Genomic DNA, 54,665 nt, shown 5'->3' with positions numbered 1-54,665 from the left:
CGCACAGCGCGGCCACCTGGGCCCGCGAGATCATCGGCACGGTGTGGAAGTCGAAGTTGTCGAGCGTCTTGCCGGGCAGCAGCTTGGCTTCGGCCAGATGCCGTTCAATGCGTCGCCTGTCGCGTTCGGCAAGCTCGTTCTCGGCCAGTGCGGTGAGGAACCGGGCTGCGGGCCATCCCTCCTTGTCGGATCGTTCAGCGAAGCTCGACCAGATCTGCTTGGTGGCGGGCAGGCGCAGCTCCGACAGCAGCAGCGTCAGGCGGGCGGCGTCGAAGTGCTCGGTCATGCGATCACCTGCGCGTCCGAGGTTGCCAGGATGTCGTAAGAACTCAGCGCTGCGAGCCGCACCGACACCTCCGGCAAGCTTGCCGGGTCAGGTGCGAAGCGCGCTGTCAGCGCAGCAAGGTCCGGCGCGCGCCGGTGTGCGAGATCGTCGTCGAGCAAGTCGGCCAGCTGCAGCTCGCACGAGCGGTCGTGGGCCAAGCTCAGCAAGGCGACCATCGTCTTGCAGGCCAGGCGCTCGGACATCGTCTCGTGCAGGAACTCGAACATCCGGCGGTAGGCCTGCCGAGGGAACAACTGATCGCGGTAGACCACGCCGAGCAGCGCCATCGGCTTGCGCCGCAGCGCGTGGATGACGTGGTGGTAATCGACGACGTGGCCGTGCTTGCCGTTGGCGCCGGCACGCCCGCGTGGCAGCGTCATGAGCGACGTGGCGCCCAACAAGAGCTCCAGGCGGTCGTCGTGCAGCCGCACGCGCAGCCGGTGGCCGATCAGGCGCGACGGCACGGTGTAGAACACCTTGCGCAGGGTGAAGCCGCCCGACGAGGTCACATAGACGAAGGTCTCCTCGTAGTCGCACGTCCGATCTGGTGGCAGCGGCTGCAGCAGGGCCCGCTCGGCATCGATGCGCTTGCCATTGCGTGCATTCTTGCGGCTGACGATCTCGTCGATGAAGGCGCGGTACGCGGCGAGGTCCGTGAACTCGGTGCTGCCCCGCAACAGCAACGCGTCGTGCACCGCACGCTTCAAATGCCCGTGCGCGCTCTCGATGCTGCCGTTCTCGTGAGCGACGCCTCGGTTGTTGCGGGTCGGCTCCATCAGGTAGTGGGCGCACAGCGCGTCATAGCGCGAGGTCAGGTCATCTCGGGCCGCCGCGTCGAGGTTACGGAACGCGGCGGACAGGCTGTCGCTGCGGTGCTCCCGCGGCGCACCACCAAGTGACCAAAGCGCGTTCTGAAGGCCCTCGGCAAGTGCCACGTAGCTCTCGCCCCCGAGGATGACATGCGCATGCTCAAACCCGGAGCACGCCAGCCGGAAGTGGTACAGCCGATGGTCGAGCATGGCGCCTGCCACCGTCACGCCGAGATCGGCCATGTCGGTGAAGTCGGACAGGCCCATGCGGCCGGCCTCGTGGACTTGGCGGAACACCACCTCGCGCTCACCGCCGTTGACCGCTCGCCACGCCCGGATGCGGCGTTCGAGCGTGCGTCGGACGCCGGCTTCAAGTTCGGGGTGGCGTCGTCGCAGCTCGTCGAACACAGCGACCGGTCGGATGGCCGGAGCGGCCCGGAGCAGCGGCACCACTTCGGCATCGAAGATGTCGACCAAGGGATCTGGGCGCCGGCGGCTGCGGGGGGACTTCTTCGCGGACGGCAGCCGTGGGTCCCCTTGCAGGCGATACGCACTGGCAACGCTGATCCCGGCTTGCGCCGCGGCGGCTGCAAGCGGCTTGGTGAGTCTGAGCTTCATGAACAACCTCATCTGCTGATCGTGGATGTGACTACCAGGCACGGCCGGACTCCCAGGACGAGAGCCCGCTTCGTACCTCACTTCCGCGATCACCGGCGTAGCACCACTAGGAGCCTCGCCGCCGGCAGTGCCGGGAGCCAACCGGGCTACGCCCGTCCGGCTCCCGGCACTGCCAAACTTCTCAGGTTGATTGACGCGCAGTTCTTACGTTGATTGACGCGGGACACTGCTGACCGCCTCGCAGATCGCCTCTGCGTCTGCGGCATCGTTCTTGTTGCTCTTGACGTACGGCTTGACGAACTGGGGCGCCATCAGCCGGACTGTGTGGCCCAGCGCCTGCAGCTTGCGGGCCCAGTGGTGCGCGCTGGCGCAGGCCTCGATGCCGACCAAGCAGGGAGGAAGGTTCGCGAAGAAGGGAGCAACTTGGTCGCGCTTGAGCTGCTTGCGCAGCACGGCCTTGCCGCGCTCGTTGACCCCGTGAACCTGGAACACGTTCTTGGCCAGATCGAGGCCGATCGTCGTAATCTCCATGGCGGACGCTCCTTCCGATCGAGTGGTTGCTGACACATCCACTTTGGCACTTCGATGCCGTCTACGGGTGGGGGCGTCCATCCCATTGCATACGGCCGGCTGGCGCGCGTGCTGGACGACTGGTGCCCTCCGGTGCCCGGCCTGTTCTTGTACTTCCCTGCCAACCGCCACATGCCGGCGCCGCTGCAGGCCTTCGTCGATCTGCTGGGCGCGGCGCAGCCAGGGCCGGCCTAGGTGGGGCAGGCCGGCCGCCTTCCTGGGCTCGACCTTGCGCTCCGCACTGCGCCGGGGGCCGAGGTACTACCGAGGATGCGCGCCATTTGTCCTTGAGCGATGCGCTGGCCTCGTCCAACGGTGCCTCGAACTCCGCCTGGTGGAACCTATGGCCCAGGGCTTGTTCAAGACTTCAACGTGGGAACGACTCGTTCCTGGACCAAGTAGTACGACACCAGCGAACGTTCGGAGGGTGATGGCGGGAGGAGCAACCTGGTCGCGCTTGAGCTGCTTGCGCAGCACGGCCTTACCGCGCTCGTTGACCCCGTGAACCTGGAACACGTTCTTGGCCAGATCGAGGCCGATCGTCGTAATCTCCATGGCGGACGCTCCTTCCGATCGAGTGGTTGCTGACACACCCACGTTGGCACTTCGATGCCGTCTATGGGTGGGGGCGTCCATCCCATTGCTTTCGCAGAAGTGAGTTCCTGGGAAGGTGCAGCGGCATCCGCGCGGCAGGCGGCACCGCGACGCCCGCTAGTACCAGGCACCAGGCGCGGCACGTCAACGCTGAGCCTGCGTTTCCTTTGCTAGCGAAGGGCACGTCGATTGCTGCGATGGCCATCGATTGTTGCAATGACGAAGGCTCCGAGACCGCCACGGAAGCGTTCCGCCTTTCCCGTGCCTGTTTACCGACGGACAGTGGTGTCGCCCGGCTTCGGCGGCGTTCACATCACTAGGAGGTTTGATGACCGATCAAATAGACCAAGCCTGCATTGACGCCTGCAGCGCATGCGCTGTTACTTGCGATCAATGCGCGACTGAGTGCCTGCTGGAGCAAGACGTCAAGATGATGGCGCGCTGCATCGCGCTCGATACGACTGCGCGGCGATCTGCCGATCGGCCGTCGGCCTCATGGTTCGCAGCAGCGAACTCGCCAAGCGGGTGTGCGCGCTCTGCGCGCAGATGTGTGAGGCGTGCGGCGAGGAATGCACCAGGCATCAGGCAGACCACTGCCAGCGGTGCGCCGAGACCTGCCGGCGATGCGGGCAGGAATGCTGGTCGAGGGCGGCTTGAGCCGCCCGCTCGCAGAATCGGCACTCCATATAGGCCGTTGATGCCGACCCGCGCTGCCCGCGGGCAGTATTCAGGGGCTGTAAAGGGCGTTTATGAGTGACGACGATGACAAAGGTCTCGACGCCGGCCAGGCGAAGGATCGCCGCATCCTTTGGCAAGTGCTGCTGATCAACCTCGGGCAGTGCGCGGTCGGCGGCGGCGTGGGCGTCTGGGCTACCTCCACGGCGATCATGGGGGCGGCGTTGGACAATCTGGCGGATGCCTCGGTGTACGCCATCAGCCTGTACGCGGTCGGCCGCGCTGCCACGATCAAGGTGCGTGCGGCCCGTCTGTCGGGGTGGCTGCTGATCGGTCTGGCGGTCATGCTGTTCGTAGAGGTCTTGCGACGCTTCTTCGGCGGCGAAGCGCCTGTAGGTGCCGCAATGATGGCGTCCGCCGCGTTGAATGCGGTGCTGAATATCGTGTGTCTTCGGCTGCTGCGCCGACACCGAGGCGACGACGTGAATTTCAAGGCCGCGGCGATCTTCACCAACAACGACTCGCTGGTCAACGGCGCGATCGTTCTCGCTGGCGCCCTGGTGATGTGGTGGGGGTCGAATCTGCCCGACCTTGTGCTGGGCATCCTGGTGGCAGTCATCGCCGCCAACGGGGGCCGCGAGATTCTGGCCAAAGCCGGCGAAGCGGCACGCCAGGATGCCCGCGCGGCGCCAGAGCGCCGTTGAATCTGACCGTTCGTGCCGCGCGCGGCGCGTGCGGCCGTCGCCTATTTCCTAGCCTTCGCCACTTCCTCGGCAAGAAGGGCCGCGAGCTGGTCCGGGCCGAAGCTGGGCAGGCTGCGGCCGTTGACGAAGAAGGTCGGCGTGCGCTTGACTTGCAATGCGGTGAGGTCTTCGACGTCCTCCGCCAGCAGTGCCTGCATCGCGGGGAGGGCCATGTCTTCCCGTGCCCGTTCGATGTCCAGGCCGGCTGCCCTCGCGATCTCGAAGGTGAGGTCGGGGTTCGGGCGCCCGTGGTCTGCCCAAGTTGGTTGCGCCTGCAGCACCGCTTCCAGCACCGGCTGGTACTTGCCCTGGCGCTTGGCCGCTTCGAGCAGCTTCACCACCTGGTCGGAGCCCTGGTGGAACGGCGCGTAGCGGATGACGAGCCGGACGTCGTCGGGGTACTTCGCCATCAGGCTCTTGACGATCGGATAGAACGCGCGGCAGGTCTCGCAGGCCGGGTCGAAGAACTCGACGATAGTGACCGGCGCGGCCTGCGGGCCGAGCACCGGCGAATGCATGCGTACGAGGCGTGTCTGCTCGGTGCGCACCGTCTGGTCCTGGGCGCTCTGCGTCTGCTTACGGTACAGGCTCACGCCAATGGCGAAGGCGGCGGCGACGAGGATCAGGATGCCGCCGACAGCGAGCTTCTTGGTGTTCATGGACGGGCCTTTCTCAGGTAGACGAGCAGGAGGGCAGCGATGGCAGCGAAAGCCAGCAGCGACAGCCACGGAATCTGGATGTCGCCGAGGATCACCAGTTTCTGGTCGCTGCAGGACGGGCCGGCGCCGCAGGGAATCCACCACTGCGGCACCCAGCCTGCAACGAGTGCGGTGTGATAGCTCGAAACCGCGACGCCGCCCAGCGCCAGCGGCAAGGCGTAGATCGCACCGCGGCGGTCGCCGCCGAAGGCAGCGATGCCGAGGATCACGGCCAGCGGGAACATCAGGATGCGCTGGTACCAGCAGAGCTGGCAGGGCGTCATGCCCATCACCTCGCCGATGAACAGAGCGGCGAACGTCGACACCAGGGCGAGGGCCCACGCGACCGACAGCCAGATCCATCCGGTGCCCGATCGGCTGGCCGGGCTGCTGCCGTCTGTCCCGTTTACGCTGCTCATAACGCATGAAGTGTCACTGGAGGATGAATCGGTGTGGTCGCCGGCTCAGCCGCGACCGCCACAGAAGCAGCAACTCTGCTTGACGCCGATCGCGAAATGCCCGTCCGAGAGTCCGGAGCCGTATCCAGGTGCAGCGACTTCGCACCAAGCCGGCTTGTCCTGCTTCTTCTGCCGAGTTCCATGAGCGTTCCATCAGGTGCCGTCGACTTCCATGAAATCAGCCGCGGAGATCCAGATCTGCAACCAGTTTTGCAGCCTGTGCGCGTGTTTTCACCGACTCAGCCTGAGCCATCTGCCACGTGAAACTGGTGCCCCAGGCCCAGCCCGAGCCGATCAGTTCAACCACCCGCAGGTCGCCGGCGCGGCCTTCAACACTCATGTCGACGCTCCGGCCCTCCCATTGCGCGGACACGCGATGTGCGCCGGGCTTCAGGCGCAGACGCACCAACGACACCGGAATGGTCGCCGCGGTGGCGGCGCCATCGATCGCCACAGGCACCACCACACTGGCATCCCCCAGCGGCTGCGCAGCACGTAAACGGTCAGCGCAGTGGGGTCGGCCTCGAAGCGTTTGGCCTCGGCCTCGACGGCATCGGTCGGCACGGCGTTCGGTGTACAGGTCAACGTTGGACGGTAGCTCTTGCCGATGCGGTAGCAGTAGGTGCCGTCGGCGTTGACGGACCGCAATGGTTTGGTCATGCACCCGGCGAGCGGCGCAAGGCCAACCACTGCCAGGCCAATCAACAGCGTTCTGCGGTGAGGCCGGTCTGACCCGGTCATGATGAACCCCGGTCTACTTCAGCGCAAAGCGTACCGTGCCGGCTGACTTGCCAGCGATGGTCACCAGGGCGACCACCTTAGTGCCGGGGCCGACCTTGAAAGTGCCTGAGGCTTCAAGCTTGTCGCCTGCCGGCCTGAGCTCGACTTCCTGCTTCTCGGCGCCTGTGAGCAGCGTCAGCTTGGCGCTGGCCTTGGACACATCAGCAGGCTTGTCATGGTCCCGCAGGTGCAACTGGATCATCGTGGGCTTGGCAACCAGTTCGTAGTCGATGTCCTTGACTTCAACGACGACGCCGCCGTGCATGGGCTTGTGCTCATGCGCGTGGTCGTGCTTGTCGCCGGCGGCGAAGGCCGAACCAGCCAGGGTCAGGGCAATGGAGGCAAGAAGGGGTTGCATTTTCATGGGTGTCCTTTCGAGGTGGTGCGTAGGAACAGAGGGAAGAATCAAAGCGCCTCGGCGTCCTTGTCGTTCATCAGCGCTTCGGCAGGCTTGCGCCCGAACAGCCAGAACATCGCGGGCGTGAGGAAGGTATCGAGCAGGGTCGAGCTGATGAGGCCAGAGAAAATCACCACGGCCACCGGGTGCAGCACCTCGGTGCCGGGTTGCTCGGCCTCGAACAGCAGGGGAGCCAGCGCGAAGGCGGTGACAAGCGCCGTCATCAGCACAGGGCTTAGCCGCTCCAGCGAGCCGCGCAAAATCATTTTCTGGTCGAAGGACTCCCCCTCAAAGCGCATCAGGTTGATGTAGTGGCTGACCTTGAGGATGCCGTTGCGCACCGAGATGCCGGCCAGCGTGATGAAGCCAACCAGAGCCGCCACGCTCAGCGGCTGGCCCGACAGCCACAAGCCGATCACCGCGCCCACCAGGGCCAGCGGGATGTTCACCATGATCAGTGCCGACAACGCCGCCGATTTATAGCGGCTGTAGAGCACCACGAACATCAGCGTCAGCGACACGATGGACAGCAGGCCGACCAGACGCGACGCCTCCTCCTGGGCCTGGAACTGCCCGCCCAGGGTAATGAAGTAGCCCTCTGGCAGCCTGGTCTCGGCCACGACCTGGCGGATGTCGGCCACGATCTCCGACAGCGCGCGCCCGGAGGCGTTCGCCGACAGCACGATGCGCCGCTTGCCGTCGTCGCGGCTGATCTGGTTCGGGCCGTCGCCGTCTTCGATAGTGGCGATCTTGGACAGCGGGATGCGCCCGTTCGGCGTCTCGATCAGGATCTGCCCGAGGCCGTCGACCGAGCGCGCCGATTCCGGCAGCTTGACCACCAGCGCGAAGCGCCGGCTGCCCTCGACGATCTGCGTGACTTTCTCGCCTTCGACCAGCGCCTGCAGCGCGGTCAGCACCTGCGGTGTTGGCACGCCGTACTGCGCCGCGGCGGCGTAGTCGATGCGCACCTTGATCTGAGGCGCCAGCACCTGCTTCTCGATCTGCAGGTCGGCGATGCCGGGGATGGCTGCCAGTTTCGCACGCAGCACGTCGGCCTGGCCGCGCAAAGCATCGAGGTCCTCGCCGAAGATCTTGATCGCGATCTGCGAGCGCACGCCCGAGAGCATGTGGTCGATGCGGTGCGAGATCGGCTGGCCGATCTCCAATGCGGCTGGCAGGTTGACCAGGCGCGCGCGGATGTCGGCCTTGATCTCGTCCATGCTGCGCGTCAGTTCCGCTGTCGGCTTCAGGCCCACGTCGAGCTCACTGACGTGCACGCCCTCGGCATGCTCGTCCAGTTCCGCGCGGCCACTGCGCCGCCCGACGTGTGTCACCTCGGGCACCTGGTTGACCAGCACCTCTGCCTGGCGCGCCAGCGCCGACGATTCCGTCAGCGTGACCCCGGGGTTCAGGCGCAGGCCGATCAGCAGCGTGCCTTCATTGAAGGGCGGCAGGAAGGTTGTCGGAAAGAACGGCACGGCTACCGCAGCAACGAGCACCGCTGCACCTGCGGCGGCCATGGCGGCCTTGGGCCGAGCAAGCAGGCCCTGCAGGGCGCTGAGGTAACGCGCCTTGAGCCAGGCCAGCACCTTGGTGTCGCCGTGGTCCAGGTTCTTCATCCGCGGCAGCAGGTAGTAACTCAGCACAGGTGTCACCGTCACTGACACGATCAGCGACGCCAGCGTCGAGACGATGAAGGCGATGCCCAGCGGCACGAACAGCTTGCCCTCCAGCCCTGGCAGCGCGAACAGCGGGATAAAGACGAGGACGATGATGACCGTGGCATACAGGATCGCGGACCGCACCTCCATCGTCGCGTGCGCGACGATCTCGATCGGATTTAGACGGCTGTGCGGATGATTGGCGCGGTCCGCCTTCAGCCGTCGCAGCACGTTTTCGACGCCGACCACCGCGTCGTCGACCAGGCCGCCGATGGCGATGGCCAGGCCACCCAGCGTCATGGTGTTGATCGACAGCCCGAAATACTTGAAGACCAACGCGGTGATGAAGATCGACACCGGGATGGCCGTCAGCGCGATGATGGTGGGCCGCAAGGTGCCCAAGAAGAAGAACAGGATCACCGCCACGAAGATCGACGCGCCGATCAGCTTGCCCTGCAGCGTGGTGATCGAGGCCTCGATGAAGCTGGCCTGGCGAAAGGTCACGCGCGGTGCCTCCATACCGGCCGGCAGCGAGGCTTTCAGCCCCACCAGGGCCTCTTCGATGGACTGAGTCAGGGCAATCGTGTCGGCAGTCGGCTGCTTCTGAATGCCCAGGATCACGGCCGGTTTTCCTTCGTAGCCCGCGTCGCCGCGCTTGAGCGCCGCGGCGAAGGTCACCTCGGCGATCTGGCGCATCAGGATCGGTTGCCCATCCTTGGATGTCAGCGCCAGGTTGTTCAGGTCTTCGAGGCGTGAAGTCCGGCCCAGGTTGCGAATCAGGTACTCCCGCCCGTTTAACTCCAGGAAGCCGCCGGAGGTGTTGGAGGAGTAGCCCTTCAATGCACCTTCGAGCTGGTCGTGCGTGATGCCCAGCTCGGCCATGCGCGTCGTGTTCGGCTGCACCTGGAACTGGCGGACTTCACCACCGATCGGGATCACCTGCGCGACGCCCGGCACCGACAGCAGCCGCGGGCGCAGCACCCAGTCGGCGTACTCGCGCACGGCCATCGCACTGATCTTGCTCGGATCGACCGGAATGGCGATCTGCATGATCTCGCCCATGATCGAGCTGATCGGCCCCATGCGCGGCACCACGCCTTCGGCGATGCCTTCTTCCATCGATGACAGCCGCTCCGACACCAGCTGCCGGGCGCGGAAGATGTCGGTGCTCCAGTCGAAGGTGACGTAGAGGAAGGACAGGCCAGCCGATGACGTCGAGCGCACGCTCTCCACGCCGGGCAGGCCGTTCATGGTTGTTTCCAGCGGGAAGGTGATGAGCTGCTCCACCTCCTCGGCAGCCATACCGCCGGCCTCGGTCATGATGGTGACGGTGGGCTTGTTCAGGTCCGGGAACACGTCCACCGGCGTGGTGGACAGCGTGAACGCGCCGTAGGCCATCAGAACGACGCTGGCGATGATCACCAGCAGCCGGTTCGTGAGGCTGCTGTCGAGTAGCCACTTGAACATGTCAGCGCACCTGGTTGATCAAGGCGGCGCCCTGCGTCGCGACACGGTCACCGGGTTCGAGCCCCGAGGTGACCGCGGCGTTGACGCCGTCCAGCGGCTCAGTGGTGACGGTTCGGGGTTCAAAGCGCTCCGGGGCCGTCTTGACCCAGACGACGGTCTGGTTGGCCGGGTTCTTCATCAGCGAGGCCACCGGCACCGAGATGCCCTTGACCTTGTCCTTGGTCTGCACGAACACCCGCACCGGCTGGCCGACAGCCAGGAGGTTGAGCGCGTCACCCTGGGCCCGGAAGGCCAGCGGCAGCGCCTGCTCGCGCAAGCTACGCGACGCACCGATGAAGGTCAAGGGAACACGTTTGTCGCCAAGGGCAACGGTCGCGGCACCAATGTTTGCGGCGATGGCGGCGTCGAAGGCCAGCGCTTCGATGCGCAGGCGCGAGGGGTCGACGATTTCGAAGATCAGTTCACGAGCATCCACCACCTGACCGGCCACGACGTTCGCCGACGCGATCACCCCTGACACCGGCGCCACCAGCGCCTCGCGGGTCGCCAGGCCACCACCGACGGCAGCGATACGCGCCGTCAGGCTGGCAGCTTCGCTCTCGGCGGCTTCAATCTCCTTGCGCGGCACCGTGTCGGCCAACTCTTGCAGACGCGCGATGCGCTTGTCGGCCAGGGTCTTGGCGGCACGCAACTCGGCCAGTTGTGCAGCCTGGTTGGAGCGTTCGATGGGCGCCGCCGACGGCACGACGTAGGCCAGCACTTCACCTGCGCGCACCGCCTGCCCAGGGTTGGGCAGGCCACGCGGCCCCGGTTCGATACGGCCAGCGTTCAGCGGCTGCACCTTGCCACCGGCATTCGGGTCTGTCAGCACCTTGGCGCCCAATTCCACCGTGCGTGGCAGCTCGGCCGCTTCGGTGACGACGGTGCGGACGCTCAGCTGGCGCTGCGCAGGCTTGGGCAGGAAAACGCTGCCGTCGGGCTGGCGCTGCGGGCCGTTGGCACTGGGCGCTGCAGCGGCGTCGCCGTGATCGTGGCCTTCGCCGGCATGCACGGGAGACAATGCTGCCAGGGCGAACCACAGCGCGAGATTGGTGGCGATCACCGTGCGCTTCATGCTGCACTCCCGGCGCGAACGCTGCGAGCGCCCATCAAACGACGGCCAGCCCATAGGAGAAGGGCCAGGATCGCTACGCCGCCGGCGGCCCAGCCTGCGTAGTTCGTCCAGGCAACGGTTGGGACAGCCTCCTCGATGTGCGCCTCCTCGTGGATGTCGAGTTCACCGGCCAGCAAGTCGGTCTCGTTGCCTGCGATCACGGTTGCGGCGACCGGCAGAACGCCGGGCTTGGGCTCATCAGCCAGCACGACTTCGTATTCGTCCTCACCTTGCTTTTCGGCCTTGAACTTCGCGCCGCCGATCTCGAGCTCTATCTGCGCGCCGCGCACCGGGCTGTTGTCGGCAAAGCGGTCGAGGTACAGGATGATCTGCTTGCCGCTGAGCACGCCGACGAGCTCGAAGGTCTCTGACACCGCAGAGAACCGCGGGAGTGCTTGGCCGACGGCCGCGGGTGCAGCATCACCGTGGTCATGGCCTTCACCTCCCCAGGCGGGCACAGCGAGGAGGGTGGCCGCAGCGAGCAGCGCGGCCGGGAGTTTCGGGAAATTCATGGAAGGGTTCCTGGAGGATTCGGGGTAGGAATCACTGACGCGGCGCCAGCCGGCATCAATGAGGCAGAAGGCCGAGTGCTTGGCGCCAGGCGGATATCGCTGCCGAGAGTTCGATGCGGGTGCGTGCCGCCTGTCGGTCGGCCTCTGCGGCTTCGGCCTCGATGCGCAGGCGTGTCGGCAGATCGGTTTCGCCGAGTCGGAAGGACCTGTCGAAGAAGCCGCGTGACTCGCCGGCAAGTTGCGCGCGCCTTTCGGCGGCTGCCAACTGTGTGCGCGACGCTTCGACACGCGCGCGCGCCGCTTCCCTTTCGGCAGCGAGACGTTCACGTTCCAGTGCCAACTGAGCCTGGACTTCGGTCGCCTCGGCGCGCGCGTTGGCGCTGCGGGCATCGAAGCGCGGACCAGCGCCGAAGGGGATGCGGATGGCCAGCGTGATGGTTTGCTGGGACGCCTCGCCGCGGGCACCGCGGTCTCGCGTGGTCGCCAGTATCAGCTCCGGGTTGGCGCGCGACTGCGTGGCGGTCAGCGCGACGGTTCGATCTGCCACGGTAACGCGGTCCTTGAGCTCCTGCAAAGCCGCGTGCGCTTCGAGGTCAGTGGCTGCAGCGCCGGGATCCGGCTCGGCCTCGGTGTCGCCTGCGCCAGACGATGCGGGTCCGGCGCCGGCCAGCGCACGCAGATCCTGTCGTGCCGCCGCGAGGCCGGCCTCGGCCTGCGCCACCGCAGCTTCCGCGCTGGCCACCGCGCCATCAGCCTGGTGCTGGTCGGCGCGGGCCAGATCGCCGGCCTTCGCACGCCGGGCCACGTCGGCCGCAATGAGGCGGGTGTTTTCCAGCTGATCGCGGGCGGTTCCGACCTCGATGCGCGCACGCTGCCACTGCCACCAAGCATCGCGGACGGTGGCGGCGACGCGCAGTTGTGCCGCAGTGGCCCGGCTTTCGATGGCAGCGCCCTCGGCGTCGGCCAGCGCTGCGCTGCGGCCACGTTCACCGGGCAGCCACAGCGGCACGGCGATGCCGACCTCGACCTCACGCGCGCCCTGGTTGTTGCCCAGGCGGTCGGTCTTGTTCGAGAGTTCCAGCGCTGCCGGCTCTGGCGCCCACGCCTTCGCTGCGCTTTGCTGAGCGCGTACAGCGTCGCGCCGCGCCTGCAGCGCCAGGGCTTCGGGTTGGCGGGCCCATGCAGCTTCGTAAACCTGGCGCAGGCTCAGTGTGCTTGCGGCGGCTTCCGTGCCGCCAGCTCCTGCAGCCGTGGCAGTCGCAGCGGCCGCCGTATCCGCCTGTGCCTGCACAGTCGTGCCGCAGAAGGTTGCGGCGGCAACCACGCTGGCGCGCAGCAGCATGGCCCGCGCTCGAGTTCTTGGTGTCATCCGATGCTCCAGTGTTGAAAACAACTCACAGGAGATCGGCAAGCGACGACCAACAGGTCGCGTCGTCCCGACGGCGCCGCAGGCTGCGGCGCACACTCAGGCGCGAACGGGCTTCAGAAAAGGAAGAGACCCGCCTCGCCGATCAGGCGAGGGGCAGCCACTGAGGGCGTTCGGGTCGGGTGGACACATGTGCGCTGCTGGCCACGTGAATAGTGGCGCCAAGCCGCTCAACCCACACCCCGGCGGGAAGGCACGACGGCAAGGACAGCATCACAGCGCAGTTGCCATGACACTGACCACAGTCTAGATCGATGGCGCCTGGCGCTTTGTCGGCCTGGAGTTCGGTGGTGGCTGTTGAATCTGAAAACGTCCTGCCATCGACATCGCCATCACCCTCAGCCGCAGGGTGATGGTGGTGCTCATGATGGCCGAAGTGCCCGGACACGACTTCACGCTCATGCTCATGCCCGCAGTACGGCGCCACCGCCGCCCAGCTGAACTGGAAAGGCAGCAGAACCAGAAAAAGATGGTAAGGAAGCGGGACATGGCAACGAGTCTAACGGACACAGGGTTTTCCAGGGCCCAACCCAGCTGACTCGTTGTCTACCTTCTGGCAGAGCCAAAGCCATGGGACCACCTGCGACGCCCACCTCGGCCGGCGCGACGTGCCTTTGTAGCATGCGGTTGAGAGCTTCGATGCCAACAGCGCAGACCTTTGCAGGATGGTCATCATCAGTCCCGTTGTCGGTGGCTCGTGGACGGGCGCTTCGGATCCTTGCGCTTTTTGACCACCGGACTCTTCGCGAGACGCTGTTGCAGTCGCTGGCTGTATCTGAGCGCCGGTTCCGGTCGCGGTGTTGGATGCCGCGCGCGCCAATAGCGGTGAATCAACCAGGCCACCCCACCGGCGGCAAGCAGGGCCAACCAAATCCAGGTAAGCATCTGAGCAAGCGCTGCGTCGGGGTACTTGACTTGCATAGAAGTCTCGGAAGCCGGCGGCATGATAGGACAAGCAGTAAGCCCTCATGGAGCAGTCTCCGAACGCCAACCGACGTCAACCAACGCTTGATAGAGCGGGGATGGGTTCCGCATCGCTTCAGCTTGGTATGCTGACCGCTCGGGCGAGTCCTCTCTCCACGCTGGAACGTCTCGCCCCCTGTGCAGACGACCGGCCGCAGTCAATGCGGCGAGGTATCTCGATCTCTCCTCGCTCGGCGGCCTAGACACGAGCGCCCCGCCTCGCAGAACAGCTGGGGACGCGTCAGCCGGGGCAGCGCACTGGCACCGTGCGGACTCCCATGACCGCGCAGAAGCCAAGGACTGCACCGCAACGATCTTAATGTCGGTTCGACGGGCTGCGGCCGACGTGCACGGCGAAAGGCTTGCTGGCGAAGCCTGCCGGCGCGATCTGGCTGACATCGACGGACCTCCGGTCGAGCCCATTGAACGTCCAGGAGAACTGCTGTGCACCGCTGCGAAAGACGACGCTCTCCCCGTAAGCGACTTTTAGTCGCTCTGCGGCGGCGAGGTCCACCAGTCGAACGGGCGTGCCCTGGGCCGCCGGCTGCCCGTAAATGGATTGACCGTTGATGAACACAGGGCCGCTGGCAGCGAAACTTGCAGCACTGATGAAAGGGGCGACGCTCAGGGCGACGAGGGCAGCGGCACGGAGTCGGCGGGTCGAATGCATGTTCAGTCCTTTCGATGGGGTGGGTGCCGGCAGCCGTATAAAGCCGCGCGCCTTGCCGACATCGAAAAGGACTGTAGAAACCGTATACCAACAGCCGCTGAACAGGAACATGACCGTCTCGTCATGTTCGTCATCGGCAGTCGTGCCCGCTGTGTCTGAGATTCAGTGCGTCCCCCGGATGTGATGGTGCGGAAGCGCCGGCGTGGACTGTGCGGCCACGGTGTCGAGCTCGTTGAGGATGCCGCACTGCTCGATCGCGTGCGGCGTGCCACAAAGGGCACGCAGGGCCTTCAGATCCCTCTGCAGTGTCCGCAGCTCACGGATGCGATGGGTGACGTGGCCAATGTGCTCATCCAGAAGTGCGTTTACCTCACCGCAATCCTGCTTGGGTGCATCACGCAGCCGCAGCAACGTCCTGATTTCATCGAGTGTCATGTCCAGGTTGCGGCAATGGCGGATGAACGCGAGCCGCTCCGCGTGGGCGAGCGTGTAAACGCGATAGTTGTTTTCCTCGCGCCGGGCCGCGGGGATCAACCCCTCCCGCTCATAGAAGCGGATGGTCTCGATCGCCGTGCCGGTGGCCTCTGCAAGATTACCGATGCGCATCGTGAGCTCCGGAAAATAGCCTATAAGTCTACATCGGTTTCAGGGTTGTGTCCGGTTCTCGCCAGAACCGACCGCACCGTGAACCCGAGAGGAACCGCTACCCACAACGCGACGACGAAACGCTTGACTCTAGACCCACTTTAGGGTGTGCAATCCAGACTCGGTAGAAAGAGTCGACCATGCATATTGAAAAAACCTTTGCCGCTGGAGCCGCCGATACGGTAGGGACAGAAGGCGCTACCCGAACCACGTTTACGATTTCCAACATGGACTGCCGCAACGAAGAGGCTGTGATCCAGGCGCGGCTTGCAGGGCTGCCCGGTGTTGAATCGCTGTCGTTCGACCTGCCCGGCCGTCGGATGACGGTTGTGCACATGTTGGCAACGCCGCAGGCGCTCCTCGGGGCTCTTGCCGAAATCGGCATGGAGGCTGCGCTTGATGTCGAGGCCATGCCTGTGCCAACTGGGTCGTGCGGATCCAGTTGCAGCAGCACCCCCCCACGGCGTCGACGGCTATGTTCACGATTCCGAACATGGACTGCCGCAAAGAGGAAGCAGCCATCCGGGCCCGACTTGAGCCCCTAGCAGGCGTGGTCACGTTGGCATTCGATCTGCCAGCGCGCCGGCTGTCCGTCGTGCACACCTTGCCAACGACGGAGCCGCTCGTGGCGCACCTGCACGCCATCGGCATGGAGGTGCGCGCTGGCGATGGTCCACAGAGGACGAATACCTCCGCGATGCCAACAGCGGCACCATCTGCAGTCAATGAGATTACGGGGTGCAGCCCATGTGGCAAAGCCTCTGGGACGAGCTCTGTGGTCGCGTCCGGCAACACCACACAGTTCGTCATCACCAACATGGATTGCCCGACGGAAGAGGCGCTCATCCGCAAGCGGCTTGGCCGCGTCGACGGCATTGACCGGCTTGATTTCGATTTGATGAACCGCCGTCTTGCTGTCCAGCATCGCCTGGACGACCCGGCGCCGGTGATCGACGCACTTCATGAAATCGGCATGAACGTGACTGTCGAACGCGAAGCTGGCTCCAGTGCTCTAGGCCAAGCCACGTACCTAATCGAGAAGATGGACTGCCCGACAGAAGAAGCGCTTTTGCGCAAGGTCTTGGAAGGGATGCCCGGCGTCAGCGCCCTGCAGTTCGACCTGATGAGCCGCAAGCTCACGGTGGCCCACACGCTTGCCGACGTGGCTCCGATCACGGCAGCGATCGACCGGATCGGCATGTCACCATTGCTACAGGACAGCAGCCAGCCAGCGCCTGTCGTCACCCGCGAGTTCGGTATGGGCATCTCGAAGGCGCAGTGGTTGCGTATGGGTGCTGCGGGCGCATTGGCCGTAGGCGCCGAAGTGCTGGTGTTCAGCGGGCAGGCCGAAACGTCGTGGCTCGTCATCGCGGCATCGTTGGCAGCCATCGCACTCGGGGGCGTGGAGACCCTGAAAAAGGGCTGGATTGCGCTGCGCACGCTGTCGCTGAACATGAATCTTCTGATGACGATCGCCGTCATCGGCGCGGCGCTCATAGGCCAGTGGCCGGAAGCCGCGGTGGTGATCTGGCTGTTCGGAGTCGCCGAGATGATCGAGGCGCTGAGTCTAGATCGTGCACGCAACGCTATCCGCAAGCTGATGGATCTCGCTCCCGAGACGGCGCTGGTGCAGCAGCCCGACGGCCGCTGGCAAGAGGTCAAGGCGGAGACTGTCACGTTGGGCGCGGTGGTGCGCGTAAGGCCCGGTGAGCGCATCGCCCTCGACGGCCTTGTCGTCTCCGGAGCTTCGGCCGTCAATCAGGCGCCAATCACTGGCGAGAGCATGCCGGTCGAGAAGGCGCCTGGCGACACGGTGTTTGCCGGCACCATCAATGAGCGCGGCACTTTGGAGTTCGAGGTCCGATCGCGCAAGGGCAACACGACGCTCGACCGTATTGCTCGCTCCGTACAGGAGGCGCAGGGTCAGCGGGCGCCGACACAGCGTTTCGTCGACCGCTTCGCCAGCCTCTACACGCCGGCTGTCTTTGCGCTTGCAGTCCTGATCGCGGTCATTCCTCCGCTGTTTTTCAGCGGCGGTTGGTTCGACTGGGCTTACAAGGCCCTGGTGCTGCTCGTGATTGCCTGCCCTTGTGCTTTGGTGATTTCCACGCCGGTGACCGTCGTCAGCGGCCTTGCCGCTGCTGCGCGCCGGGGCATCCTGGTCAAAGGCGGGCTGTACCTCGAACAAGGGCGTCTGCTGCGCGCGGTGGCCTTGGACAAGACCGGTACTCTGACGCACGGGCGTCCCGCGTTGACGGACACGATCCCCTTGGGCGACACGCCGCAGGCAGAAGTTCTGCGCATTGCTGCAAGCCTTGACGCTCTCTCAGAGCACCCGGTGGCAACCGCCATCGTCAATGCTTATGGGGACATGCCACACGCCAACGTCCAGCGCTTCGAGGCGCTGGCCGGCCGTGGCGTCAAAGGCGACATTGATGGCCAGACGTATTACGTCGGCAATCATAGGCTGGCCACCGAGTTGGGCGTGATGGCCGAGCCCGTTCGCGCTCACCTCGAGCGCTTGGAAGCCGAGGCCAAAACGGCGGTGGTGCTGGCGACCGACAAGGTCGCGCTGGCCGTGCTGGCCGTGGCGGACACGGTGCGTGAAAGCAGCAAGGAGGCCGTGGCTGAGCTGAAGCGTCTTGGCGTCGAGCCGGTGATGCTGACGGGTGACAACGGCAGGACGGCCGCTGCAGTCGCGGCCCACGTTGGCATTTCGGACGCACGCGGCGATCTGCTTCCGCAAGACAAGCTTGAAGCGATCGAGAAGCTTGCGGCGATGGGGCCGGTCGGCATGGTGGGCGATGGCGTCAACGATGCTCCGGCACTGGCTAAGTCCAACATCGGATTTGCGATGGGAGCCGCTGGTACCGACACGGCCATCGAGACCGCCGACGTCGCTTTGATGCAGGACGATCTTCGCAAGCTGCCCGAATTCATCATCCTGTCGCGCCGAGTCGGCGGCATTCTGAAGGCCAACATCGCCTTCGCGATCGGCACCAAGGCCATCTTCATGGTGCTGGCCTTTACCGGGCATGCCAGCCTGTGGCTGGCCATCCTGGCGGACATGGGCGCGAGCCTGGTCGTGGTCTTTAACGGGCTGAGGCTGTTGCGCGACTCGTCTGCTGAGGATCGTCGCCATGCAGGCTGACCGCAGCATCCGGCTGAGCTTTTTGCTGGCAGGTCTGGTGCTAGCCGCCGACGTGGCTACCAAGTCTGCGATCGTCGCGTGGGTCGAGTACGGCACCGGTCACGCATGGTTGCCGGTGCTCAACATCGTTCATGTGCTGAATCGGGGCGCGGCGTTCAGCCTTCTGCACGACGCTGGCGGGTGGCAGCGCTACTTCTTCATTGCGATTGCCGTGGCGGCCTCCGTCTTCCTGGCCGTCATGATCCGGCGGCCAAGCACGGTCCGTGTCGAACGCATTGCCTTCGGGTTGGTCTTCGGCGGTGCGTTGGCCAACATGCTCGACCGGGTCCATCGTGGCGCTGTGGTGGACTGGATCGACCTGCATTGGGGCGTGTACCACTGGCCGGCGTTCAACGTCGCTGACATCGGCATCACTGGCGGGGCTGCACTGGTCGTGTCTCACGAGCTGTTCGGCAGGAAGTCGACACTCGAGCCGGTGACTTAGCTCGGGCCAACGGACCTGCGCCGCCTGCCCCGAGATGCAATCCGCCCGCCGCTGTTCAGCTTCCCTGCAGGCGCTTGGCCTCACTCACGAGAAAGTCAACCACTGCCAGCGAACGTTCGTTCGAACCGGCATGGGAACCCGAGGTCAGGAACCGTCCATCGACGCCCATAGACGGCGTTCCCTGCACCTTGTACCCGTTCCAAAGCCCCTGCGCTTGTTTGGCTTTGGTCGCAACGGCGAAAGAATTGAACGCGTCCATCAGCTTGGTTGGAGGAACCTTGTTCTGGGTTGCAAATTCTGCGATGGCTTCGGGCGTGGCCAGCCGCTGTTTGCCGAGGTGCATGGCATTGAACACCTTGGCATGCAGTTGCTCGACGAGGTTGAGTTGCTCGAGCGCGAAATAGAGCTTCTGGTGGCCAACGAGCGGCCCTTCCCGGAAGGCCACCGGAATACGGCGAAACAGTACGTCGCGGGGCAGGCGCTTTTGCCACGCATCCAGCGCGGGCTCGAAGATGAAGCAGTGCTCGCAGCTGTAGGCGAAGAACTCCAAGACTTCGACCTGTTTCGTGTTGCGGGTCGGCTGTCGCGGCGAGACACTTAGGTAGTGCTTGCCTGCCACGAGACGCTCTTGCGCATACAGCGCATGTGGCGAGGCTGCTGCGGTGACGATGGCTGCTTTGGTGAACTGACGGCGATCCATGTTTCTGAGAGATGACAAGTCAATAGGCATGGTGATGGTGAACCATAAACCTACATCAGAGTCAAGTTCGCCGGCCGCTCACCATCGCCCTCTCCAAACGGGAGGATCGTGTGGTCATGCATGGCACGGGAGCACAGCGATGCTCAGACGGTGCACTGGCAGAAGCTTCGGGCGGGATGTAAGAATGCGACCGACGGGCAGTGGTGCGTCGATTGGTCCACATAGCTCCGTTGCCTGCAGGTCATCTTGTCGACGCTGGCCGGTTGGCAACGCTGGCGGTGCCAACGTCAGCGCGTTCAAGCCAATGATCACCGCGCCCGACCTCGAGCGGTTGGTGAAGGATCGCGACCGATAGCGCTACGGTTGGCCAGCCTTCGATCTGCGACGAAATGCAAGTTCGAGCGGCAAGCGCGCCGTGGCGCGGCTACTTTTTCGCCGGCGCTGCTGGCTGGGTCATCCAGCGCTGGTGCCACATCATGTGGTCCATCATCATCTGTTGCATGGGCATGTGCTGATCCAACATGTGCTGACGCTGCCCGATCTGCTCCGCGCTCAACCCGGAGTAGTGGCCCGCATGTGTCCCCAACCCATCATCGGGCCGCTCATCATCATTCCGGGGCCCATGCCCGTCCCGCCGGCGCAACATCCAGCGCCCGCGGGGCCCCACATCCCATGCATGCTTGCCATCCCGGCTTGCATCGAGTTCCAGTGCTCCGGCAGCAGCCGCTGACGCTCTTGGGGATCCTGCGTCTGTTGGATCTTGTTCATCTGTGCCTGCATCTGCTGCATGTGCTCGCGCATCTGCGAATGCTGTTTGTCGAACTCCACGGGGTTGGGCGCCACGAGCGCCGTTTGGGCTGCCATGTCCATGGATTTGGGAGCTTGCGCCAGCGTACGCTGGCCGGCAACGGCGACAGTGGCCAGCACAGCCGCAAGGATCGACAGTTTCATTCTCGGTCTCCTTCGTAAGCGCGGTTGCGCCGGTCAGTATCCTGCTGATGCCCCAAAGCGAAGCGCTTGCGCTAAATCAAGATTACCGAAGCGGATCGAGACTGAACCCAGCGTCCGAGGTTATGTCGGTGGGCTCGCAGCCAGTCAAGACGGGGAGGACAAGCAATGACCAGGACTGTATCGAAGCGGATGGAGGCCTTCGAGGCCGCGATGTCCGAGGCTGCCCGGCACACTGCCGCAGGCGACGCCTCGAGTGCAGTCGCGGCGCTGGAACGGGCGCATGTGCTCGGCCAGCTCAGTTTCGTGCCGCATCTGCGGGTTCACTGGCAAATGCTCCGGGTAGGCTGGTCAGCGGGCGACCGGCGCGAGGTGATCGGCCAGGTTCTGCGCATCGCACTCGTCCCGATCGGCCATCTGGTCGGACGCCTGCCGATGGGCAATACCGGCGGCGTGAATGTCAGCGCCTTCAAGCCGATGCCCATCCCGCCTGAACTCAATCGGCTGATCGAGGAACACGACCGATGAAACCGGGCCGCTTGATCTCCGTCATCGAGATTGATTGGCGCGGCCTTGGCGGCCAGCCCCACGCCACGCATTGGAGTCCGAGGGCAGCATGACCTTTGCACGCGAGCAATGCAGGATGCAAGTAGACATCTCTGCAAACCTTGATTGTTCGATGGATGAGGCGAACACGCACGCTGTGACAACGCGTCTGCTGAACTTTGTTGCCTACCCGCTGATTCAGTTCATACCGCTCGAACTGCACATTTGGCCCCAGACCTGGGCCGAGGGCACGTACTGGGTCGGAGTGCGTACTTCTGGCTTCTTGCCTTTCGGCAATCAGGCCATCGTAATCTCATACCCCGACTCGGCAGCTGGCTTCCTTCTGCGCGACAAGGCCAACGCGCCTTGGTCAAGGTCTGGGACCACACCATCTCGATCTCCATGGCCAGTAGGCGCACCCGCTATCGAGACTCAGTCACCATCGATGCAGGCCTGTTCAAGTTACCGGTTTGGCTGTTCGCCGAGGTTTTCTACCGCCACCGCCGCCGCCACCGCCAATGCCGGCGGCGCCTGCTTGCCGGGCGCAGCTTTCGGTTCTGAGCCCCCCGAAGGCGATCTCATGCCGGCGCAGGCTTGAACCTCTGCCTGCTAGGCGCGGAAGGAGTTACGACCCAGCCTTGCGATCAGGCGCACATAGACCAATTCGCTGAGCAGTTCCACGAGAGTCTGGGCGATGATGACCGCGGGCAGGACCGGGAGTGCCCCGGGGACGGCCAAGGCCAGCGGAAGCACCACGAGCGAGTTCCGTGTCCCGGTGCTGAACGCGACCGATCGTCCGGCTGCAGCTTCGAGGCGAAACGACCGAGCCACCATCCAGCCAAGAGCGGGTGAGATGACGGCGAAGGCAACATAGATGGGCACCACTGTCCAGGCGGAGCCGGCGGCCGGCCCAAGTTGTGGCAAAACAGCTGCGACGACCACGAAGAGCACCAACGCTGTTGCCGGGACCGGCAACACACCGAGCGTCACCAGTACGCGCGACACGATCGAGCTTCTGGCCGCCCAGAATTGCGTCAGTGCGGCGAGCACCAACGGCGCAACGATCAGCCATGCGAAGGCGTGAACGAAGGGGCTTATGATGACGAGCCGGCCGGCGTCCTCGCCGAGAAGCATCGCCAGATACCCCGGCAACAACAGCATTTGGGCGACGAGCAGCATCGGAGTGGCGGCCAGCAGCAGGCGTGCGTCCGCACCACCCAGGTGAGAGAAAGTGACGACATAGTCGATGCACGGCGTGAGCAGTACCAGCAGCACGCCCAGCCGCAGCAGCGGATCGACGGGAAGGAGCTGGACGAGCGCACCCACGAGAAGCGGTACGACCAGGAAGTTAGCAACGAGCAGCGCGCCGAGGAAGCGCACTTGCCCAAATGCCTGCTTCAGTTCCGGCAGCGGCACCTGCACGAACGTCAGGTACAGCATCAGCGCCAAGGCCGGGTTCACGACGATCTCCAGTGCCGTCGTGCCAGGCACGACGTAGGCCGCTGCCACTGCGACCGCGACGGCACCGAAGTAGATGAAGATCTGCCGGTTCTCGAGCGTTTCCCTACTCAAATGCACGTTCACTTCTCACTCACTCCTGGTCAAGTTGGGGATCGTCGCGCGGAAGTCAGGAGCTGCCCGTTGGCGTTCAAGGCCCAGGCACTACACCCAGGGCTGCTGCTGGAGTGGCTTGCACCGAAAGGTCGTGCTTGGCCGATCCTTCCCTCAAGCTCATGCCGATTGAAGAGATGCCGGCGGCCGTTGTGGCCAGGGGCCGCCCTCCGTGCATGCGCGCGATGGCCGCCACGATGGCCAGCCCGAGCCCGTGGTTGCGCTCCGCGTGGCTGCGCGAAGGATCGCCGCGATAGAAGCGGTCGAACAGGCGCGGAAGGTGACTGGGCTCGATCGTGGTGCCGCTGTTGACCACCCGGAGCTGCACTTCGCCTGGCGCTGACTGGATGATCTCAACACGCACTGTGGAGCCGCGCTGCGCATAGCGTGTGGCGTTGCCGACCAGATTCGACAGCGCCCGTTGCAGCAATGGGGTGTCGAAGCTGCCTGAAGCATCGCCGACGATCTCCAGAGCCAGGCCCGCATCCTCGAGCGCAGCCTCATGGTAGTTGCACACCTGCAGCGCCAACGCGGCCAGGCTGGTGGTCGGAACGCGTCGCGCGATGGCGCCGCGGTCCGCGTGCGACAGGAACAGCATGTCGTGGACGATGCTGGCAACGCGTTGAAGCTCCTCCAGATTCGAGCCAAGCACCTCGCGCAGTTCAGTGGCATCCCGGGCCTTGCGCAGCGCGAGCTCGGTGCTGCTGATCAGTGTGGCCAGCGGGGTGCACAGCTCATGGGCCACATCGGCGTTGAAGCCCTCCATCTGCACGTAGGCCAGCTCCAGCCGGCCGAGCAACTCGTTGAACTGGGCAATCAGCGGCTCGAGTTCCTCAGGCTGTGCGGAGCCGTCCAGACGCCTGTGCAGCGTGTCGGCCGCGAGTTGGCGAGTCTGATCCACCAGGTCGCGCACTGGGCGCAAGCCCAAGCGCACAAGAACAAACCCGCCTGCCGACACGAGAAGCGTGCCGGCCAGGGCAGCGAAGGCGAGCGTGAACCCGATGCGACGCAGCAATGCCGCGTCTTCCTGGATGTCCAGCATCAATACGGCGTCGAGTGTCCCTTGCGCTGGCGAAGGCGCGGGCACTGTGAACCGAGCGACGCGCTGGTCGATCGCTGGGTTTGACGCGGACCGCCGGTAGAACTCCGAACCGTCAGAAGCCCGGGTCAGTGCAAGTTGCATGTCGGGGTGCCCTATGAAGAAGTCGTCGAGCTTGTGCTTCAGGGTCGCAACGTCACCATCGCGCGCCGCCTCCGCGAGCAAGTGTCGGAGCTGCACCTGCTTTTGCACCATTTCCTCTGCCTGACGGGCCTGGAAGCCCAGGTGCGTCGCGCCATACACCGCGGCGCAGACCACAAACAGACCCACGAGGCTCTGCAGGGCCAGCCAGTACGACAGCCGGCGCCCCAATGACCCTATGCGGCTGCGGCTCATATGTCTCGCACCTCCAGCACATACCCCATGCCGCGCACGGTGTGGAGCAGGGTGCCCTCGAAAGGCGCGTCCAGCTTGCTCCGCAGGCGGCGGATGGCGACATCGATGACGTTTGTAGCGCTATCGAAATTCATGTCCCACACCTGCTCGGCGATCTCGGTGCGCGACAGCACTTCGCCCTGTCGGCGCACGAACAACGCGAGCAAGCTGAATTCCTGCGCTGTCAGGTCAAGCCTTCGTCCGGCGCGCATCGCTTTGCGGCGTACGAGGTCGATCTCCAGGTCCGCGAGCCCGAGAACAGTTGCGCCCCCCGGGGCGCGGGCCGGGCCGGCACGCCGCAGCAAACCCTGGATGCGCGCCAGCAGTTCAGAAAACGCGAAAGGTTTGATGAGGTAGTCGTCAGCACCGCTCTGCAGGCCACGCACCCGATCCTCAACGCGCACGCGGGCGGTCAACATCAGCACCGGCGTCTGCTTGCTCTGCCGCAGGGCGGCAAGCACGCTCAGGCCATCAATGCCGGGCAGCATGCCATCCAGCACCAGCAGCTCGTAGTCGGACTCCATGGCGAGGTGAAGGCCGTCAACACCGTTGTGCGCAACGTCCACCACGAATCCTTCTTCCCTCAGTCCCTTGCGCAGGTAATCGGCCAGCTTGACCTCGTCTTCGATCACCAGCAGCTTCATTGCGCGCAGCCCTCCGCGAGACCCAGCGAACAACCTGTCCGAACTGTCATCTGCCGGACCTGTTTCTGTAAGAGCGCGACTTTTAGAGTCCTGCTCATGCCATCAGGCATCCCGCTGCGGGTTGCTTGCGGGAGCTTCCCAACCAAGGAATGAACACCATGATCTCGTTCAAGTTTGCGTTCGCCACCGTTGCCGTCATCACCGCCGTCGCTCTGCCAGGCTTGTCGCAGGCCACGTCGCTCTACCACGCTGCCGACGGCGAAGCCGGATTCACGTACCACCCAGATCATGCCAACAACGGCAAGACGCGCGCCGAGGTGCTGGCTGAACTCGACGCCGCCCGAAAGGACGGCACGCTCGCGCAGATGCGGCGCAACGCACCCCTGACCATCAAGAGCACCGGTCCGGGCAAGACGCGTCAGGAAGTCCTCAACGAGATGCGCAACGAATCCCCTGAAGCGCGGCGGGCACGCCTGGAAATGTCTGCCTTCTGATCGGTCGAGGATCTTGCGAGGCGGCGATCCGGGTCCGTTGGCGGGCCAACTCGCCGCTTGCGTTTCGCGGCGCCCGCAAACCTCCGGGGACAACGGCGCTGCTGGTGGCTGTCGCTCTGCTTTTGCACAGTGCCTTTGCTGCCATCCGACACACAGACTCTCCGTGCTGAGGGCGCTTTCCGCGGCCAGAAGCGTTGCCACCGTCCCGGCGGCCTGAGTCTGCTCGGTTACGTTGCCGGCGGCTACCGGTTTGGGCAAGCAGCAGCTTGGCCGTCGGTCCTTCGTTCGATACTTTGCTGTCATTCGATGCTCCAGTGTTGATAGCAAGTCACGGGAGACCGGCAAGCGGCGACCAAGAGGTCGCGTTGGGCCTGAAGGCGCCGCATGCTGCGGCGCGCACTCAGGCGCGAAGGGGCTTCAGAGAAGGGAGAGACCCGCCTCGCCGATCAGGCGAGGGGCAGCCACTGAGGGCGTTCGGGTCGCGTCGGTGCGTGTGCACCACCGCATTCCTTGAGGACAGCGATCGGGGGCAGCGTCGAGAGCGCGCCTGGCGGCGCCGACGGCAGACTCAAAATCATGCTGCAGGTGCCGTGGCAATGACCGCAGTCCAGATCGATCATGCCGCGCGTTTTAACGTCACCGGCATCTGTCGTCGCGTCTGTTCCTGCCTCCGAGTTCTCACCCAGCACAATCCCGTCGCCAGTATCAGCTGGGTGCTGGTGGTCGTGGTGACCGAAGTGCTCGACTGCGGCCTGGGTTTCGTGTCCGCAATACGGGGCTACCGCCGCCCAAGTGAATTGGAAAGGCAGAAGGGCAAACAGAATGATGGCGAGGAATCGACGCACGGACTAGAGTCTAGCGGCTACAGGTTTTCTTCGCGCACGCGAGGGGAGCGGGCCGTGGGGTTTCACCACTTTTAACTCCCGGATGCGCACGCCGCGGCGGCCGGCTGGCCGATCGTCATCTGTTCCATCATCGGCTTGACTCCGTACTCAGGTACGTACCTAGGTTAGCCGCAATCGGATCCCTACAGGAACAGGCATGTCGCAGCCCTCGACGACTTCCGGCTCGCTGCTGGGCGGCGTTGCTGCCGCCATTGGCGCGTGGGCTTGCTGTGCCGGCCCCTTGCTGCTGGTGGTGCTCGGCGTCGGTGGCGCGGGCGGTTCCCGGCTGGCGGCCCTGGAGGTCTACCAGCCATACTTCGTCGCGGCTGCGCTATCGTTTTTCGGCTCTGCGTTCTTCAGGCTCTACCGCACGCCTGAGACCTGTGAGCCCGGCGAAGCCTGCGCCATCCCCGCGGTGCGCCGGCGGCAGCGCGTCACTCTATGGTTGGTCGCGGTTGCAGCGGCGGCCCTGATGGCGTTTCTGCTGTATGCGCCGCTCTTCTACTGAGGTCACTCCATGAAGTTCACTCCGCTCCTGATGGCTGGCTTGATCGCTTCCGCAGGCGCCATGTCCGCCGGTTTTTGCACGGTCACGCTGGACCTGACCAAGATGGACTGCGCGGTGTGCCCGATCACCGTCCTCACGGCGCTGAAGAGGGTGCCGGGCGCGGAGACCGCCACGGCCGATTTCAAGACCAGGCGCGCGGTCGTCGCCTCCGACCCTGCGAAGACCTCTCCCGAGGCGCTGACCCGAGCCACGGCCGACGCCGGGTTCCCGTGGTCGATGACGCAGGCTCAGTGACGTGACCACGATCGTTTATCAATCTGTCCTCACGTGTCCGCAGTGCGGCCACGACAAGGAAGAGCCGATGGCGACCGACGCCTGCCTGTGGTTCTACGAGTGCGAGAACTAACCCCGCGTCGGGAAGTGCGACACCCGCTGCACCAAGGTCGGGACCTTGCGTGGGATGGTGACCCAACCGGGTGGGCGCTGGACAGGTTTGGTGGCCGTCGAGGTGGAGAGGGGACGTTGGCAACTCGGGCACACCCGCACCAAGGAGCCCACCACGTCGGTGCATGCAGCGCATCGGATCAAGGCCATCGTCTTCTCCCTCATCACAACGGTGCCCATCATGGCGTAGCCCGCGTGCTGCGCCTATCGCTCAATCGAACACCCGTGATGCGGGGTCCTGGGGCGCTCAAGCCGTGGGTCGGCGCTCAAAAGTGGCCGCAGGAGGCATCTCGGCTTCGGCCGGCTCCCAAGCGATGCTGCGCACCTCGGCGAGCGGCGGCCCGTCGCCCAACCAGCGGCGCATGGCCAGCAGCTGGTCGACCGAGCCCTGCAGTTGCACCCCGACCGAGCCGTCTTTTCGGTTGCGCACCCAGCCGGTCACACCGACCGCCTGCGCAGCCTGCACGCAGGCGTCACGGTAGCCTACGCCTTGCACCCGACCGCGGATGCGAGCACACCAGCACTCAATCACATCGTCCGGAATGCTGTCGTCGCAGTTGGACACCGGTTCCATGTCAGTCGGTGCTCATGGATGCGAAGTTTGCCAGTGGCTCTGGCCGCGAGCTTCCCCCTCTTGCAGGGGTGACCACGCGGGTCGCGCGGGCCCCGTTCGGCGAGGTGGCAGCCCCGGCATGCACGAGTCCAGGGGCGACCAACACCAGGTGGTCCTGTCGTCAGTCTCGGCGTTGGTGGCCGACCCGTCGACGAGGATCAACGGTGTGGGCGGCGTCTCGGTGTCCGCCAGCACTGCCGTGGGCAGCCGTTCAGCCGCCGTCAGCTGGTAGCGCATCGGCTTGCTGAAACGACGTCCCTCGTGCACCAGGCTATTCAGCAGCTGCGCCTCCCAGGCGTTGTCCACCGGCAGCCAGGCCGCGGTGGTCAACATGAGCGTGACTTCCACGAGGCTCGGCAGCCCGTGTTCTGACAACACTGCGGTGGCCAGCAACACCAGGTGCAGGCGGCTGTCGGCACTCCAGGTGGCCAGCACCGCTTCAAAGCGCCGCGTCAGCCGTCGTGCCAGCGCCGCATCGAGCCCAAAAGCCAAGTCGGGCAGGTGCTTGAGCACCGCCTGGTGGCCATAACGCGCCGGCAGCAGCTGCTTGAGCTCTGCCAGCACCAGCAGCAGCGGCTGCGGCTGCCCGGGCCGGGGCAGGGCGCTGGCCCATTGCTGGCGTCGGCGCTGCGCCAGTACCTCACGTTGTTCGGCGCTGAAGACCTCGGGCACGTACAGCCGTTGCGCCAATGGCTGGCCGCCCACCAGTGTCGTCTGCGCCGCCCGCAGCACATGCCGGCGCACCGCAGCCCATGGCCGGCGGCCTTCGAAGCCCGGATGCCAGCGGTTCAACTCCGCCTGCTCCCACAGGTAGTGCAGCACCCCGCGCAAGGTCAGGCGGCTGCCCGGGCTGCGGGCACAGCCGCTGGGCTCACCCGCCGTCATCGGCGCCGCGCGCCCAGGCCGCTGGCACAGCGCGAAGTCCACCCGCAGCGCGGTACAGCCGGTGGTCAGGTCCTCGCGGATGGCCGGTGCCACCTCGCCGCGGCCGGACATTTCGAGGGGCGGTTCGTACGACCCGCAGTCCGGCCCGTGGCAGTGGCCGGTGAACGGCATGCGCTTGACGATGAAGCCGTTGCCCAAGCGCGCGATGTACATCGGCACACCCTCCGGCTGGCACAAGCAGCGCGGGCGGATATGGCGCAGGTGGACCCTGGCAAGTGCCTCCTCAAATCCCACCGATCCCGGGCTGACCAGCTCGTCACCCAGGGCGTACCGCGGGACATCGTCGGGCAGCGCCATGGCCGTGCTCGACTTCATCGTGCGGGGGTCGTGCGATCCCGCCCGCGGCTGCGCTCGGGCGGTGCCACCACCGGCCGCTGCGACGGCGCCTCGCGGTCGTAGACCGCCACCTTCGGCGTCGCACCGGTGCGGGTGCGTTGTGCCAGCTGCTCGGTGGCTGCGGCCAGCACCGCCTCCCGGCGGGCCTCCGGGACGTTCTTGGCCACCAGGATGGCTTCGATGGCGGCCAGCACCGCCTTGCGGCCGCCGCCACCGCGGCCGCTGTTGCCTTTCTGGGCATCCGGCGCGGCACCGGGCTGCGCTGCTGACTGAGGGGCCACCTCGATGTGGTTGCGCTGGCGGGCGCTACGTTCCTTGGCCAGCACGTCGAGGTCGGCCGTGTTGGGCTCATAGCCGAGCGCCTTGACCCCGCGCACGGAGGCTTCCAGCCACACCAGCCGCTTGAATTCCTCGTTGCCAGAGACGCGCAACGCGCGCCAATTGCGGGCCTCCGCGACATCGATCATCGACCGGGCCACTGAAGGGCTGTTGGTGTCGGTCGACAGCTTGAACGTGGATTCGGTGAAGGCGACCCGGGTGGTGTCGCCGCGAAACCGGTATTCGGTCCGCCCCACCGTCACATCACCCACGGTCATCGGCGCCCGCTTGATGACGTAGCGGTCTTTCAAAGCCGCTTCCAACTGCGCCAGGCGCACGCTGCGGTCGGCATCGGCATCGATGCGGGGCAGCGGGCTGCTTGGGCCAGATCCAGAAGGGGCTTTGGCCATGGGCGAAGGCGACGGGTCCAGCGTCTTGCCCTGCTGCGACACGGGGCGACCGCGTTCCCTGGCTTCGGCCGCCGCCACCAGATCGGGAATCTCATCGCGTGTGGTGGCCAGGGCCGGCGGCCGGGTCGGCGCGGCGTCCCGCTGTGGCCCCCGGTGCCACTGGCCGTCGACCTTGTCGACGGTGCTGCGATGGCCTTGTGCATCAATCGCTGTGAAGCGCCGGCTGCCCAGCTGCTCCGCCTTGGCCACGATGTCCGGCCAGCGCGTCGCGTGGTACAGCACATCCGCAAACGGGTCGCGCAGCTCGAATCGCTCGGTGGCAGGTTCCGCAGGGGTCTGGAAGCGGGCCTTGGCCACCGTTGCCCGGTTGGCCGGCTCGACACTGCCGCCGGCCGCGGCCGGGCGAGAAGGAAGGGGCGCATCGTCCATGGCAACCTCACGTCAGAAGTGGAGACAGGAGAACCGGGTCTTGGATCGGTGATTTAGGGCGCGGACGCCAGGGCGGTCAGTGCTTGCGCATGGACTGGCATCGGCAGCGTCCGGTACAGCTCGATTTCCACCCGCCGGTTGAGGTCGCGGCCGCTGGGGCTGTCGTTGTCAGCCACGTGGTCACCGGCCGGTTGATAAGTCGTGCGTATGCGCGACGGCGCGATGCCCGCGGCCACCAGCACATCGCGCACAGCATGGGCCCGTTCCCGCGCGATGCGCGCTTCCGCAGGACTGTCGGTGGTGCCGTCGGTGCGCCCGCGCAGCACGATCAGCGGCGCCTGGCGGGCCAGCGGCACCAGCCCTTGCAGCACGCCTGCCGGCAACTCCGCCTGGCTGCTGCCAAACGCAAAGCGCACCGTCACCACGGTGTTGCCCTGCGGCGCCACTGGCAGAGCGACCGGCTGCTGCGCCCACTGCACCAGCCGCGCGGTCTGCTGCAGCACCTGCTGCCGCGACTCACTGAGCTCGATGCGGCTGTTGTGCAGCTCATGGCGGCAGCTTTGCAGCTCAACGGCGTCGGGCCGGTTGGCCGGCCGGCGGGGTGCATCGTCGGCGGTGGGCAGGGATGGCGGACTGCTGCAAGCGGCCAGCAGGCCACCGGCCAGCACACAGGGCATCAGCAATCTCATGGCATCTCTCCTTGCAAAGCACGGTCGGCCGGCTGTGCCAACGGTTCAACGGGGGCGTCCGGCAGCACACCGTCGTCGTCCGGCTCGGCCTGGATGGCGCCACCTTCGGTGATGGCCATGTTGAAGAGCGACAACAGCTCATGCGCCAGCGCTTCCTCCGTGCCGTTGAAGCAGTCCGGCAGCGCCTGGTGGTCGATGGCCAGCCGGCTCACGTCCAACGTCTCGTTGGCACCCAACTCGTCCGGCAACACGCGGATGCGCCGCTGCACCTGCGCCAGGTGCAGGTCCAGGTCCATCGCCGGCACGACGGGCGGCTTGCGGAGCCGGGCGAGGAAGACCGGGTCCTGGTAGTAGCGGATCTTTTCGCCAAGGATCGGCTTGCAGTGTTCACACACGACCACCAACCGTTCGCTGCCCAGCTCCTTGAACTCTTGCGGCAGCAGCAGCGCCCGTCGCTGCTCGCTCTCGTTGCGGCTGACGCTGCTGGAGCTGCGCCCGCTGAACGACCGGCTGCGTCCATGCGAGGTCGCGCGTTCGGTGAAGGTGCCCAGCATGGCGCTGTACTCGTCCGCGTCCCGTTGCTCGCGCGGCGCAAACAAGATCTGCAGCCCGTGGTTGGTCGCAAACGTCCGCGCTTCCTTGTCGCCGTAGACCGCATCCAGCTGCGACATTGCCTGCACGACGGTCAGCAGCCGCAGGTGGTAGCCGGCGAGGAACGCCGCGGCGGTGCTGATGACCGGCACTCGCCCCATTGCCGTGAACTCGTCGTTGACCAGCAGGCACTGCACGGTTAGCTTCGGATCCTGCTGCGGCAGCGCCTGGGTGTTCAGGCTGACCAGCTGGGAAAAGAACAGGTTCAACAACGGCCGCGCGCTCAACAACCGATTCGGTGGAATGCGCACGTAGATGGACAGCCGCTGGCGCCGCAGGTCCTGCAGCCGGAAGTCGTCGCCGCTGGTGGCGGCGTCGACCACGACGTCCGCGAAGATGGTCAGCGGCGCATGGAAAGTGGCGACCACGCTGGACAAGGTGTTGTCCGAGTTGGACAGCAGCCGCTGCAGGGCGTCCACACACTCGTCGGACAGGGCCGGCAACTGGGCGGTTGCCTGCTCGCGGCGCTCGTGGATCACACCGTTCAGGTGGTCTTTCAACGGCTGGCCCTGGCCGGACGACTGGCGCAGCATCTCCCCAATAGAGCGTGGCAAGGCGGGGGTCTCCAGCAGCAGCAACCCGAGCCCCAGGAACAGGTTGCGCGCCTGGTCGTTGAAAAACGCTTCCGACGAGGTGCCGCTGCCGTCGTTCGGGAAAAACACCTGCCCGATGGTCAGCAGGTCGCCCACCCGGTGCAGCGGCGAGGTCCGCACCGCCGACAGCGGATTCCAGCGGTGGCTGCGGCCGTTGTCGTCAAACGGCGAGAAGGCAAACACCTGTTGTCCACATTCGGCGCGGTAACCGGCCGTCAGGTCGTAGTTCTCGCCCTTGATGTCAAGCACCACCACCGAGTCGGGCCAGTTGAGCAGGTTGGGGATCACGACACCCACGCCCTTGCCGCTGCGCGTTGGGGCGGACAGCATCACCGACAGCTGCCCCGGCAGGCTCAGGAAACGCCCGCGGTGACGGCCAATGAGGATGCTGGGGCCAATGGTGGAGCGGGCGCCGGTCAGCCCCGCTCGGGCGACCTCGGATGGCGTGGCGAAGCGGGCTGCGCCGTGCAAGGCGCGTTTGGGCCGAGCGGCGATCACCAGCGCGATCGGCAGCAGCACGGCCGCTGCTGCGGGCAGCAGCGAAGCCAGCAGCAGCTGCGGCCGCAGCCCGCCGTCCTGGCCGTAACGCTGCCAGTAGTCGAGGATGCTGCCCCAGCCGGCCTGGCGGGGGTCCACCCGGCTCAGCAGCAGGAAGACCATGCCGGCCGCTTGCAGCGCACCCGCGGCCAGGACCAGCACCGTCAGCACCATGAAGACGGCCGCCGCGAGCTGCCGGCTGCGCGGCCAGGCCGAGATCGGCAGCGCGGCGACGTCGCTCATGCCAGCGCCCCCAGGCCGCGCTGGGCCCGCGGCCGGTACTGCAGCTCGGCCACATGCCGGCCGTGCGCATCGCGGTCGAACTGCACGATGACGTCGATCACGGTGTGCAGCAGGCCGTGAATCTCCGGCAGGCTAAGGCCACCGCCGGCCGCACTTTCGCGGATCATCAATGCCATCTGCGACAGCGCCAGCGCACAGCTACCCGCGTGCACGCTGGTGATGCTGCCGGGGTGGCCGGACGCCGCCAACCGCATAAACGAAAAACACTCCTCGCCCCGCACCTCGGCCAGGAACAGGCGATCGGGCTTCATGCGCAGGCTGGCTTCGAGCAGGCTGCGGGCGGTAACGGCGTGGCCGGGCACATTGCGGCTGTAGAAGAGGTGCACCACGTTCGGGTGCTCGGGCAGGGTCAGCTCGGCCGTGTCCTCGATCGTGATCAGGCGTTCGTCGGTCGGCACCTCCTCGATGAGTGCCTTCATGAACGTGGTCTTGCCGGAGCCGGTGCGGCCGCTGACCACGATCGTCTGGCGCGAGCGCACGGCCAGCCGCAGGAAGTCGGCCCAGCGCCCGGCGGCCTGCAGGCCCTGCAGTTCCCGCTCCAGCGGCGAGATCCGTGCTTCGGATCCAGTGCTCACCCGGTCAAACAGGCCCTCGTGGTGCAGCTGGTCCAGCCGCTTGGTCACCGCCGACGGCTTGCGCACGGTGATGGACACGGTACCCCGCGGCACCGCGGGCGGGATCACCACCTGCACCCGTTCGCCGGTGGGTAACGTGGCCGCGAGCAGTGGCCGTTCCGCATGGATCTGCTGGTCACAGAAGGTCGCCACCGCGGTGGCCAGCGCCAGGGAGCGGTCGTACGTCATCGCCGGCGCGGCGACGGCCTGCCAGCCGTGCTGGGTCTCGACAAGCAGTTCCCCCGGCCGGTTGACACAGACCTCCAGCACACCGGGGGCGTCGAGCGCCATGCGCAGCGGCTGCAGGAAGGTGATCACCGAGGTCGCGTCGCCGCACCAGGTGGAGGAGGATGCACACACAACCGCAGCGGTGTCGTTGGGGTTTGCAATGAGGTTCATCGGGCCCCCGGCCGCAGGTCGTAGACGCTGGAGAAGTCGACGTCGCGGGCGACGTAGATGCCGACGATCGCGCCCTGGTGCTGGGTGATGACCGGCGGAATGTTGATCGTGCTGTCGAGCACCTTCTCGGCGAGCTCGCTGGTGCGGTCGGTGGTCGAGCCCAGCACCACGGTGTCGCCGCCCCGCTCGTTGGTCTGGTTCTGCACCACGACTTCGATAGCGTCGTCGATGAGCGAGACCAGCATCGCGGCGCCGATGCGCTCGCGCCAACGGTTGTCGACGTGGCCTTCCAGGCCGGATTCGCCCAGCGGCCCGGTGGCAGGCGACTCCAGGTCCACCAGCACGCCCAGCGGTGTGCGCACGCGCGTCCAGATCACCGGAATGCGGGTGGTGCCCGGTCGCACCCCGGCGACGCGGTACTCGCCGTCGAGGTGGCTGCCGCGTTCGATGAGCAGCACCCGGCCGTCGTCGCTGTAGACGTTGCGCTGCACCTGGCAACCGACCAGACCGGCGTTGGCGCTGACCACCTTGGTCTTGAGGGCGCAGGTGAAGGCGGTGCCCTTCGGCAGGGTCAGGCTGCGCTGCCCGAGCGACGTGGCGGCCACACGCGGTGTTGCGGACGTTTGCAGTGCGCCGCCGAGCAGAGCGGGGCGGGGAGAAGCCGTACGGGCAGCGGGGGAAGGACCGTCGCTCGGGAAGCTGGCCGCACCTGCAGACGCCGGGCCGGCGGTCGCGCGCGCTGCGCTGGTCTCCAGGTTCTGCAGCAGGCCTTGCAGCTGCCGCTGGTAGCCCTCCAGGCGCTGACGGGTGGCGCCCATCGGGTCGTCAGACGTGGGAGCGGGCGCTAGGGTCGCAGCAGCGCCTGGCCGGCTGCTCAGCAGCAGCACCGGGGCGTCTTCCGGCGCCATGGGCACCGGGCCTCCGCCAGCACCGCCTGAGGGGCCGGTGCGGCGGACTGGGATGGGCTCGGCCAGCGGCGCGTTGGGGTCGAGGGCCGGAATGAGCGGCACTGGCGCAGCCGCGGGAGGAAGGGGAGCGGACGCAGCGGGCGCTGACAGGTCCAGCCGGCGGGCTGGCGTGGTGGCGGCGGCCGGCTGCTGGCTGACCGTCGGTGCCGCCGGGCTGCGTGGCGTTTGGAAGCTGTCCAGCCAGCGGTGAAGCCAGACCCCGGCACCGAGCGCCAAGGTGACGAGCAGCAGCCCCAGCGCAAACAGGCTCTTGCGTGAGATGCGCAGCGGGCTCGTCGTCGCCACATGTGGGATGCCGGGTTCGCCCGGCAACGGGGTCAGCGTGTTCGGGGCCGATGCACGAGGCGGCTGCGGTAATGGGGCTTCGTCATCTGGATCCGGCCGCGGGGGAAGGTCAGTCATGGCCGGCTCCTGAAGGGGCAGGGCGGTGGGCCTTGCCGTGGGCTGTTGGAGCGGGCTCCGCGTTGGCCTTGAGCCGTCGCTGCACGCCCGGCACGGTGGTGCCGTCCTCGGGCGATACACCGTCGAGGTCAAACGCTTCGTTCCAGAGGCCCACCACTGCAGTGCCGGCGCGCAGCGTCAGGCGCCGGGCCACCCGGTCGACGACTAGCAGGTCGTCTTCCATGCGGGCGTTGACCAGGCTCTCGCGGCCATCGCCGAGCACTTGGAACACCGCTGGCACCTCGCGTTGCCCTGCAAAGCGCAGGTAGGTGAAACGGCCGTCGTCGAAGACCAACGACGGCACAATGTCCTGGGAGGCGGCGCCTTCGGCAAGGGAATACGCGGTGTTGCGCACGGATGGCTTGGCAGCCAGTCGCTCGGCGAGCAGCGTTTCAGGGGCCGGCGGTGGCGAGAGGGCCGTTGACGAGGGCACCGGCGTGGGCAACCCCGCGGGCTGAGGCGGCGGTGCTGGCGGCAGGGGCGCTCGCACGGTCAGGCGGTAGACCGGCTGCCGGCTATCGTCGACGACCTGCAGGCGGAAGTTGTGCACCCGCCGGTCGGTGACGACCGCCACCGTGTTGGGCGCCCGTGCGCCGCTCTTGGGCTTGACGAACAGATGCCGGCCGCCGGGCTGCGCCGCAATGCACCAGACAGCGTCCGGCTTGCTGCAGTCGCCGCCCAGGCCGGCGGCCAGTTCACTGATGGCTTCGTCATTGTCGAGCACGATCAGGGTCACGACGCCCCGCTGCACTGGCACGTTGAGCACCACCTGCGGGTCGTAGAAAACATCGCGCAGTCGCGGATCAGCCAAGGCGCTCAGGCCGGCCATCAGCGCGGCGCAGCAGGTTAATGTGCGCGGCGTCATGGCTTGCCTCCAGCAGGGGGGGTCAGCTCGGGGTCGGACCGGTAGGCGGTCACGACAAACCCGAAGGGGTTTTCCAGCCGGTCGAGTTCATTAGCCAGCACCTTGGGCTGGTACTCGAAGACGACACTCGCCACATGGCGGCTGCTGATCTCCGGGGTCTGGCGGTCGCTGCGGCGCACGACCTTGTCGTAGGTGACGGTGGCGTCACCACGATTGCCGCGGCGCCCGGCCGGGGACAAGCGCACGCCGATGACCTGGATGCGCCATTCCTCGGTGGCGGCCAGCTTCTTGTGCAGGGCGACCTCGCCTTCGAACTGTCGGTTGTAGTCGGCAAAGACGGTCGGCACCGCCATGCGCGCGACTTGGTCGAAGTCGCGCTGAAGGAACATCCAGCTGTAGCCTTCCCGGGCCCGCGCGAACGTGGCCAGGTTGTGCTTGTCGAGGGCGTCCAGCGAGGGGATGGTCTCTTCTGCCAGGCGCTGCTGGATGGTGGTCTCTCCGGTGACCCGGTCGACAACGATCGGGATCTCGACGACCTGGCGCAGTGGGCCTTGCACGAAGACCGCGGCGATGCCGAGCAGGCCCAGCAGGCCGCCGGCCATGGCCACTCGCCAGGCGCGTCGTTCTGAGCGCTCCAGCAGCAGCGCCTTGTCGAGCTCCCAGTCGCGGTTGCGGGCGAACAGCTCGTCGGCGTCTGGCATGTCCTTCGACGCAGCGTGGGACGCAGCATCCGTAAGGCGCGGCAGGGGCGCTTCATCCGCCACGCCGGTGTCAGCCGGCCATGCGGCGGCGGCGCCTGGGCTCAGGACGGTGGTCATGGGGGGCCTCGGTTCAGAACAGGTAGTCGGCGATGCGGCCGGTGCGGCTCAGCATCTCGTACTGGCGTTCGCGTTCACGTGAACGGGCGATGCGCTCCTCGCTGTCCGCCAGGCCTTGCAGCATCTGCAGTTGCGACAGCTCGTGGGCGAGCAGGGCGTTTTCGGCGCCGATGCGGGCCTGGATCTCCTGCACCGATTTTTGGTCGGCGGTGGCGTCGATCTGGCCCATCAGCGCTTGGATCTGGTTGAGACGGCCGGCGGCGGAGCGCATGGCGTCCTGCAGCAAGCCCTTGTGCTGGTAGGGCTGCGCCAGAGTGGACTGGCAGGCCAGGCGGGCGTCGCCCGTGCGGTCGGCACAGTTGTACACCATGCCGACGTCCCGCAGTGCCTTGGCGGTGGCGCTCAAGCCGGAGTAGCCGGAGACGTTGACCGCGTTGACGACGTTGTAAGCCTCCGGTGGCACGTAGTTCTTCAGCAGCGGGTTGTTGAAGATGTTGCCCAGGCCGCGCATGCCGTTGAGGCTGTTGATCTGCGCCTGCAGCTGAGTAATCTGCTGCACCTGGTTCTGGATGCTAGTGATGTCGTTGGCGACCTGCTGAATGGTCTGGGCCAGATTGGCTGTGTCAATGACGGGGATGCCCTGGGCGACTGCAGGGCGGCTGACAAGGGCAACCGCCGCCATGGCAAGCGCCAGGCGGGCGAGAGATCGACGCAGGCAGGACATGGCAAGCTCCTTGGTGGCAGCGAAGGTCAGGACTGGCCGCGCAAGGCGGCGCGGCGGTAGGCGGGGGTGCGGGCGACGGCGGAGGCCGCTGCTGCGCTGGCATGCCCAAGCAGGCCGGCGCCGGCGCGCACGGTGCCGCCTTGACCGGCTGCGGCTGGGGTGCTGCGGGCGTGCGAAATCGAGCGCAGGCCGGCGATCATCATGGCGTTTTGCACCATCTGTAGGCCTTGCTGGACGGGGGCACCGCCGGTCAGGGCGGCGGCCAAGCCCGGCGCTTGGAAGCAGATGATGGCCATCAGCACCATGACGACGCAATACTTGAGGCTCTCGGCGACGACGTTAAAAGTTGGGCTCAAGAATCCACCTTGGGCCTGCACTACTTGGAGAATTCGTTGCCCAAGGTAAATGCTTAATCCCAAGGCGAAGAAGGCAAACCAAGCCAGCACGACCGCATTTAGCACCATGGACAGCCAACTGTCGAAGAACCGAACTGTCGGCTTGAACGCTAATGAAAGAACAAACAGTGGTCCCACTGCGAGCACAAAGCAAAGGAGCACCTTTGCAAGAGTGACTACAGCCAGCGCGATGCACAGAAACACACCATTTCCAATCCCGCAGAGTACGGCAGCTAGCAGAAGGTCCAGACGGAGAATTCCCGCGTCTTTAAGTAGGTCGAGGACCAGCAAATTAGACTGATCGTTGAAAGCATCCAGCAGCTGATAAGGCGATGTAGTCGTGGCCGGACTGGTGGTGCCGGCGATAAAGATTCCGGCGACTGCCGTCGAAAGGTCGCTGGCGAGATCAACTGCGTATGCGGTGTACACACTCGATTGCAAAGCTACGGCGAGAACGAGTCCTATCCTGAACGTCTTCCATGTGAAGTCTTGGACGGACTCGCTCGCCTCATGACGGAGTACTGCCCAACCGTACAACAGAATCCACATGGTCAGGGCGCTCAACGCGATCGGTAACAATCCCATCATCAACGAATTGACAGCACTCACCACATAGCCGTTCAGAAGCACGTCAAGTTGGTTGCCTACCCAAGCAAACATTGCAACTCCAATCACTGCAGTTTTGGAGATGGAAGCGTCGTGATGCTGACGCAGCTCTGCAAGTCGTCAGGCGATGAACAGTGCATCCAGCGATCGCCGACTTTGACGACCCAAAGTCGCATGAGACGCTGCTTGCCGTAGGTGGATGGGCGACAGGTCGTGGTTCTGGCGTAAATTTCCGTGCATTCGGCAAGGCCATCTTCCGTTTCGACCATGTTCCAGCCCCCGCCGCTACAGCCCGGGTTGACTGCCGGGCACGGTTTGGCAAGAAGCGCAGGCTTGGTTGGAGGCGTCTCCACCCGCCGGCTGCCGTCCGGCAAGATCTTGACCGCCTCGTTGCCCTTGACGAACTGAGCGGTGGCGGCGGTGGTGGCCAGCAGCAGGCTGGCCACGGCGGTGACAAGTGCGGTGGTGTTCATGCGACCCTCCGAACGATGCGCATCCGACGATCGTGAACCTCTCGCTGAAGCGCGGGAAGCCACTGAAACGGATCGTCACCATGGCGTTCTCGCAGCTGGTCGAGCAGCGCGAGGTGCTCGGTGGTGGCCGACAGCACGGTAATGACGTCGTCCAGCTCGATGAGGTCGAGTTCACAGACGGCGCTCGTCGTCCCTTGCTTGAACAAGAAGCGCCGGCCGCCGTGCTGGCCCAGGCTACGAACGATCTCGAACTCCGCTTCGCTGAGCCCGAAGCCGCCCATGTACTCCTCGCGCACCGCATCGGTGTTGGCCAGGAAGATCTTGGTCACGCTCTGCTCGACCATGGTCCGCCCGATCGGGTGCCGGAGCACGTCCGAGGGGCTCTGCGTGTCAAAGATCCCCAGCCCGTTGTGCTTGCGGATGGTCTTCTGCTGTTGCTTGGCGAAGTCGCTGAAGACCTCGTGGTCCAGCGCCTTCCAGAACTCCGAGATGACGTAGATCAGCCGCTCGCCGGTGATGCGCTCCTGCATCGCCTGCAGCAGCACCATCATCACCGGCGTGCGCACCTCCGGCAGCTCGAGGAAGTCGGTGGTGTCAAAGCCCAGGATCGGTGCGTCGTGCAGCGATTGCAGCTGGTCGTCCGCTTCGTCGAACACCCAGCCGAGTGCGCCGCCGGCGCACCAACGGCCCAGGCGGTCGTACAGGCTGTTGGCGCCCGCCTTGGGCAGGTTCTGCCGCACGGTGGACAGGCGCCGCAGTGCCGCCGGCATGCTGGCCACGGCCTTGACGGCCTCGGCAATGGCCCGCTCATCGGCCGGCAGCAACGGCAGCGCCGGGGTCTCCAGGCAGGTGCGCACCAGCTGCGCCCAGGCCTGCAGCCGCGCCGGCGTCGGTTCTTGCTGCAGCGGGTTGAGCCCGGTCGGCTGCCCAGCCTGCAGGCGCAAGTACCGGCCGCCGAGCGCCCGGATCGCGATCTCACAGCTCCGGTCCAGGTCGAACAACACCAGCCGCGGCGTGGGCGTCCACTTGCGGGTCAACACCAGCAGGAACATCTCCAGCGTCGTCTTGCCCACGCCCGTCGAGCCGATCATCAGCGTGTTGCCAGGCAGCGCCTGATCGCTGCTGTCCTGGCCGGCCGGGCTGCTGTGCAGGTTCAGGTAAAACGGCTGGCCGGACGGCGTGCGCAGCAGGGCGAGCGCTTCACCCCAGGGGTTGGCGTCGCGCTTGCCACGGGCGAAGTTGTGCCCGCTGGCCAGCGCCGCAAACGCACGTGAGGACAGCTTGGCCTCCCGGGGCCGCCACTGCCAGTTGCCCGGCCATTGCGCAAACCAGGCGGCGTCCGCCACCAGGTCCACCGGTGCCATCTGCAGGCTGGACGACTCGCCCACCGCCCCGATGGCCTGCGCCGCGCGCCGGCCGGCGTCCGCGACATCGTCGCCGAACACCACCAGGCTGTAGTGGTACTCCCCCATGCAAAACTGACCGTCGCCCAGGTCGTTGAGTGCCGCATCCATGTCGGCCACCTGGCTGGCCACCACGTCGTCGCTGGCGATCAGCTGGTCCCGCTGCAACGTCAGCGCCCGCAGGGCCTCCCGGCGAGGGAGGATCGAGAAGCTCTGCGTCTCAATGAACTCGCTGGCCTCGTAGAGCAGGGCGTTCAGCACGCCCGGCTCTACGGCGTCGGCGTATTCCTTGATGTCCACCAGCGCGGCGTAGCGGCGGGTGTCGCCGTGGCGCAGCTCCAGCTTGTCGCCCCCGAAAGACAACCGGGTGGTGGGCAGCGTGCGGTACAGCGGCCCGGCGGCCAGCGGCACCGGGCGCCAGCAGCCGTTGACTAGGTAGCCGAGGAATTCGGCCACTTCGGAGAACAGCCGGCCCTGCTGCTCGCGTGCACCAAGCAGTTGCGGCCCGAAGCTGCGCAGCACGCGGTCGACCAGCGCCGAGCGCTCGGTCATCTCCACCAGGGCGTCGGCCTGCTGGCGGGCGATGGCGTCGCGGGTGCGCTGGGACGACTGCAAGGCGCGACCGACCCGGGACACGGTAGGCCGATAGACCAGCGTCAGGTACAGCTCGTTGCTCATCATGCGCCGGACTTCGAGGCGGTCCTGGTAGGCGCGGGAGAGGTCCTGCGCAAAGCCGGGCTCGGCCGGGTCGGCGAGGCGGTCGGACACCACGCGGTGCAGCCGGTGCGTCCAAACGGCCCAGTGGCCCCCCGCCAGATTACGCAGCAGGCTGCACAGCGCCTGGTGGCGCTCGGCGATTACCGGCTCATCGGCGCACTCGAACGGGATGCCATCCAGCCGCCAGACCCGCAGGTAGTCGCCACCGCGGGTGAGCACGTCGTTGGGCGTCAGCACCGACGAAAACGGGATGAAACGAGACAGCGGGTTCTCCGCCTGCGCCTGCTGCCAGCAGCGCGGGTGCAGGAGATGCGAGGCGGGTCGGCGCTGAACGCGCCGTGGGGCGGGCCGCTGCGGGCCCTCAGCGGCGGTAAGCATCACGGGCTCCCCGATACAGGGTGGGCGCATAGCTGCGCGACTGCCAGAAGCGCCGGTTGCGCTGGGGCCAGTGCAGCTTTAGCGCCAGGTAGGCCTGCCAGAAACGCTGGTCGTCCTGGGCAGTGATCAGGCGCATGGCCACCAACGCCGGCACCCAGGCCAGCGCCACGCCGAGCGCGATCCAGCCGCTGATGAGCAGTCCGCCCCACAGCATCAGCAGGGACCCGGTGCCCAGCACCAGCACGAGCGGCACCAGCGGGATGCCCAGCTTCATGGCCGGACGCGTGGCGCCCTTGTAGATGACCTCGGCATGCACGGCGAGGGCCTCAGTTGACGATGTACGCCGCGAAGGCGCCGGCGCCGCCGACCAGCGTGCCGCCGATCAGCACGTTGGCGACGTCTGACAGGCGAGCGCCCTGGAAGATCATCTTGAAGCCCGCCCAGATGATGGCGATGGTGACCACCGCTACCGAGATCGTCACTAGGATGGTGTTGATGTTGACGACAGTGGTGTTCACCTTGTCAAAGCCCTGGGCGCGCACGGCAGCGGCCACCAGCGGCAGGACAACGGACGTGGCGATGCGGGCGCAGCGAACAGATCGGCTCATGATGGCTCCTTCGGCAAGACAGGCGGGACAGGGAAGGCGGCCGGCACCGCCGGGATGGCGGCGCGGACGCGGTGCACGTATCCGTGCTGGAAACCGGTAGAGAAGTTGCCGCTGTAGTAGCAGGACAGCGAGCGCTGCAGGGCCTGCTGCGCGGAAGCAGGGGACGGTGATCCCGCATCGCGGTCAGTCGCCCGACCGAAACAATCCAGCAGCACTGTTTGCATGGCCGCCAAATTGCGGCAGGGCTCGAAGGCGGTGTCGAGTGACAGGCCGAGGCGGGTCAAGTTGCGCACGTTGATCTGCCCGAGCCCGACGCTGAAGTTCCAGCCGGCGGCGTGCAGGGCACGCGCGGTCGCCAGCGCTTCTACGGCGTCACGGGGCTGGCGCTGCAGGGCGCCGCCAACAACGCCGATGGCCCAGGGATCGAAGCTGCTCTCGGTGCGCAGCAATGCCAGTGCCGTGCTGGTGTGCACCTGGGGTGCACACGTCAGCAGCAGTGAAACGAGCCAAGTGGGGGTCATGGGTGTCTCACGGTGCCGTTGGGTCGGGGACAACAGGTGGCTGCATGGCCGCCCAAACCGCGTAGTCGTCCTCGAAGCGGCGATTCCAGGATCCCAGTTGCGCCTTGGCCGCGGGACTGAACTCACTGACAGCCTCACCGTCCCGGCGCCACCAGGTGCGCACAAACGGCTCGCCGCGGATCGACACCGACACCGCGCCTTCGAAGGCACAGTCGTACTGCGTGCTGTTCTCGGTGTCGAACGACGAGACGTACTGCGGCGGGCAGAAGTCTGGTGCGCTCGCCCACTGGTGGGAAGCGCTGTTGCCAGCGCCGGCCATGGCGCACGTGGGGAATGGCCGGCCGAGCGCTAGATCGCGGAACAGCTCGCGGACGGGCGGAACACATTGCGGGATGGCGCGCCAGCTCGGAGCGGCCAGGCAGAGGAGGACGAGGCAGCCGTCGAGTGCATCAGCACGGGCGGCCACCATGGCAAGAGGCGCAAACAGAAGTATTGCGCGACTCTGCTGGGCGATCGTCACCCACAGATGGTCGGCTGCATGCCTTTGGGGACGAGACAAGAAGGTCATGATGGCTCGCACTGAGTTGGACCGTCGATCGTTTGAGGGGCGCCGACGCGTCCCATGTCGATCAATATAGGTCTCTGCCTCGAGATGCGGAGCGATGACTTTTTCAGCGAATCATCGGTAGGACGCTCGTGTTGAACGGTGCCCCTACGTTGGTGGCGTTGTGCTCGCCTTGAATAAGCCCACATTCCATCGCGAGCTGTGCTGCGGCACGACGGTTTGGAACGTGCAGCCGCCGGTTGAGCCTTTGGAACCGCGAGTTGATCGACTGCCGTGTCACCTTAAGTGCATCGGCAATCTCGTCACTATTGCGACCGTTGACATGAAGCTCCAAGAGCACGAGGTCGTCATCGGTCAGCCGGACGGCGGCCAGCTTCTCGCGCCGGCGGTGCGCTACCCACCATCCATGCAGTTCTATAGCCAGCGAGCGACCGCGGATTCGTAAGAGTGCGAAGTCGCTGTCCTCAAAGAATCCAGGCTGGCTGTGGCCCAGCACCAGTAAGCCGAAGTGCGCAGCACCGAGGTCAATGTGCGCCGGCATCAACGCACACGAGACAAAGCCAGCCGCGGCAGCGAGCTGACGTGTCCTAAGCTGGTTCTCAGTAAGACCCGTTAGACGCGAGGCAAGCAAAGGTTCCATATGCCACCTGGCATACGATACCCAGGGATCCGATCGGTAGAGCTGCTCGTCAATGTAGCGGCGAGGCCAGTTAGCGTCACAAGCCGACTGCATGCACAGGGTCTCAAAGCCGTCGTTGCAGCAGAAGACGCTGGTGAACCACGCCCGTTCAGCACCCAAAATAGCTATCCCATCGCGGAAGCGATGGTGCAGGGCTGCCACATCGTCGGACTTTAAGATCTCCAAGGTCGAGCGCGTCGCCGCGTCGACGTGCACTACGTGTTCCGGGCTCTCGTTGAATGTCGCATTGGCCTTGTCAGGATGGCCCATCATCCAACTCCCAAAGTTCGGTCACGTCACGCTGTAACGCCTGGTGCAGGATGGGGTTGTCGAACCGTAGGGAGTCTTCACGCCACCACATGTCGAACGCCTCGCGGTGATCGAAGTGCAAAACTGCCAAGCTAGCGACGCCATCTTCAGCGCGCTGGCGGCACTCGACTGCCAAACTGTTTCCTACGCGGTAGATCAAAAACCGGAGTTCCCTTCGACCGACGGTCGTGGCATGTCCCCGCGTACGCCTTCCGGCCGCTTTGCTGGCGACCACTCCAGGTGGCAGACGACAAGCAGACATGTTGCTTCCGTTCAGTGGAAGTATTGTGTCCGATGAACTGAGATCTTTGCTACCCCTGTAAGAGATCCCATGGACTCGTCTGGGAATGTCGCTTGCCCTGGGGCGACTGCAACAAACGGGCGACGTGCGAACACCACGTCGTCACGTTCCAATGGAAGTACCATGCTCGCGAATACGGATGGAACTATCCTCTCTCGCGAGGTGACACTTGCCGACCATCAAAGTCTTGCTTGCAGACGATCACCCGCTCATACTGGAAGGAGTCCGGCATGCACTTACAAAGCAGGGGATGAAGGTGCTGGCTGAGGTCACGGCGGCCTCGGAAGTGCTGCCACGAATGAAGCAGCATCAACCAGATGTTGCCGTGCTCGACGTTCGCTTTGGCCCGGGCCCGACGGGCTTGGACGTGGCTCGAGAAGTGTTGGCGCAGCAGCCTGGTGCGCGCATCGTCTTCTACAGCCAGTTTGACCAAGACGAGGTCATTCGAGACGCGTATCGTTTGGGTGGCGCAGCGTTCGTCACCAAAGATCAGCGGCCAGAGGTGCTGTATGAAGCCATCACTGAGGCGGCGCACGGCAAGACGTTTATTCCGCCGGCCATCGCGCAACGACTGGCGGTGTTGGGTCTGCATGGCGATGATTCCCCCCGCGCACGGCTCGACCCTCGAGAACTCGAAGTCTTTTTGCACTTGGCCAGCGGCTTGAACAACAACGAAATCGCCGAGCGCATGGCCTTGTCGTCAAAGACCATTGGTATGGTCGGGCAGACCGTTCGCGAGAAACTCGGCGTCCAACGCGGCGCGGATCTCACGCGCCTCGCCGTTCGGCACGGCATGATCGACCCCTGACAAGACGGCACGTGGCGGGGCTTCCATGCCGAACTCCTACCTTCTGCTCGGAGTTGCCGTTCTCTTAACGAGAGTCCCGGCATCGATCGCAAGTGAGAAGGTCGCGCGATGGGGTTGGGCGGCGCTACTTGCAAGCTCGCTCGTCGCTGCCTTGGCCGAAGGACAAATGACATGGGTGGGCACTGTGCCCGTCATCGTCCTATGGGCCACGGCCACCTGCTATCAGCTTGCAATGTCGCCTCAGCTGCGCACGGCTTGCGCATGGGGCGCCGCTTTGCTTGCGGTCGCGATGGCGACACACCGTCTGCCCGGCTTTACCCCGCTGTCGATTGCTGATGGTCCAGTGAGCCAGGCATCCGCGCCAATGGCGCTGCGGGCCCATCTCGACAAGGGCATGGCCGGCGCAATACTGTTGGGCACCTTTATGCCACAAGCTACCACTCTGCGCGGTATCGGGCGCGCGATTGCCGTCGGACTCGGCGTTGGGCTGGCGACCACCATCATTGTCGTAGGCGCGGTTGCATGGTCGGGCGCGGTTCGCCTAGATCCCAAGCTGCCCGGAATCGCGCTGCAGTGGATGGCGGTCAACTTGTTTCTGACGTGCGTGCTCGAAGAGGCGCTGTTCCGCGGTCTGCTGCAAGACCGCCTAACGCGAAGGCTGCAGCGCCACAAATCGGGTGTGTGGCTGGCCCTGGCCGTGGCAAGCTTGCTGTTTGGCCTCGCGCATGCCGGTGGAGGACCGCTGCTGATCTTGGCGGCGGCGGCTGCTGGCGCAGGCTATGGGATGGCCTACCTGGTCACCGGGTACATCGAGGCACCAGTCGTTGCGCATTTCACCCTTAATGCGGTCCACTTCTTCGGTTTCACCTATCCCTATGCAGCGAGGTGACCATGGCTATCACGTGCAAGAGCGTCACTCGCCGCCTAGCGGCCATTGCCGCCGCCGTCTTTAGCGCAGTTCCGGCTCGATCCGAGCCCGGCGTTCCGGCAGACGCAGAGCTCCCAATGGTCATCACGCCGACTCGGCTACTTCAGTCGCTGTCTGATGTGCCAGCAAGCGTCACGGTCATTACTGCTGAGATGCTGCGCCTGTTCGGCGTGCGATCCATTCCCGATGCGCTGCGCCTCGTGCCCGGGATGGCGGTCTTGCAGGCCACGGGGCCCGACTACCAAATCAGCTATCACGGTACAAACACCCTGTCACCGCGGCGCATGAACGTGCTGATCGATGGCATCTCTGTGTATCGGCCTGCGTTCTCAGAGGTGGTCTGGTCCCAGCTACCGGTAGCCATCGACGATATAGAGCGCATCGAGGTGACGCGCGGTCCCAGTTCCGCCAGCTATGGTCCCAATTCGATGTTGGCAGTGATTAATATCATCACGCATAACGCGGCCGACGTCGGCTCTAGACGCGCCTCTGTGACTGGCGGCCGCCGCGTCGGCGACGAGGTAAGCATGCGCCTTGGGTTCCGATCTAAGGCTGCTGCATTGAGCCTGACTGCAAGCCGGTCGTTGGACGAGGGTTTTGACTGGGTGACGCAAGATCCCAGAGGGCACGACAGCCTAGCGATAACGCGTTTGGGCCTCCGACTCGACGCTCAGCTGCCGGGCGGTGACTTGGCGGGCGCGCGAGCCATGGTGGCGCGGGGCGTCGCCGGAATTCCGTTCATCGACCAGTTCCAGCAGAACTACCCCGATCGGCGCTTCTCAGACACCTACGTCAGCGGCTTCTGGCAACGGGACTTCTCGCCGGAACATCAGCTGCGGCTATCAATCGACTCAGCGCACCAGCGTAACCGCCAGACATGGCGCACCTGTCTACCCACCATGGTGCTCCTTCCTGAGCTGTTCAACCTCTGGCAGGCCAACCCACAGTACGCGGACGCTATCCTTTCGGGCCGCGTGCCGATTGGCTCGGGGGGCGCCCCGCGACGATCAACTTGCCGCGCTGGCCATCGATACGTTGCGCACGCTCGGTCCGGAGGCTGCAGTGCAACCGCGGTGCGGCACAACGGACCAGGATGCGCTGCAGTTCCGCACGGACCTGGAACTGCAGGACACGCTGGTGTTGTCGCCCGACCTGCGCTTGGTCACCGGCATTGGTTGGCGTCGCCAGGGCGGCGACAGCGAGACCTATCTCGGTGGGCGGCAGACGAGCACGGTGCGTTGGCTGTTCGCCAACGTCGAAGCGAGGCCGCAATCCTGGGTGACTCTCAACGCCGGTGGCTACGTTGAGCACAACAGTCTCGCGCCCTCCAGCTTCTCACCCCGGATTGCGGCCAATTGGCACATAGCGCCGGCGCACACCGTCCGCATCGCTTGGTCGAAAGGCACTCGGGCGCCGGATATTCAGGAGCAACTGACCAACTGGACGATTCGGTTCCGCGATGTCGAACCGCTGTTGAACGGCGCGTCTACCTCGAGGTTTTATCAGAGTCGCGTGGGTGAGGGCGGCCTACGGAGTGAGCGGATTGTTTCGCGCGAGATCGGCTACCTCGTCAATTTGCCGACTTGGGGGTTGATTGTCGACGCTCGCCTGTTCGATGATCGGCTTACCGACCTCATCTCCGAGCGCACCAACCTAGCAGGTGTACCGCCGACCAACGCTGGAGCCGTTCACCTGCGCGGCAGTGAGTTGCAGGTCAGCGGCCGATTGTCGGCTCAGTGGATGGGGCACGCGACCTACGGTTACCTTGACAACCGGCGTTTCACCAACATCCTCGAGCGCACACTGTGGTCGCGGCACAGCGGCAGCTTTGGTCTGAGCCGAGAGTTCGAAGGAGGGTGGCAGCTGTCGGGTGCCTACACGGGCGCTTCAGGTACCGGCTATCAGCAGTCTCGGTACGGTCGCACTGATGTCACCGTCTCAAAGGCCTGGAAGCACGGCGCGGCTCAGTGGCGCATCACTGGCCACCTCCAGCGTTCGGAACGTACGGGTGTTACCTACTCGATCGGTTCCGAAACGGCGTTGGAAAGCCGGTACAACGGTCGCCTTCGGGGATTTGTGAAGCTCGCCGTTGACCTCCCTTGAGCTGAGGTGCCGCGGTGTCGGGGTGAGTTTGGATCGCCGCCGGCTGCTGCATGTCGCTGGCGCTGTTGCAGCCATTGCGCCGCTGGGTGTTGCTGCCCAACCGACTGCAGAGCTCCGCATCTTGCTCGATTCCGCCTCGCCAACAGCGGCCGGGATTGCGAGAGCGCTGGATTTGCGTTTTGATCGGGTTACTGCAGTCACCGACATTCGTCAGCTGCGGGCGACTCCTGCACCAAAGTTCTACGTCGCCATCGGCGCTGACGCATTGTCCGCCGTAGCGGGGAACAGCTTAACGCGCCTGCGCTGGCGCTGCTGGTTTCTCGCCAGGCTTATGAGCGCATCGTCGCTGGCCGGACTGACGCCATCACCGGCATCTATGCGGACCCGTCGCCAGCGAACCAGATGCGCCTGATTCGCGCCGTCTTTCGACGTCGCGTCACCGTGGGTTCACTAGTGTCGCAGACGTCGAGCCATCTGATCGACCTCCTGAGTGATGCTGCAGCCGTCAACGATCTGACATTGCATGCAGAGGTCTATGAGCCAGCGCTGGGCTTGTCACGTAATCTGCTTCGCATTGCGAATGCAGCCGCCGTGCTCGCTTTCCCAGATGCAGGCGTGTATCCGTCGCATCAACTGCGTGAACTGCTGGAAGCAACATACCGCCGTCGACAACCAGTGTTCGGGTTCTCCTCTGCTCTGGTGGCGGCCGGAACCTTGGCTTCAGCTTTCTCGGACCCGGACGACCTCGCTACGCAGATTGCCGGTATGGCGCAAGAGCTTGCCCACCGGCGTCTGCCGTCGGCGCAGTACCCGCGCTACTGGCGTGTGTCCGTGAACGAAAGCGTCGCCCGCTCGTTGAACATTGTTCTTGATGCGTCGGTGTATCAGATGGGAGACCGGCCATGAGGCGCTTGTGGAACACGGTGCGGTGGAGCATCGCAGGGCGGCTCATTACCCTAGCACTTGCACCGACAATGCTCATGCTTGTCATCGTGAACGGGGCCTTGTACTGGCAATCGCTGGCCGATGCCAGCGCAGATGCACAAGATCGCGGCGTCCTCATTGCCCGGTCGCTGGCTGAGGGCAGCCGCTATGGGGTAGTGTCGGGCAACACGTTCGGCATCGAGCAGACAGTCAGCGGGATCTTCGCCGCAGACCCTAGTGTCGTGCGGATCGCAGTCCTGGACGGCCAACGCCGGCCCAGCGTGCTACGCCAGACTCGCTCACAGCCAGCAGATGTGCTTTATGTTGAGGTGAGCATCACAGCGGAGCCGCTGAACGTCGACACGTTTGACACGGCAGGCCGGACCAGTGGGCAGGCACATGCCGGGCCGCTCGGCTACGTCCAAGTGTCGGTATCGCCAACGCCGCTCGCCGCTAAACGAGCTCAGCGGCTCATGATTGGTGGAAGCTTGATTCTAGGGTCCGGACTGGTCAGCGTCGGTCTGGGGTTGGCGCTAGCGCGGCGCCTGCGCGATCCGCTGGTGAGCATTCTCGCCTCAATCCGTTCCATCATGGCTGGCAGGTTCGAACTGACTACAGGCGGGGAAGCGCCTGGGGAACTCGGCGAAGTGCAACGAGCAGTCCAGGCGATGGCACAGGCGTTGCAGCTCACGCAAGAGCGGCTGGAGGGTCAAGTGCATGCGCGTACGGTCGAACTACGCGATGCCGTCGAACGGCTTAAGGCCGCCGACGACGAAAAGCGGCGGTTGATTGCGTCAAGCAATGCAATGGTGGAGGATGAAAGGCGGCGGATCTCGTTGGAGATTCACGATGACCTGAACGCTGCCCTTGTCACCATCCGCATGCATGCGGCCGGTTTGGCGTCTGCAGTAGCCGCGCGCAATGCAGATGAATTAGTAAGGACGGCCGACCGAATTGTGACGCTTGTAGACCAAACCTACGGCCGGGCGCGCGACATCGTTCGTAACCTCCGCCCCGAGATCCTAGATGCGCTTGGGCTCGCAGGCGCCGCCGAAGAGATGGTCCGCCATTTTGACGCGCCGAAGGGCGAGTGCCGCTACAGCTTCAAGCTTACCGGCCCTATACCTTCGCTCAATGAGGCAACAGCCATTGCAGCCTATCGGATTCTCCAGGAGGCTCTGTCGAACGTATCCAAGCATGCCCATGCCACGCAATGCCGCGTCACCATCAGTCCACTTGATGTTGGTGGCGGCATACGATTGTGCATAGTGGATGACGGCGAAGGTATCGAGAAGGCACCGGCTGGCACTGGCCTTGGATTGGTGGGGATGAGGGAGCGGCTGGCTGCGCTTGGAGGGTCACTAACGATCAGCACCGGGTTCGGGCAGGGCACAACGCTTGAGGTGGTGATTCCGGTCGGCGATGAAACGGCGTAAAGTGAAGAACATCTCGTCTTGGTTCGATCGCACGTTGAGAATCTGTAGTGGCATCCGGCGATGGCGGGCGACTTAAGGCGTTTCAGTTCCGAATCATACGAAGCAGAGAGTCCGGTGTTGGTGGTAAAACACCGTCGTCACGTTTCGGCAGTTGCAGTCGCCTCAGCTGTTAGGGCAACAAACTACCAGTAGCGCCGTACCTTCAGACGTGAGAAGCACATCTTTCAGGCGATTGATTAGCGGACTTGACATTGACGGCCGCGCAGTTTATGACAAGAAGGACCGGCGGACTGTCTGCAATCAGCCTTATACTCATTCACTCTGCCGCAGCAACAAAATCGCTCTCGCTCTACACACGCCATAGTCTGTTGAACCACTGCTCACATCGGAGAACTTATGTGGCTGTTGCTAACCCGGCAAGGTAAGCCTGACGTGCCAGTCTGGAGCGGCAGGCGCCTGCTTGCCGCCGTTGATGCGATTGCATGGCCGTTGTTTTGGGTGCTCGTGATTCGGCACGCGACGCAGCCTGTCGGACTGGTTGGGCCGATCGTTGCTGCTTTCGCGATGTCGCTGGGCCTTGTCCGTCTTCGCCGCGCCGTGTTCATGAACCACCGCTACCGATTTGCGACCTGGCGTTGGTGCAAGGTCGCTGCGGCGATGCTTGTGATCGGGTTCCTACTCAAGCTATCGATGACGACTTAGGAGGAGCCCATAGAGCTGTGGTAAAGCTATCGCTACTGCGATGCCAAGCACCTTTCGGAGCTCCATTGTTCGAGGTCGACGCGACGCCAGGCTACTGCGCGCTTGGCGAGGCGCACAGGGGTTGGGAAGTCGTCCTCGGCCATCAGGCGGTAGATCGTCGAACGTCCAAGGCCAGTCAAACGCATCACGCCAGCTATTCGGACGAACACGACCTGCTGTGCGTCCGCCGCGGGAACCGGGCGTTGAGAGTATGAGTTCATTTGGGCCTCCTATTCAGCCTACTGACTACTTTAGGCATCTCATCCCATCCCGACGCGATGATTTCGCTCAAGAAAGTGTCGCTAGACTAACCCTTGAGGGAGACTTGGGGGCGTAACCGGTAGGCAGCCAGCCAACACATCTATGCCAGAGGGGATGCTTCGTTCACATGACCAATGCACTCAGCGATGCGGCAGCAGCGCTTCAATGTCGCAAGCCCTTTGCGTAAGCGACCCCTGCAGGACGTCCTTTTGGCCGGCGTAAGGGTCTTTCCCGTTCTGCTTCGACGACTGTCAGGCCAATGGCCGCCGGGGCGCATTGCACCCCCATTGAAGAAGGACATCGGTCCGACCCTCCCCACGCCCACGCGAGCCGCCGCAAGCTGGAGGCGGCCCGAGCGCTGGACCAGGGTGGTCAAGGAGCGCGGGGACGCCCACATCGGGGCGCGCTGTAACTGCATGTAGACGCCACAGCCAGCACACTGTCGCGCCGTTGCGGACCGGCGGAGTGAAGCTACTGACCTTTGCAGGGAAGGCCGTGGGCATTTACGCGTTGACGAATTAAGCCAACGCGGCTACCGCCGCCACTATGAGGATCGCGGCAGCGTGCCGCCGAGGAAATATCAGCCCGCGTCCTACGCAACGCCGTTCCGCGCGACGCGCTCCGGTCGCAGAGAGGCGGCGTCAAGTTGCCGACAGCTTTCATTGGACGTCAATGACTTCAAGCTGCCCGACTCGCTGGGCGAGCGGCTCATCCGCCCGCTTATCAGCTTCGGCAGGCAGCGCGTTTTGGTGTGTGCCGCCCTGACGTGCAGTTGAGAGCAGGTCACGGCTCATTGGAACGGCCGGTCCTGCCTTCAAAACTGCGGCTAGATGCGCGCAGGCTGTCCAGGTAATCTGCCCACACCGTCATCATGCGCCGCCGTTCGGGCAGGTGTTCGGCATGGTTGTAGGCCGCTTTGACGCTGTTGCGCTCGGCATGTGATAGCTGTCGCTCGATCACGTCGGATGGCCAACCGAGCTCATGCAGCATGGTTGACGCCATGCTGCGGAAACCGTGCGCGGTCAATGTGCTGCGCGTATAACCGAGGCGGCGCAGGGCTGCGTTGATGGTGTTCTCGCTCATGGGCTCACCGTTGGTCCGTACCCCCGGAAACACCCAGCGCGACTGACCGGTGAGTGGCTGCAACTCCTTCAACAGCTCGATCGCCTGGCGCGGCAGCGGCACGATGTGCAGACTGCGTGCCTTCATCTTGGCCGCAGGGATCCGCCATTCTTGCTTGTCCAGGTCGAACTCACTCCACTCCGCACGACGGAGCTCGCCGGGCCTGACGAACAGCAGCGGCGCGAGCTTCATCGCACAGCGGGTGATGACACCACCTTGATACGCGTCCACGTCGCGCAGGAGCGCGCCCACACGACGCGGGTCGGTGATGGTGGGGTAGTGCTCCGGTTTCCACGGCGGCAGGGCGCCTCGCAGGTCGCGCGTGGGATCGCTTTCGAGCAACCCTGATGCGACGGCGTAACGGAAAACCTGCCCACAGTTCTGCTGTACCCGGTGAGTCGTCTCGATGGCGCCCCGTTCCTCGACCCGCTTGAGTATCTGGAGCAGGTCGGCCGGTCGGATGCCGGCGATGGGGCAGCTGCCGATCCAGGGAAAGACGTCCCGTTCCAGTCGGCGAATCACCTTGTTGCCGTGCGACGGCGCCCACGTGCCCTGGTGCTTGCCGTACCACTCCCTGGCGACGGCTTCGAATGACCCGGGAACAGGTTGTCCGGAGGCCACCAGTGCTTCGATGTGACGTTGCCGGCGGTGCACCTCCCGGCGCTCCTTGCGGGCATCGCTCGGGTCGATGCCCAGGCGCGCCAGTTTGCGCGCCTGCTCGGCGCTCCGCCGGGCGTCTGCTAGGGATACGGTCGGATAGGTGCCGAGACTGAGAGTCTTGCGGCGACCGTTGACAATGTAGTCGACACGCCAGCCGTGCGACGCGCCGTTGACGCTCAACAGAAGGTAGAGGCCTGCGCCGTCACTAATCCGCCGCTCAGTGCTGCCAGTCCGTGCTCGCGACTTGAGCGTCGCGGCCGAGGTGATGAGGTGCTGGGGCATGCAGTAACTCCACTAGGAAACTGTCCACAGTCTCAGGTTACTGCGTCAGTTACTGCAATGCGAACTCAGACGGGGTGGGACGTCCTGGTACGTCAACGGACGAGAAAAAGGCCCTAAGACGTTGATTCTTAGGGCCTTTTGCTTCCGCTGGGCGCCCTTGGGACGCCGTGGGACATCGAGTTGGTGGAGACGAGGAGGATCGAACTCCTGACCTTCGCATTGCGAACGCGACGCTCTCCCAGCTGAGCTACGCCCCCACTACAGCCGGCGATTATAGACACACCTTTGGGGGATAACGCCGGGGCCGCGCACCGGGCTGGGGCGGTACAGTCGGCCTGTAAGTTGCTTTCCAGAAGCCATCGCTTTCTGTAATCCTGTTTTCATGCCGACCCCTGTTCATCCCGCCGACTGGTCGGGCCGCTTCGCTGCCCTGCCGGTGCTACAGCAAGTGGCTGCCGCAATGCCCGGCATGCCGGCGGCGTTGCAGCGCATGGGGCAGGCGGTGCTGGCGCATCCGTTCCGTGCCGCCACGCTCAACATCGACGAGTTCGCCGGTGAGGTGTCGGTCTCGGTGGCCACGGCCAATCGCTTTGCACGGGCGCTGCATTTCGCCGGCTATCCGCAGTTCCGTGCCGAACTGGCCCGCGGCTTCGAAGCCATCCTGGCGCCGGTGGAAAGCCTGCGCAGCAACCTGCGCCACGGCGCCAGCATCCCGCAGGCGATGGCCGCCTCGCTGGGCG

56 protein-coding genes, 1 tRNA gene and 4 pseudogenes (2 of these 61 running past the window's edge) are annotated in these 54,665 nt (G+C 65.2%); 20 read left to right on the top strand and 41 right to left on the bottom strand.

Features of this window, described 5'->3' with window-relative positions; all coding sequences use genetic code 11:
* From istB to LRS14_RS20990, 4 genes and pseudogenes are all read right to left on the bottom strand, one after another.
* A protein-coding gene (gene istB / locus LRS14_RS21005) for an IS21-like element helper ATPase IstB (protein WP_257798292.1) crosses the window boundary here: on the bottom strand, nucleotides 1–286 show its 5' portion. 554 nt of this gene lie to the left of the window's left edge; only the first 286 of its 840 coding nucleotides appear in the window; it begins with the start codon at nucleotides 284–286; the stop codon falls past the left edge of the window.
* Entirely contained in the window at nucleotides 283–1,764 is a 1,482-nt protein-coding gene (istA, locus tag LRS14_RS21000; RefSeq protein WP_257800941.1) for an IS21 family transposase, read from the bottom strand. Before istA ends, istB begins: the two co-directional genes overlap by 4 nt.
* 216 nt (nucleotides 1,765–1,980) lie before the next feature.
* Nucleotides 1,981–2,283 (bottom strand): annotated as a pseudogene (locus LRS14_RS20995) (transposase); the annotation flags it as partial.
* A gap of 483 nt (nucleotides 2,284–2,766) precedes the next feature.
* A pseudogene (locus LRS14_RS20990) lies at nucleotides 2,767–2,877 on the bottom strand (IS110 family transposase); the annotation flags it as partial.
* A gap of 534 nt (nucleotides 2,878–3,411) precedes the next feature.
* Here LRS14_RS20990 and LRS14_RS30775 point away from each other — a divergent pair.
* Nucleotides 3,412–3,573: a four-helix bundle copper-binding protein gene (locus LRS14_RS30775; protein WP_404977602.1), complete on the top strand. Its 162-nt coding sequence runs from the start codon at nucleotides 3,412–3,414 to the stop codon at nucleotides 3,571–3,573.
* Nucleotides 3,574–3,665: 92 nt separating this feature from the next.
* Complete coding sequence (locus LRS14_RS20980) at nucleotides 3,666–4,295, top strand: cation transporter (protein WP_257800940.1); 630 nt, start codon at nucleotides 3,666–3,668, stop codon at nucleotides 4,293–4,295.
* A 41-nt stretch (nucleotides 4,296–4,336) separates the two neighbouring features.
* Here LRS14_RS20980 and LRS14_RS20975 read toward each other — a convergent pair whose 3' ends face one another.
* From LRS14_RS20975 to cadR, 10 genes are all read right to left on the bottom strand, one after another.
* Nucleotides 4,337–4,993: a DsbA family protein gene (locus tag LRS14_RS20975; RefSeq protein ID WP_257800939.1), complete on the bottom strand. Its 657-nt coding sequence runs from the start codon at nucleotides 4,991–4,993 to the stop codon at nucleotides 4,337–4,339.
* Nucleotides 4,990–5,451 carry a disulfide bond formation protein B gene (locus LRS14_RS20970; protein WP_257800938.1) on the bottom strand — a complete coding sequence of 154 codons (462 nt, stop codon included), beginning with the start codon at nucleotides 5,449–5,451 and terminating at the stop codon, nucleotides 4,990–4,992. The genes LRS14_RS20975 and LRS14_RS20970 overlap by 4 nt, the downstream gene beginning before the upstream one ends.
* Nucleotides 5,452–5,668: 217 nt before the next feature.
* Nucleotides 5,669–5,944, bottom strand: a complete 276-nt coding sequence (locus LRS14_RS20965) for a hypothetical protein (protein ID WP_257800937.1) — start codon at nucleotides 5,942–5,944, stop codon at nucleotides 5,669–5,671.
* Between the two features lie 300 nt (nucleotides 5,945–6,244).
* A complete protein-coding gene (locus LRS14_RS20960) occupies nucleotides 6,245–6,634 on the bottom strand; it encodes a hypothetical protein (RefSeq protein WP_257800936.1) in 390 nt (129 codons plus the stop codon).
* Nucleotides 6,635–6,675: 41 nt separating this feature from the next.
* A complete protein-coding gene (locus tag LRS14_RS20955) occupies nucleotides 6,676–9,795 on the bottom strand; it encodes an efflux RND transporter permease subunit (RefSeq protein ID WP_257800935.1) in 3,120 nt (1,039 codons plus the stop codon).
* Between the two features lies 1 nt (nucleotide 9,796).
* Nucleotides 9,797–10,909 (bottom strand): efflux RND transporter periplasmic adaptor subunit, encoded by a 1,113-nt coding sequence (locus tag LRS14_RS20950; RefSeq protein ID WP_257800933.1) that lies wholly within the window; start codon nucleotides 10,907–10,909, stop codon nucleotides 9,797–9,799.
* Nucleotides 10,906–11,460 carry a hypothetical protein gene (locus tag LRS14_RS20945; protein WP_257800932.1) on the bottom strand — a complete coding sequence of 185 codons (555 nt, stop codon included), beginning with the start codon at nucleotides 11,458–11,460 and terminating at the stop codon, nucleotides 10,906–10,908. Before LRS14_RS20945 ends, LRS14_RS20950 begins: the two co-directional genes overlap by 4 nt.
* A gap of 55 nt (nucleotides 11,461–11,515) precedes the next feature.
* On the bottom strand, nucleotides 11,516–12,802 hold the full coding sequence (locus LRS14_RS20940) for a TolC family protein (protein WP_257800931.1): 1,287 nt from the start codon (nucleotides 12,800–12,802) through the stop codon (nucleotides 11,516–11,518).
* 1,363 nt (nucleotides 12,803–14,165) lie between these two features.
* On the bottom strand, nucleotides 14,166–14,630 hold the full coding sequence (locus LRS14_RS20935; RefSeq protein WP_257800930.1) for a CzcE family metal-binding protein: 465 nt from the start codon (nucleotides 14,628–14,630) through the stop codon (nucleotides 14,166–14,168).
* 51 nt (nucleotides 14,631–14,681) lie between these two features.
* Nucleotides 14,682–15,125, bottom strand: coding sequence for a Cd(II)/Pb(II)-responsive transcriptional regulator (gene cadR, locus LRS14_RS20930; RefSeq protein WP_257800929.1), 444 nt, complete (start codon nucleotides 15,123–15,125; stop codon nucleotides 14,682–14,684).
* A 179-nt stretch (nucleotides 15,126–15,304) separates the two neighbouring features.
* Here cadR and LRS14_RS20925 point away from each other — a divergent pair, with 179 nt between their 5' ends.
* The 3 genes from LRS14_RS20925 to lspA are packed head-to-tail and all read left to right on the top strand — an operon-like array spanning nucleotide 15,305 to nucleotide 18,799.
* Nucleotides 15,305–15,709, top strand: coding sequence for a heavy-metal-associated domain-containing protein (locus tag LRS14_RS20925; protein ID WP_310740864.1), 405 nt, complete (start codon nucleotides 15,305–15,307; stop codon nucleotides 15,707–15,709).
* Nucleotides 15,640–18,315, top strand: a complete 2,676-nt coding sequence (locus LRS14_RS30390) for a heavy metal translocating P-type ATPase (RefSeq protein WP_310740863.1) — start codon at nucleotides 15,640–15,642, stop codon at nucleotides 18,313–18,315. The genes LRS14_RS20925 and LRS14_RS30390 overlap by 70 nt, the downstream gene beginning before the upstream one ends.
* Nucleotides 18,305–18,799: a signal peptidase II gene (gene lspA / locus LRS14_RS20915; RefSeq protein ID WP_257800928.1), complete on the top strand. Its 495-nt coding sequence runs from the start codon at nucleotides 18,305–18,307 to the stop codon at nucleotides 18,797–18,799. The genes LRS14_RS30390 and lspA overlap by 11 nt, the downstream gene beginning before the upstream one ends.
* A 55-nt stretch (nucleotides 18,800–18,854) precedes the next feature.
* On the opposite strand, the gene LRS14_RS20910 is transcribed toward lspA, so the two are convergent.
* Nucleotides 18,855–19,499: a thiol:disulfide interchange protein DsbA/DsbL gene (locus LRS14_RS20910; protein WP_257800927.1), complete on the bottom strand. Its 645-nt coding sequence runs from the start codon at nucleotides 19,497–19,499 to the stop codon at nucleotides 18,855–18,857.
* Between LRS14_RS20910 and LRS14_RS30770 the strand changes: the two genes are divergently transcribed.
* Entirely contained in the window at nucleotides 19,498–19,854 is a 357-nt protein-coding gene (locus tag LRS14_RS30770) for a DUF3703 domain-containing protein (RefSeq protein ID WP_404977601.1), read from the top strand. The two genes, LRS14_RS20910 and LRS14_RS30770, sit on opposite strands and share 2 nt — an antisense overlap.
* A gap of 197 nt (nucleotides 19,855–20,051) precedes the next feature.
* Here the strand turns inward: LRS14_RS30770 and LRS14_RS20905 are convergent, their stop codons facing one another.
* Nucleotides 20,052–20,450: a hypothetical protein gene (locus LRS14_RS20905; protein WP_257800926.1), complete on the bottom strand. Its 399-nt coding sequence runs from the start codon at nucleotides 20,448–20,450 to the stop codon at nucleotides 20,052–20,054.
* Nucleotides 20,451–20,615: 165 nt separating this feature from the next.
* Between LRS14_RS20905 and LRS14_RS20900 the strand changes: the two genes are divergently transcribed.
* Nucleotides 20,616–20,975 carry a DUF3703 domain-containing protein gene (locus LRS14_RS20900; protein WP_257800925.1) on the top strand — a complete coding sequence of 120 codons (360 nt, stop codon included), beginning with the start codon at nucleotides 20,616–20,618 and terminating at the stop codon, nucleotides 20,973–20,975.
* 384 nt (nucleotides 20,976–21,359) lie between these two features.
* Nucleotides 21,360–21,554 carry a hypothetical protein gene (locus tag LRS14_RS20895; RefSeq protein WP_257800924.1) on the top strand — a complete coding sequence of 65 codons (195 nt, stop codon included), beginning with the start codon at nucleotides 21,360–21,362 and terminating at the stop codon, nucleotides 21,552–21,554.
* A 48-nt stretch (nucleotides 21,555–21,602) separates the two neighbouring features.
* Here the strand turns inward: LRS14_RS20895 and LRS14_RS20890 are convergent, their stop codons facing one another.
* The 3 genes from LRS14_RS20890 to LRS14_RS20880 form a co-directional block, all read right to left on the bottom strand.
* Nucleotides 21,603–22,577 carry an arsenic resistance protein gene (locus tag LRS14_RS20890; RefSeq protein ID WP_404977600.1) on the bottom strand — a complete coding sequence of 325 codons (975 nt, stop codon included), beginning with the start codon at nucleotides 22,575–22,577 and terminating at the stop codon, nucleotides 21,603–21,605.
* Nucleotides 22,578–22,641: 64 nt separating this feature from the next.
* A complete protein-coding gene (locus tag LRS14_RS20885) occupies nucleotides 22,642–24,039 on the bottom strand; it encodes a heavy metal sensor histidine kinase (RefSeq protein WP_257800923.1) in 1,398 nt (465 codons plus the stop codon).
* On the bottom strand, nucleotides 24,036–24,722 hold the full coding sequence (locus LRS14_RS20880) for a heavy metal response regulator transcription factor (RefSeq protein ID WP_257800922.1): 687 nt from the start codon (nucleotides 24,720–24,722) through the stop codon (nucleotides 24,036–24,038). The genes LRS14_RS20885 and LRS14_RS20880 overlap by 4 nt, the downstream gene beginning before the upstream one ends.
* 158 nt (nucleotides 24,723–24,880) lie before the next feature.
* On the opposite strand from LRS14_RS20880, the gene LRS14_RS20875 reads away from it, so the two are divergent.
* Nucleotides 24,881–25,216 (top strand): DUF4148 domain-containing protein, encoded by a 336-nt coding sequence (locus LRS14_RS20875; RefSeq protein WP_257800921.1) that lies wholly within the window; start codon nucleotides 24,881–24,883, stop codon nucleotides 25,214–25,216.
* A 446-nt stretch (nucleotides 25,217–25,662) separates the two neighbouring features.
* Here the strand turns inward: LRS14_RS20875 and LRS14_RS20870 are convergent, their stop codons facing one another.
* Nucleotides 25,663–26,061, bottom strand: coding sequence for a hypothetical protein (locus tag LRS14_RS20870; RefSeq protein WP_257800920.1), 399 nt, complete (start codon nucleotides 26,059–26,061; stop codon nucleotides 25,663–25,665).
* A 196-nt stretch (nucleotides 26,062–26,257) separates the two neighbouring features.
* Here LRS14_RS20870 and LRS14_RS20865 point away from each other — a divergent pair, with 196 nt between their 5' ends.
* The 3 genes and pseudogenes from LRS14_RS20865 to LRS14_RS30385 all read left to right on the top strand — a co-directional run.
* Nucleotides 26,258–26,608, top strand: coding sequence for a mercuric transporter MerT family protein (locus LRS14_RS20865; RefSeq protein ID WP_257800919.1), 351 nt, complete (start codon nucleotides 26,258–26,260; stop codon nucleotides 26,606–26,608).
* 9 nt (nucleotides 26,609–26,617) lie between these two features.
* Complete coding sequence (locus tag LRS14_RS20860) at nucleotides 26,618–26,902, top strand: heavy-metal-associated domain-containing protein (RefSeq protein ID WP_257800918.1); 285 nt, start codon at nucleotides 26,618–26,620, stop codon at nucleotides 26,900–26,902.
* Nucleotide 26,903: 1 nt separating this feature from the next.
* Nucleotides 26,904–27,008: pseudogene (locus LRS14_RS30385) on the top strand (GDCCVxC domain-containing (seleno)protein); the annotation flags it as partial.
* Between the two features lie 291 nt (nucleotides 27,009–27,299).
* Here LRS14_RS30385 and LRS14_RS20855 read toward each other — a convergent pair.
* The 18 genes from LRS14_RS20855 to LRS14_RS20770 form a co-directional block, all read right to left on the bottom strand.
* Nucleotides 27,300–27,626 carry an acylphosphatase gene (locus LRS14_RS20855; protein ID WP_257800917.1) on the bottom strand — a complete coding sequence of 109 codons (327 nt, stop codon included), beginning with the start codon at nucleotides 27,624–27,626 and terminating at the stop codon, nucleotides 27,300–27,302.
* A 12-nt stretch (nucleotides 27,627–27,638) separates the two neighbouring features.
* On the bottom strand, nucleotides 27,639–28,907 hold the full coding sequence (locus tag LRS14_RS20850; RefSeq protein WP_257800916.1) for a DUF1173 domain-containing protein: 1,269 nt from the start codon (nucleotides 28,905–28,907) through the stop codon (nucleotides 27,639–27,641).
* 14 nt (nucleotides 28,908–28,921) lie between these two features.
* Nucleotides 28,922–30,103: an LPD7 domain-containing protein gene (locus LRS14_RS20845; protein WP_257800915.1), complete on the bottom strand. Its 1,182-nt coding sequence runs from the start codon at nucleotides 30,101–30,103 to the stop codon at nucleotides 28,922–28,924.
* A 53-nt stretch (nucleotides 30,104–30,156) separates the two neighbouring features.
* A complete protein-coding gene (locus LRS14_RS20840; RefSeq protein ID WP_257800914.1) occupies nucleotides 30,157–30,792 on the bottom strand; it encodes an OmpA family protein in 636 nt (211 codons plus the stop codon).
* Nucleotides 30,789–32,747 carry a type IV secretory system conjugative DNA transfer family protein gene (locus tag LRS14_RS20835; protein ID WP_257802191.1) on the bottom strand — a complete coding sequence of 653 codons (1,959 nt, stop codon included), beginning with the start codon at nucleotides 32,745–32,747 and terminating at the stop codon, nucleotides 30,789–30,791. The genes LRS14_RS20840 and LRS14_RS20835 overlap by 4 nt, the downstream gene beginning before the upstream one ends.
* Before the next feature lie 65 nt (nucleotides 32,748–32,812).
* A complete protein-coding gene (gene virB11 / locus LRS14_RS20830) occupies nucleotides 32,813–33,781 on the bottom strand; it encodes a P-type DNA transfer ATPase VirB11 (RefSeq protein ID WP_257800913.1) in 969 nt (322 codons plus the stop codon).
* A gap of 104 nt (nucleotides 33,782–33,885) precedes the next feature.
* Complete coding sequence (gene virB10, locus LRS14_RS20825; protein WP_257800912.1) at nucleotides 33,886–35,259, bottom strand: type IV secretion system protein VirB10; 1,374 nt, start codon at nucleotides 35,257–35,259, stop codon at nucleotides 33,886–33,888.
* Nucleotides 35,252–36,163 carry a TrbG/VirB9 family P-type conjugative transfer protein gene (locus tag LRS14_RS20820; RefSeq protein ID WP_257800911.1) on the bottom strand — a complete coding sequence of 304 codons (912 nt, stop codon included), beginning with the start codon at nucleotides 36,161–36,163 and terminating at the stop codon, nucleotides 35,252–35,254. The genes virB10 and LRS14_RS20820 overlap by 8 nt, the downstream gene beginning before the upstream one ends.
* The gene (locus tag LRS14_RS20815) at nucleotides 36,160–36,981 is read right to left on the bottom strand and encodes a virB8 family protein (RefSeq protein WP_257800910.1); all 822 of its coding nucleotides are present in this window, start codon (nucleotides 36,979–36,981) and stop codon (nucleotides 36,160–36,162) included. Before LRS14_RS20815 ends, LRS14_RS20820 begins: the two co-directional genes overlap by 4 nt.
* A 13-nt stretch (nucleotides 36,982–36,994) precedes the next feature.
* On the bottom strand, nucleotides 36,995–37,705 hold the full coding sequence (locus tag LRS14_RS20810; protein WP_257800909.1) for a type IV secretion system protein: 711 nt from the start codon (nucleotides 37,703–37,705) through the stop codon (nucleotides 36,995–36,997).
* A gap of 26 nt (nucleotides 37,706–37,731) precedes the next feature.
* Nucleotides 37,732–38,760: a type IV secretion system protein gene (locus LRS14_RS20805; RefSeq protein WP_257800908.1), complete on the bottom strand. Its 1,029-nt coding sequence runs from the start codon at nucleotides 38,758–38,760 to the stop codon at nucleotides 37,732–37,734.
* Between the two features lie 11 nt (nucleotides 38,761–38,771).
* Nucleotides 38,772–39,179, bottom strand: coding sequence for a hypothetical protein (locus LRS14_RS20800; RefSeq protein ID WP_257800907.1), 408 nt, complete (start codon nucleotides 39,177–39,179; stop codon nucleotides 38,772–38,774).
* Entirely contained in the window at nucleotides 39,176–41,677 is a 2,502-nt protein-coding gene (locus tag LRS14_RS20795; RefSeq protein WP_257800906.1) for a VirB4 family type IV secretion/conjugal transfer ATPase, read from the bottom strand. The genes LRS14_RS20800 and LRS14_RS20795 overlap by 4 nt, the downstream gene beginning before the upstream one ends.
* Complete coding sequence (locus tag LRS14_RS20790; protein WP_257800905.1) at nucleotides 41,661–41,993, bottom strand: type IV secretion system protein VirB3; 333 nt, start codon at nucleotides 41,991–41,993, stop codon at nucleotides 41,661–41,663. The genes LRS14_RS20795 and LRS14_RS20790 overlap by 17 nt, the downstream gene beginning before the upstream one ends.
* Nucleotides 41,994–42,003: 10 nt before the next feature.
* Nucleotides 42,004–42,285 (bottom strand): TrbC/VirB2 family protein, encoded by a 282-nt coding sequence (locus LRS14_RS20785; protein ID WP_257800904.1) that lies wholly within the window; start codon nucleotides 42,283–42,285, stop codon nucleotides 42,004–42,006.
* The gene (locus LRS14_RS20780; protein ID WP_257800903.1) at nucleotides 42,282–42,806 is read right to left on the bottom strand and encodes a lytic transglycosylase domain-containing protein; all 525 of its coding nucleotides are present in this window, start codon (nucleotides 42,804–42,806) and stop codon (nucleotides 42,282–42,284) included. Before LRS14_RS20780 ends, LRS14_RS20785 begins: the two co-directional genes overlap by 4 nt.
* Before the next feature lie 7 nt (nucleotides 42,807–42,813).
* Nucleotides 42,814–43,374 carry a hypothetical protein gene (locus LRS14_RS20775; protein WP_257800902.1) on the bottom strand — a complete coding sequence of 187 codons (561 nt, stop codon included), beginning with the start codon at nucleotides 43,372–43,374 and terminating at the stop codon, nucleotides 42,814–42,816.
* Nucleotides 43,375–43,477: 103 nt separating this feature from the next.
* Nucleotides 43,478–44,320, bottom strand: coding sequence for an autoinducer binding domain-containing protein (locus tag LRS14_RS20770; protein ID WP_257800901.1), 843 nt, complete (start codon nucleotides 44,318–44,320; stop codon nucleotides 43,478–43,480).
* A 509-nt stretch (nucleotides 44,321–44,829) separates the two neighbouring features.
* On the opposite strand from LRS14_RS20770, the gene LRS14_RS20765 reads away from it, so the two are divergent.
* The 7 genes and pseudogenes from LRS14_RS20765 to LRS14_RS20740 all read left to right on the top strand — a co-directional run bounded on the left by LRS14_RS20765 (nucleotide 44,830) and on the right by LRS14_RS20740 (nucleotide 51,561).
* The gene (locus LRS14_RS20765) at nucleotides 44,830–45,468 is read left to right on the top strand and encodes a response regulator transcription factor (protein WP_257800900.1); all 639 of its coding nucleotides are present in this window, start codon (nucleotides 44,830–44,832) and stop codon (nucleotides 45,466–45,468) included.
* A gap of 232 nt (nucleotides 45,469–45,700) precedes the next feature.
* Nucleotides 45,701–46,357 carry a CPBP family intramembrane glutamic endopeptidase gene (locus LRS14_RS20760; RefSeq protein ID WP_257800899.1) on the top strand — a complete coding sequence of 219 codons (657 nt, stop codon included), beginning with the start codon at nucleotides 45,701–45,703 and terminating at the stop codon, nucleotides 46,355–46,357.
* 2 nt (nucleotides 46,358–46,359) lie between these two features.
* Nucleotides 46,360–46,815, top strand: a pseudogene (locus tag LRS14_RS30765) (TonB-dependent receptor plug domain-containing protein); the annotation flags it as partial.
* 265 nt (nucleotides 46,816–47,080) lie between these two features.
* Nucleotides 47,081–48,499 (top strand): TonB-dependent receptor, encoded by a 1,419-nt coding sequence (locus LRS14_RS20755; protein WP_310740862.1) that lies wholly within the window; start codon nucleotides 47,081–47,083, stop codon nucleotides 48,497–48,499.
* 402 nt (nucleotides 48,500–48,901) lie between these two features.
* Nucleotides 48,902–49,405, top strand: a complete 504-nt coding sequence (locus tag LRS14_RS20750) for a hypothetical protein (RefSeq protein ID WP_257800898.1) — start codon at nucleotides 48,902–48,904, stop codon at nucleotides 49,403–49,405.
* A complete protein-coding gene (locus LRS14_RS20745; RefSeq protein ID WP_257800897.1) occupies nucleotides 49,402–50,859 on the top strand; it encodes a sensor histidine kinase in 1,458 nt (485 codons plus the stop codon). The genes LRS14_RS20750 and LRS14_RS20745 overlap by 4 nt, the downstream gene beginning before the upstream one ends.
* A 396-nt stretch (nucleotides 50,860–51,255) precedes the next feature.
* Nucleotides 51,256–51,561, top strand: a complete 306-nt coding sequence (locus LRS14_RS20740) for a hypothetical protein (RefSeq protein WP_257800896.1) — start codon at nucleotides 51,256–51,258, stop codon at nucleotides 51,559–51,561.
* Between the two features lie 32 nt (nucleotides 51,562–51,593).
* Here LRS14_RS20740 and LRS14_RS20735 read toward each other — a convergent pair whose 3' ends face one another.
* From LRS14_RS20735 to LRS14_RS20720, 3 genes are all read right to left on the bottom strand, one after another.
* Nucleotides 51,594–51,821 carry an AlpA family transcriptional regulator gene (locus LRS14_RS20735; RefSeq protein ID WP_257800895.1) on the bottom strand — a complete coding sequence of 76 codons (228 nt, stop codon included), beginning with the start codon at nucleotides 51,819–51,821 and terminating at the stop codon, nucleotides 51,594–51,596.
* A gap of 823 nt (nucleotides 51,822–52,644) precedes the next feature.
* Nucleotides 52,645–53,925, bottom strand: coding sequence for a phage integrase central domain-containing protein (locus LRS14_RS20725; protein WP_257800894.1), 1,281 nt, complete (start codon nucleotides 53,923–53,925; stop codon nucleotides 52,645–52,647).
* Between the two features lie 181 nt (nucleotides 53,926–54,106).
* A tRNA-Ala gene (locus tag LRS14_RS20720) sits at nucleotides 54,107–54,182 on the bottom strand.
* 125 nt (nucleotides 54,183–54,307) lie between these two features.
* On the opposite strand from LRS14_RS20720, the gene LRS14_RS20715 reads away from it, so the two are divergent.
* On the top strand, nucleotides 54,308–54,665 hold the 5' portion of the coding sequence (locus LRS14_RS20715; protein ID WP_046115124.1) for a MurR/RpiR family transcriptional regulator. The gene runs 575 nt beyond the window's last position; the window shows 358 of its 933 coding nt (coding positions 1–358); its start codon is at nucleotides 54,308–54,310; its stop codon lies off the right edge, out of view.

The organism is Aquincola sp. J276 (assembly GCF_024700035.1).
In the GTDB taxonomy this organism is placed as follows: domain Bacteria; phylum Pseudomonadota; class Gammaproteobacteria; order Burkholderiales; family Burkholderiaceae_C; genus Aquincola; species Aquincola tertiaricarbonis.
Note: the sequence above shows the minus strand (reverse complement) of the source record. Positions and strands in the feature narration are given on the sequence as shown.

Coding starts and splice junctions, on each gene's coding strand:
- LRS14_RS20865 (WP_257800919.1), top strand. CDS start 26,258: ATGTCGCAGCCCTCGACGACTTCCGGCTCGCTGCTGGGCGGCGTTGCT.
- LRS14_RS20900 (WP_257800925.1), top strand. CDS start 20,616: ATGACCAGGACTGTATCGAAGCGGATGGAGGCCTTCGAGGCCGCGATG.
- LRS14_RS20745 (WP_257800897.1), top strand. CDS start 49,402: ATGAGGCGCTTGTGGAACACGGTGCGGTGGAGCATCGCAGGGCGGCTC.
- LRS14_RS20955 (WP_257800935.1), bottom strand. CDS start 9,795: ATGTTCAAGTGGCTACTCGACAGCAGCCTCACGAACCGGCTGCTGGTG.
- LRS14_RS20925 (WP_310740864.1), top strand. CDS start 15,305: ATGCATATTGAAAAAACCTTTGCCGCTGGAGCCGCCGATACGGTAGGG.
- LRS14_RS20970 (WP_257800938.1), bottom strand. CDS start 5,451: ATGAGCAGCGTAAACGGGACAGACGGCAGCAGCCCGGCCAGCCGATCG.
- LRS14_RS20810 (WP_257800909.1), bottom strand. CDS start 37,705: ATGTCCTGCCTGCGTCGATCTCTCGCCCGCCTGGCGCTTGCCATGGCG.
- LRS14_RS20725 (WP_257800894.1), bottom strand. CDS start 53,925: ATGCCCCAGCACCTCATCACCTCGGCCGCGACGCTCAAGTCGCGAGCA.
- LRS14_RS30770 (WP_404977601.1), top strand. CDS start 19,498: ATGTTTCTGAGAGATGACAAGTCAATAGGCATGGTGATGGTGAACCAT.
- LRS14_RS30390 (WP_310740863.1), top strand. CDS start 15,640: ATGTTCACGATTCCGAACATGGACTGCCGCAAAGAGGAAGCAGCCATC.
- LRS14_RS20945 (WP_257800932.1), bottom strand. CDS start 11,460: ATGAATTTCCCGAAACTCCCGGCCGCGCTGCTCGCTGCGGCCACCCTC.
- LRS14_RS20820 (WP_257800911.1), bottom strand. CDS start 36,163: ATGACGCCGCGCACATTAACCTGCTGCGCCGCGCTGATGGCCGGCCTG.
- LRS14_RS20750 (WP_257800898.1), top strand. CDS start 48,902: ATGCGCCTGATTCGCGCCGTCTTTCGACGTCGCGTCACCGTGGGTTCA.
- LRS14_RS20740 (WP_257800896.1), top strand. CDS start 51,256: ATGTGGCTGTTGCTAACCCGGCAAGGTAAGCCTGACGTGCCAGTCTGG.
- LRS14_RS20875 (WP_257800921.1), top strand. CDS start 24,881: ATGATCTCGTTCAAGTTTGCGTTCGCCACCGTTGCCGTCATCACCGCC.
- virB10 (WP_257800912.1), bottom strand. CDS start 35,259: ATGACTGACCTTCCCCCGCGGCCGGATCCAGATGACGAAGCCCCATTA.
- LRS14_RS20800 (WP_257800907.1), bottom strand. CDS start 39,179: ATGAACACCACCGCACTTGTCACCGCCGTGGCCAGCCTGCTGCTGGCC.
- LRS14_RS20780 (WP_257800903.1), bottom strand. CDS start 42,806: ATGACCCCCACTTGGCTCGTTTCACTGCTGCTGACGTGTGCACCCCAG.
- cadR (WP_257800929.1), bottom strand. CDS start 15,125: ATGCGCATCGGTAATCTTGCAGAGGCCACCGGCACGGCGATCGAGACC.
- LRS14_RS20760 (WP_257800899.1), top strand. CDS start 45,701: ATGTCGCCTCAGCTGCGCACGGCTTGCGCATGGGGCGCCGCTTTGCTT.
- LRS14_RS20785 (WP_257800904.1), bottom strand. CDS start 42,285: ATGAGCCGATCTGTTCGCTGCGCCCGCATCGCCACGTCCGTTGTCCTG.
- LRS14_RS20885 (WP_257800923.1), bottom strand. CDS start 24,039: ATGAGCCGCAGCCGCATAGGGTCATTGGGGCGCCGGCTGTCGTACTGG.
- LRS14_RS20835 (WP_257802191.1), bottom strand. CDS start 32,747: ATGGTGCTGACGGTGCTGGTCCTGGCCGCGGGTGCGCTGCAAGCGGCC.
- LRS14_RS20860 (WP_257800918.1), top strand. CDS start 26,618: ATGAAGTTCACTCCGCTCCTGATGGCTGGCTTGATCGCTTCCGCAGGC.
- virB11 (WP_257800913.1), bottom strand. CDS start 33,781: ATGGCGCTCGACGCCCCCGGTGTGCTGGAGGTCTGTGTCAACCGGCCG.
- LRS14_RS20980 (WP_257800940.1), top strand. CDS start 3,666: ATGAGTGACGACGATGACAAAGGTCTCGACGCCGGCCAGGCGAAGGAT.
- LRS14_RS20805 (WP_257800908.1), bottom strand. CDS start 38,760: ATGTTTGCTTGGGTAGGCAACCAACTTGACGTGCTTCTGAACGGCTAT.
- LRS14_RS20950 (WP_257800933.1), bottom strand. CDS start 10,909: ATGAAGCGCACGGTGATCGCCACCAATCTCGCGCTGTGGTTCGCCCTG.
- LRS14_RS20845 (WP_257800915.1), bottom strand. CDS start 30,103: ATGGACGATGCGCCCCTTCCTTCTCGCCCGGCCGCGGCCGGCGGCAGT.
- LRS14_RS20770 (WP_257800901.1), bottom strand. CDS start 44,320: ATGGGCCATCCTGACAAGGCCAATGCGACATTCAACGAGAGCCCGGAA.
- LRS14_RS20840 (WP_257800914.1), bottom strand. CDS start 30,792: ATGAGATTGCTGATGCCCTGTGTGCTGGCCGGTGGCCTGCTGGCCGCT.
- LRS14_RS20855 (WP_257800917.1), bottom strand. CDS start 27,626: ATGGAACCGGTGTCCAACTGCGACGACAGCATTCCGGACGATGTGATT.
- LRS14_RS20935 (WP_257800930.1), bottom strand. CDS start 14,630: ATGTTCCTGTTCAGCGGCTGTTGGTATACGGTTTCTACAGTCCTTTTC.
- LRS14_RS20850 (WP_257800916.1), bottom strand. CDS start 28,907: ATGGCGCTGCCCGACGATGTCCCGCGGTACGCCCTGGGTGACGAGCTG.
- LRS14_RS20795 (WP_257800906.1), bottom strand. CDS start 41,677: ATGCTTACCGCCGCTGAGGGCCCGCAGCGGCCCGCCCCACGGCGCGTT.
- LRS14_RS20775 (WP_257800902.1), bottom strand. CDS start 43,374: ATGACCTTCTTGTCTCGTCCCCAAAGGCATGCAGCCGACCATCTGTGG.
- LRS14_RS20880 (WP_257800922.1), bottom strand. CDS start 24,722: ATGAAGCTGCTGGTGATCGAAGACGAGGTCAAGCTGGCCGATTACCTG.
- LRS14_RS20815 (WP_257800910.1), bottom strand. CDS start 36,981: ATGACCACCGTCCTGAGCCCAGGCGCCGCCGCCGCATGGCCGGCTGAC.
- LRS14_RS20905 (WP_257800926.1), bottom strand. CDS start 20,450: ATGAAACTGTCGATCCTTGCGGCTGTGCTGGCCACTGTCGCCGTTGCC.
- LRS14_RS20940 (WP_257800931.1), bottom strand. CDS start 12,802: ATGCTGCTGCGCGCCAGCGTGGTTGCCGCCGCAACCTTCTGCGGCACG.
- LRS14_RS20910 (WP_257800927.1), bottom strand. CDS start 19,499: ATGGATCGCCGTCAGTTCACCAAAGCAGCCATCGTCACCGCAGCAGCC.
- LRS14_RS20975 (WP_257800939.1), bottom strand. CDS start 4,993: ATGAACACCAAGAAGCTCGCTGTCGGCGGCATCCTGATCCTCGTCGCC.
- LRS14_RS20960 (WP_257800936.1), bottom strand. CDS start 6,634: ATGAAAATGCAACCCCTTCTTGCCTCCATTGCCCTGACCCTGGCTGGT.
- istA (WP_257800941.1), bottom strand. CDS start 1,764: ATGAGGTTGTTCATGAAGCTCAGACTCACCAAGCCGCTTGCAGCCGCC.
- lspA (WP_257800928.1), top strand. CDS start 18,305: ATGCAGGCTGACCGCAGCATCCGGCTGAGCTTTTTGCTGGCAGGTCTG.
- LRS14_RS20735 (WP_257800895.1), bottom strand. CDS start 51,821: ATGAACTCATACTCTCAACGCCCGGTTCCCGCGGCGGACGCACAGCAG.
- LRS14_RS30775 (WP_404977602.1), top strand. CDS start 3,412: ATGGTTCGCAGCAGCGAACTCGCCAAGCGGGTGTGCGCGCTCTGCGCG.